We start from the raw sequence: 57,671 nt of genomic DNA, 5'->3' as shown, positions 1-57,671 counted from the left end.
ATGGACACGGCAATTCTGTGCCCCGTTTTCATGTCAGCTGGGGAACCGGCACAGGGGTGATAAAGCCTTTCGTTGATAAAGCTTACCAGGCCCGGAAAAAAGGTCTCCTACAAATGAAGTTCAGGCATAGGGTAACAGAATTGATCCTGGAAAATGGGAGAATAGCAGGACTTAAAGGCGATATCCTTGAGAATGATACCCAGGAAAGAGGTGCTGCCACCAATAGAGAGGTGATCTCTCAATTTGAATACACTGCCCCTCATATTGTTATTGCCTCAGGAGGAATTGGAGCCAATCACGAACTGGTCCGGAAAAACTGGCCTGAAAGGCTCGGACAGGCTCCGGAAAATATGGTGTGCGGGGTTCCTGCCTATGTAGATGGAAAAATGATCGGCATTGCAGAGCATATTGGAGCCCATATTATCAACCGCGACAGGATGTGGCATTATACAGAAGGTTTACAGAACTGGAATCCGATCTGGCCTAATCATGGAATAAGAATATTGCCGGGACCGTCTTCCCTGTGGTTTGATGCTAAAGGAAAACGTCTTCCCCCTCCATTTCTTCCGGGATTTGACACATTAGGAACTTTAAAATACATTCAGGATACCGGATTTTCCTACTCCTGGTTTATTCTGACACAGAAAATCATCAGGAAGGAATTTGCCCTTTCAGGTTCAGAACAGAATCCTGATATTACCAATAGGAACTACCCTCTCTTTCTGAAAAGAATCTTTGGTAAAAAAGCACCCGGGCCGGTGGAAGCTTTTAAGGAACATGGAAAAGATTTCATTGTATCCGATAATCTGGAAGATCTGGTAGAAAAAATGAACCGGCTGGCCGGCAGCCATCTTTTGAATTATGAAAAGATAAAATCACAGATCGAGGCCAGAGACAGAGAACTTGACAATAAATTTTCAAAAGATACCCAGGTCAATTATATCCGGAATACAAGAAACTATTTAGGCGATAAACTTGGGCGTGTGGCGGCACCGCATAAAATACTTTCTCCCGAAAACGGACCTTTGATTGCTGTTCGTCTTAATATTCTTACCCGGAAAACATTAGGCGGGATCAAAACCAATCTCAACGGCCAGGTTGTAAGAAGTGATGAAACGGTCATTGAAGGATTGTATGCAGCGGGAGAAGCTGCAGGATTTGGCGGAGGTGGAATGCACGGCTACCGCGCATTGGAAGGTACGTTTCTCGGAGGATGCCTCTTTTCTGGGATGAAGGCGGGAAAGTATATTGCAGGATTATAATGGAATCATTCAAATCTAATATGAAAATGAATACCTATTTTAATGATAAAATAGTTTGGATTACTGGTGCTTCATCAGGAATCGGAGAAGCTTTGGTCAGACAATTGGCCATACATACGAATGCCACCATTATTCTTTCATCAAGACATGAAGATCAGTTGTATTCAGTCGCTGAAAAAGCCGGGCTTGCAGTCAATCGCTATGCTGTAATTCCCTTAGATCTTTCCAATTATAAAGAGATGCCCGCTATTGCTGCAAAGGCAGTAGAAAAGTTTGGCAGGATTGATATTCTCGTCAACAATGCCGGACTTTCTCAACGTTCTTTAGCGATGGAAACGGATATAGAAGTTGATAAGCGTGTGATGGATATTGATTATACCGGAACAGTCGCCCTTACCAAAGCGGTGGTTCCCTATATGATCAGAAACGGTGGCGGGCAGATTGCTGTTGTATCCAGTCTTATGGGAATATTCGGAGCCCCGATGCGAAGCGGATATGCGGCAGCAAAACATGCACTGCATGGCTTTTTTGATGCTTTGCGTGCAGAATTATATAAGCAAAAAATTGAGATTACAATTATTTGTCCGGGATTTATACAGACTGACATTTCCATACATGCGGTGACAGGTGACGGTTCAGCACAGGGAACTATGGATCATGCGACGATGAAAGGAATGCCGGTCGATCTTTTTGCTAAAAAAATGCTCCATGCGATCGGCCGGCGAAAAAAACAAAAAGTTATAGGGGGAAAAGAAGTCGCGGCGGTTTATCTTAAAAGATTTTTCCCGGGATTATTGGCAAAGGTGATTCGCAAAGCAAAAGTAGTTTAAACTCTATAGCGGCTTCCGGAAGATCATACCGGTCATGGAAAATCTTCCCTCCTCATTGGGAGCGGTCCGGCTGCCCATCACTTTCTTCTTTTTAATGAACAGAGGCTTCAGTGTTTTATCCCGATTGGTCATTTTTTCTGAAATAGTCATTGAAGACATGTAGACGGCAGCCAGAGGTAAGTAACAGTTTTGTGCTTCTCAGGGTTATCATTTACTGTTTATTTTAAAAGGAAGCTTCCTTATTATGCTTTCTCTGTGAGATGATAATCATCAGAACCATTAAAGCGAGGGAAATCATAGAAGCGTTCAGGGTTCCGAGGTCAAGACCTCCTTTGGCAATAGGCTTGGTTAAAAGGTCTCCAAAGGTTGCTCCGAAAGGCCTTGTGAAGACGAATGCAATCCAAAACAGGATGACGTGATTGATCTTTGTAAAATAATGAAGAACAACCACAATCAGTATGATCAGTCCGGTTATAAAAGCGCCCGTCAGGTAACCCATGCCCAGATTATCACTCAGGAAATCTCCAAAGGCTGTTCCGAGGCTGTTTGAAAACAGGATGGCAGTCCAGTAATAAAGCTCTTTATTTCTTTCAAAGATTGGATAAACCTCCAGATTCTTATATTTTTTATACCATAGGAAAAGTGAAATCACAAGTCCTGAAAACAGGATCAGGCTGCCTATTAGATAACCGGTTTTCAGCGTTCTGTCAATGAAATCTGAAATTTCCGTACCCAGGGTTGTCGTTCCAATAATGACCATCCAATATACCGCAGGAATATATTTTTTAAGAATGAGCTGTAATGATAGCACAAAAATGAAAAATAACAGGGTCACGAAAATTCCCGTAGCATACCCTAAATTAAGCGTCATAGAAATAAAATCTCCCAAGGTTTCTCCCAAGGTGGTGGCTATAATCTTCATCAGCCAGAAAAGTATGGTGACGGATGCTACTTTATTTGCTGTTCTCATCTTGATTTATATTTTTAATTAATAGATTATCAGGGCTTTATCGGTAATCAATGGGAGTCATGCATCAGGCTTTAAATTTGGTAAGTACATTATTTTTATAACAATAGAATTCGTGGGTGACCTCTTTTCCAAAAGCAAACACTTTTTCTATATGAACTTCGTCATAGTATTCGTTTAAGATGTGGTATTGATCTTTAAGCTTTCCGGACAGCTCTTCCGGGGATATACTTTTTTCAATTTCCAATCCTTTATTGGTCTTATATTCAAGTGCCAAACGGGTATTTCTCCACGACATAGCATACACCTTTTTGTTTTCTGTAGCCGATGCATTCACCACAACCTGATCCTGTTGTATAATTTTACCCGTAGTGCTGGTTAATAATGTAATTCCGGAAACCACCATCGCCATATAACCGACTTTTCTGAACAGGTTTTCACTGAGATGCGGAAGAATATATTTTACGGTATAGGAAGACACTATTGCTGCAGCTGCAATCGCAACTCCCAGCCATAACGCTGTTTTGGAATATAGTCCCAACGAAATATAGATGATCAGTTTAATAAGATGGAGACCTACTTCATTGGCAGCCCGGGTAGCTACGATTTCTTCTTTTTTAAGGCCTAATTTCAGATAAAAGCGGTTAAAAAGAAGTCCGACAGCGCCAGTGATCCCCGAAATAAAGCCTGCCGTAAAACCAATAACGGCCAATGCAGATTTGGGATAGGATGTACCTGTTTCTTCTTTTTTATTTTTTGAAACAAAAAGCTGTGGCAGATTGGCAATCAGAAAGAAGGCAACAACAAGCTGAAGGTAATTTGGATTTACATATTTAATAAGATAGGCTCCCAGCAAAACTGCGGGTATCGAAAACGGAACAAACCATAAGAATATCTTCCAGTTGATATGTTGTTTAAATACGGCTATCCTGGAGGCAGAGCTTGTTAAAGTACCGATGGTTAACGAAAAAGGAACCAATGATGTAGGAAGCAATAGGTTCAGGATAGGAATCAAAATAAGACTTGCACCACCACCACTGATAGCGCTGATCCAGAAGGCAAGTATCGTTCCTGCGAATAAAAGGACAATTTTTAAAATCATTTCCAAATAAAATTTAGACTTTCGTCTATTTTCAATACAAAGGTGCAACCTGATTTTGAAGAAATTTTGAATTCCTCCCTCATTTAGAAATGATTAATTTAATACCCTGAAAGTAAATATATGATACGGAGTATAGGTCCGGCTGATTTGAAATTGAAACAAAAAAGATCAGTTGTCAAGGTAACTGATCTTTTATTCTTTTTCAATTTCCGGGTTTATTATTTACCTGTGGGAGTCTGTGCTTTTTCGTAGATAAGACCTGCAGTTTTCAGTTCCTGCCAAAAGTCAGGCGGAATAGTTGTTTGCAGGGATTTTATATTGTCATGTACCTGCTCAGGCCGGCTTGCTCCCGGAATAATAGAGGCAAACTCATCAGCAGCCAGTACAAAATGAAGAGCTGCATCTATAATATCTATATCATATTTTTTGGCAATAGCCGCAATTTGTTCACGCTTTTTATGCATTCCTTTCGGGATTACATCTTTATAATTATACCGTTCCCTTCCTGCAATATACCCGGAATTATATCCTGCTCCTGAAACGAGTTTTACTCCTGCTTTTTTAACCGCGGGAAGAAGCCTGTCAACGGCATCTTCATGTTCCAGAATGGAATATTGTGTTGCAGAAAGACAGATATCCGGATCTGCTGATTCTATACAGTCCAGAATAGGTTCTATTTTATTGACGCCCATTCCCCAGGCTTTAATAATACCCTGATCCCGGAGTTCGGAAAGCACTTTAAAAGCCCCTTTCCTGGCCTGTTCCAGGAAGTATGGATAGCGGTCACCCACCTGATCCTCAGACAGGTCGTGGATATACACAATATCAATATGATTCAGTCCGGTCCTTTGCAGACTGTCTGCTATAGATCTTTTTACAGCATCGGCTGTATAATCATGCCTGAAATCATAATTCAGAGGCTTTTTCCACATGGTGGGAGGCACTTCGGATTCCGGGACTTCATGAAACAGTCTTCCTACCTTCGTTGAAAATATAAAATCATTTCTGTCTTTATCTTTAAGAAAATTTCCAAACCTTCTTTCACTTTTGGTAAGGCCGTACCAGGGAGAAGTATCATAATATCTGATTCCAATATCCCATGCGGCCTGCAGTATTTCATTGGCCCGTTCATCCGTAATATTTTCAAAAGCGGTCCCTATCGCTACTCCGCCTAGCCCAAGCTGGTGTTTTTCTGTTAAAATGTCTGTTTTCATATTGATTTATTTATAGTGTTGGACAAGATATAAACTGCAAACATCGTGCAGACTCGGTAAAAAGGGATTAAGGGTATTCATTCTTACAAGGCATTCCTTCAGACAGGGATTTTGATTTTTCTTATTTTATGTTAAATGTTCGCGTTTCCATTTATTTGGTCCTGTTCTTGAATGAGATACAGGACACCATTTCAATATCCACTTAATATGAAAAAGCACATTCTAATCGTAGGAGGAGGATTTGCCGGCATTAATCTTGTCAAATCTCTCAAAAATGACAGCCGGTTCAGAATTACCCTGGTTGATAAAAATAATTATCATTTTTTTCCACCGCTGATCTATCAGGTGGCAACCTCTTTTATAGAGGCTTCTAATATCAGCTATCCTTTCAGAAAATTATTTTCAGAAAATAAAAATGTGAAGTTCCATATGGGAAGCCTGATCAGGGTAAATCCTGACCGCAAAACAATAGAAACAGATACAGGAAATCTGAATTATGATTATCTCGTCCTTGCGTTGGGAACAGAGTCTAATTTTTTTGGTATGGAAAATGTGCAGAAATGTGCCCTCCCCATGAAAAGCATTGAAGAAGCACTTTATCTCCGGAATCATATCTTGCTGACCCTGGAAGAAGCAGCCCGGAACAAAGACATTAAAGAAGCTGAAAAATTACAGAATATCGTTATTGCAGGAGGCGGCCCCACAGGAGTAGAACTGGCGGGAATGCTTGCAGAGATGGGAAAATATATTGCTCAAAAAGAATACCCGGAAATCAAACTAAGCCTTTCCAGTATTTACCTGATCGATGCTCTTCCTTCCCTGCTTTCGCCAATGAGTGAACTGGCTCAGAGAAGTGCCTATGAAAAACTGCAGGAACTGGGTGTTAAAATTCTTCTGAATGTTGCGGTAAAAGATTATGTCGATTCCAAGGTTATTTTGAGTGACGGAAAAGTGATAGAAACAGAAACCCTGATCTGGACTTCCGGAGTAGTAGGCCGGGAAATCCAGGGATTACCTGAAGAAAGTATAGGAAAAGGCCGGCGAATATTGGTAGATGCCTACAATAAAGTGGAAGGGGTAGGAAATATCTATGCATTAGGAGATATCTGTCTTATGCTTTCAGAAGAAAAATATCCGAAAGGACATCCTCAGCTCGCACAGGTCGCCATACAGCAGGGCAAAAACCTGGCTGCCAATTTCAAACGGATAGAAGATGGAAAAGTACTGGAGCCTTTCCGGTATCATGATAAAGGAAGTATGGCTATCATTTCAAAATACAATGCAGTCGTAGATCTTCCCAAATATTCCTTCAAAGGATTTACAGCCTGGCTTACCTGGCTTTTTATTCATATCATTCCGCTGGTGGGCTTCAGAAGCAAAATACAGCTTGCTTTGGACTGGTTCCGTTTGTTCATCACCAACAATCCTTCCATCAGATTGATTCTTTTTCCGAAAAGAAATACAGGAAACGGATGACCGTTCAGCTGAAAATAATCATTCCAATTCACCTTTAAATTATAGTATTATGAAAAATCGAAGAAAACCCCCGTTTTTTGGAGAAACAGTTGTTATTACCGGTGCGTCAAGTGGAGTCGGTAAGGCTACCGCAGAAGCATTTGCGAAACAGGGAGCAGATCTTGTTCTGGCTGCACGCGGAGAAGAAGCACTTAAAGAGACGGCCGAAATATGCCGGAAACTCGGCGCGGCAGTTATCGCTGTTCCTACAGATACCTCTGTAGCTGAGGAAGTACAGCATCTCGTTGATGAAGCTATTGAATTTAGCGGGAAGATCGATTACTGGGTAAATAATGCAGGAGTATTGGCCTTTGGCAGATTTGAAGATATTCCGGTGGAGGTTACAGACCAGATCGTGAAGACGAATCTTTTAGGATATATGCATTCAGCACATGCTGTTCTCCCTGTATTTAAGCGTCAGAAAAGAGGTGTTTTACTTAATAATATTTCAATTGGAGGATGGATGCCGGCACCTTACGGAACAGCCTATACAGCTTCAAAATTTGGTGTTCGCGGGATGGTGGAGACTTTGCAGGGCGAGGTTTCAGATTTTCCGGATATTCACATTTGTGCCCTTTATCCGGGATTTCAAAAGTCTGCAGGCATAGAGCACGCAGCCAATTATTCAGGAATAGCGCTCCGTACTCCTCCTCCTTCATTTGATCCTCGAAAATTGGCTGATTCAATTGTAAAAACGGCCAAAAACCCTGCAGAAGCTTCTTATCCGGACTGGTCTGCTGTTGTTTTTAAAAATGTATATGAAATATTTCCGGGACTCATCCGCTATATTTCGTCTGCAGGAATGAGATGGGTAATGAAAAAAGCCGATAAAAATGAAAATACCGGCGGAAACGTAATGGAACAGTCAAAAGGAAATATGGAAATTGATGGAAAAACACTGCTTCCGGTTTCTCCCAAGACCTTAACGCTGGCAGGTGTGGGAATCATTGGTGTTGTTGCACTGGGATTGCTGTTTTCCGGAAGATCAAAGAGAATTGGATAGTTCCGGCCAAACCAGAGAAATCTTCAGCCCTCCGCCCTAGATACCATGAAATCTTTGTGGTTAAACCATTACCCTATAATGAAGGTATTTAAAAAGGAAAGTCAAGATCAGGTATTTTTTAGGCAAACAAAGTTTTTCATCATATCTTACTTCTATATTGATTCTTAATCGTTTAACAACACATGAATAAGTTTAAAATAAATCAATTTAGGAGTTTTTATAAGATATTTCATAAATTTACGCTGCTGTATCAATTTAAAGCAGCATTAAAACTTTTCTAAGGTGAATATCCACAACAAAAAAAAATACCTGAGCTTCCTTAAATTTAAAAGAGATTTCCAGAAATACGGATTGGAAAAAGCACGCAGTTATGAGCTTATTCTCCACTGGCTGAATAACAGATTAAGCCGGAATCAGTTTCTTGTGCTTTCCGGAATTCTTGTAGGCTGTACAGCAGGTCTTGCGGGGGTGATTCTCAAAACATTGGTACACAATATCCATTATTTTATCACCAGTAAAGTTCATTTTGAATACCAGATATTATTTTATATTGTTTTTCCATTCTTAGGAATTGTGCTGACCACATTGATTGTTCTGACCTTGTTTAAAGGGCAGGACCGAAAAGGAATCGGTGCGATTCTGTATGAAATTGCCCAAAACTCCAGTATCGTAGCTTCTGTTAAGATGTATTCTCAGGTCATACAGAGTGCGATTACCGTTGGATTGGGTGGATCTGCAGGTCTGGAGAGCCCGATTGCTGTTACCGGAGCGGCCATAGGCTCAAATTATGCCCAAACCTACAGGCTCAGCTATAAAGAACGCACTTTATTATTGGCGGCAGGAGCTACGGCGGGGATTGCCTCTGCATTCAATGCGCCTATTGCCGGAATTATGTTTGCCTTTGAGATTCTGCTGACGGGAGTGGTGTTTACAGACTTTATTCCCCTGGTAGTTGCAGCCGTTTGCGGAAGCCTTCTTTCAAGAATTCTGCTTCAGGAAGATGTTCTATTCAGATTTTATACCCGGGATCCTTTTAACTATAAAAATGTTCCGTATTATCTTATCCTTGGAGTGGTTACCGGGCTCTATGCCCGTTATTTTGTATTCATTTCTCAAAAAGTGGAACATTTTATAAAAGGGCTCCAGCTTTCCCGAATGCGTAAAGCAATGTTTGGCGGGGCTGTCCTTTCCCTACTTTGTGTTCTTTTTCCTCCCTTATTCGGAGAGGGGTATGAAACGGTGAAAGCTTTTACCAATGGAAATACCTATTCGATTATTGAACACAGCTTTTTCAGATATTTTGAAATCGGAGACTGGACGATCATTATATTTTTAGTTTTGGTATTGCTTTTAAAAGTATTCGCCACCTCTTTTACGATATTCAGCGGTGGAAATGGCGGAAATTTTGCCCCTTCCCTTTTTGCGGGCGGTACTTTAGGGTACTTATTTGCATTGGTGTGCCAGCATATAGGGTTTACGGAAGTTCCGGTAACCAACCTTGTCCTTGTAGGAATGGCAGGTGCCATGAGCGGCGTACTGTATGCCCCGCTTACAGCCATATTTCTGATTGCAGAGTCCAGTTTTGGCTATGACCTGTTTATTCCTTTAATGATTGTTTCCATAATGTCTTATTTGATTGCCAAATGGTTTTCTCCAATCTCTCCGGAATTAAAATCTCTTGCGGATGAAGGCAAAATATTGACCAATAAACATGATAAAAACCTCCTTTTTGCTTTAAGAACTGAAGACTTTATTGATAAATATTCACAGACGATCAATGAAAACGGTTCTATTGCCGAGCTCTTTGAACTGGTGAAAAACGGGAATAAAAATATCTTTGCTGTAGTGGATGACCACCGAAAACTGAAAGGAGTTCTTACCTTAGATGATATCAGGCCCTATCTCTTTAACCAGGAAATTGATTCTTCACAGATGGTTGTGCAGGTGATGAAAACACCGCCTGCTATACTCCACCGTGAAAATAAGCCTCTGGAAATTCTTCAGACCTTTGACGATACAGGAGTTTGGAACCTCCCCGTAGTAAGTGAGAACAATGATTTTATCGGATTTATTTCAAAATCCTCCATCCTGATGAGTTATAGACAGCTGCTGAAAGAGTACTCCGACTAACTGCATAGATTAAAAGAAATCCGTTCAGTACTGAACGGATTTCTTTTAATCTAATAATGATGGTTAACAAATTAGTTGCTTGCTTTATTAAGCAAATCGATATCTTCCTGATCTAAAACAAGCTGAGGAGCGTTGAACAAGGTTTCAAGCTGTGATGCACTCGTTGCACTTACAATCGGTGCTGTGATCTGTGGATTGGCTAATAACCACGCTAATGCGGCGGTTGCCTGGGTGGTATGATGCTTTTCACTGACCTGATCCAGAGCTTTTAAAACTTCCAGCCCTTTAGAATTCAAATATTTTCTTACGCCTTCTCCTCTTGCACTTTTTGTAAGGTCTGCCTCATCACGGTATTTCCCTGTTAAAAAACCGGCTGCCAAAGACCAGTATGGGAATACACTTAAATCAAACTGCTCTACCAAAGGAGCATAGTTTTTTTCAAACCCTTCCCTTTCCAGTAGATTGTAATGCGGCTGTAAGGCAACATATTTAGGAAGATTATTCTTTTCGGCAGCTTCAAAAGATGCTTTTAAACGTTCCGGAGAAAGATTGGACGCTGCAATATACCGTACTTTTCCAGCTTTAATAATCTCATCATACGCAGATAAGGTTTCTTCTACCGGAGTGGTGTGATCATCAAAATGAGTATAATAAATATCTATATGATCCGTCTGAAGCCTCTGTAAAGATTCATCTACTGATTGTAAAATATGCTTTTTACTGATGTCAAAACCATGTTCTTTTGTTTCAGAACCTACTTTGGTTGCCAACACAATATCTTTGCGGCTGGAACGGCTTTTCATCCATTTTCCGATAATCTCTTCAGACTGCCCGCCTTTACCGTTTACCCACCATGAATAAGTATCTGCCGTATCTATAAAATTGAATCCTGCTTCCGTAAAGCGGTCTAATATATCAAAGGACTGTTTTTCATCCAGTGTCCATCCAAAAACATTTCCTCCAAAATTGATAGGAGCCACTGCCAGATCCGTATTTTTGATCTTTCTTTTTTTCATAAAAATAATTTTACTAAGTAGCCTCTAAGGTAAGGATTCCTAAAGAGGATTGCAGATTCAAAATAGCCATACGGGTAATAGTTATTATAAATGGAAGTCCCTGTTATTCCTCAGTTTTTTAGTGTATACATTAAATTCTGCCCAATAAAAACAGCCTTACTCTGAAGGCTGTTCTGTAGCTGTCAATTAAAAAGACAGGTTACTTCTCAATCTGAGGAATCTCAACAGCGGTAAGCATCAGTTTGTATTCCTGCAGTTGATGATTGATGGTTTGTAATCCACTTCTGAAGAATGATGATGTTTTAAATAAGTCATGATAGTACTCAATACCGTCAAGCATATTCTTTTTGAAGGCATTCCATTTTTTGATTGGGAATGAGTCATTTCAGCGGGTGAGTGGCTTATTTCTTTCTTCAGGTAATCAACATACATTTTCAGTTCGTTGATAAACATATGAGGGCGGTGGTTATCCGAAAGAATATTGGTATTTCCATAGATATGGTTTACCATCTCCGAAAGACTGACTTCTCTGTCAAAAAAAGCAATATTAGGACCCGGGCATATCACAACGCCCTGTTTTTCACCTTTGATTTCGATATTCTGTTCCATATAGGCTGCATTCACAAGTCCCACGCACAGACAGGCTTTATCTGTAATTTCAGATTTTCTTTTATCAAACTCATCTGCCGTTAGTATTTCACGGTCAGCATGAAGTTCTTTTAATCTGATCTCCTGATATTTTTTGGAGGCGGTACAGGTTCCTTTAGGCGTAAACTCTTTGCTTAAGGCCAGCAGCTTTTTGGGGCATGAACTTCCGTATTTTCCGTCAGCTTCTTTCTGTCTTTTCAGGATCTCATTAGATGTTCCTTTTACCGTATTGAAGGGCACTCCCAATGGAGAAAGGTTACTCAGATAAAAATCCTGCTCTTTAGACTGTGCCAGCAGGTTTCTGGTTTCTGGATCTACAGAAGTTGCTTCCGGGACCAGTAAAAATGGTGATCCCCATCCTACACTGTCCACATCATAATTTTCAAGAAGAAACCCGTGTTCCTCGGAAGTGCCTACACCGCCCTGAACGGTAATTTTCATGGCTAAAGGTTCGGAAACGACAGGTTTTCCCTTTTGTTCCAAAGCTTTGATCATTAAAGTATGAGCCGATTGTATCAGGTCATTTTTTTTCTGCTTAAATTCTTCCATAATAGGACCAAGCAGCATACCTTCCGTCGCAAATGCATGCCCTCCGCAATTCAATCCTGATTCTATCCTGTATTCTGAAACCCACAGTCCTTTTTTAGCGAGGAAATTTCCCTGGATCATCGCAGAACGAAAATCACTGACTTTGATGATGATTTTCTTTTTTAAAACCCCTTTCTGATCCGGGAAGAAATCTTCAAATTCTTCGATATAGCTGTACAGACGAGGATTCATCCCCGCAGAAAGAACCATGGAAGAACACAGTTTGCTTTGGGCAAATCCGCGTAATGAAGCATGGGCATCGTTATAGATGACAGGAAGCTGTTCGCCTTTTTTATAGTTGTCTTTATCAACTTTGGTCATGATGTTGACATCAATACTTCCCGGCTTTAGATTAGATTCGATAAAATTTTTAATAGCAGTGCTCCAGTTCTCTTTTTGGCTCACCAGGGTCTGAAGACTGCTTTTTAGATCGGAAGTATTGGGCAACATGGCCATAAAATCCTGTAAGGCCTCTTTGTTTTTGCTGATTTCGTGTTTGAAAGATTCAAATTTTTCATTCACGATATCATCCACCATATCCAGATAGGCTGTAATTCTTTTGGCTCTGTAGTCTTCCGTTTTTGTTGAAATTCCTAAATAATTGAGATTGAACTTCTTATTATAAAAGTTCTTCATTTTTTCCAGAATTTCATCATCAATAATGGAGATCACAGAAGATATTCCATACTGGGCAACGCGAATCGGGCTGTCTATTGTATAGGCCAATCCCATTACCGGAATATGGAAATTGTGTAACGGTTTAGTTGTCATTATATTTCAATAAAAGTTATTTCCTTAATGCAACTAAAAATTCCTAAAAAACTAATTCACTGCCTAAATGTATTATTTTAAAATTAATTATGCATTAAATACTAACTGCAATATTGAAAATATGTTAAATATCATTATGTACAGTCCACGAATGCCCGGATTATTTTATTTATCTATTTGTGGCTATACCACTTTACATTCCTGTTCCAGAAGGTCTTTTCTGCTTTTATTAAAAAAAATGAGTACAAAAAAGGCCGTTTCATTTATGTTGAACGGCCTTTGACAATACAATATAGGGTTAATTATTCTGCCTTATTCTTAAGCATCATCAGAAGACTGTAAGCTCCTTTCTGTACGATTTTCTTATCCTTTAAAAAGTCTGCTTTTAAAATCTCTGTGAATTGGTCATCTGAAATTCCGGTGGTTACCGGAATCATTTTATAATTTGACTTTCCGAGATCTTCAAAAACGTAATTTTTATTTTCAAAAGAAACGACAGCTTCATTCGGCAATCCCATGGTATATCGGCTGCTGATGTTTACTTCGGCATTGATGTACATTCCTTTTACAAACTCGGAATGTACGGAAGAAAGTTTTGCTACTGCTGTCGCAGAACCTCCGTTTTCAATACTGGGAACAACACTGACAATTTTGGCATTTGACCTGACATCAGGATTCTGATTATTGTAAACTAAAATTTCCTGGCCTACTTTTACATCATTCACATCATTTTCAAAAACCTTTAATTCTAACAGTAAGCCGACAGGGTTGATCAGTTCAAATAAGGTGTCGGCAGGATTGATGTACTGCCCGTTATTCACCAGAATCTTACTCACAAAACCGCTGAATGGCGCATAAATATTGATTCTGCTTCTGATGTTTCCGGTTGTTAATCCTTTAGCACTGATCCCTATGATCCGCAGTTTTTCTTCAAGTCCTTTTAACGTGGCGTTCAGAGTGGCATATTCTGCCTGGGCGGTCTGCATGGTCTTGTCGCTGCTGGCTTTGCTGGTATTAAGGTCTTTTTGGCGGTTGAAGTTCAGTCTTGCTGCTTCAAGCTGGGCCTTTGTTACCAGATAATCCTGCTGGAGCTGGATGAATTGCGGATCTTCCACCACTGCCAGCACCTGTCCTTTTTTGAAATGGCTTCCATTGATCACGTGGATAGACTTGATATGGCCTCCCATAATACTGGAAACAGAGCTGATGTGGGAAGGTGCGATCTCAGCTTTTCCATTCAGCCGTACCAGTTTTTCCATATTCCTATTCTGCACCGATGTCACTGTTATTCCTACAGACTGAAGCTGTTTTTCTGTAAGATGTACTGTGTTTTCAGTACTTTTACTAAACTTTGTATTTTCGTAAACGGTTTTTTCCTCCTCTTTTTTTCCTGAACATGAAGATAAAATAAGAACCAAAGAAAGGCTGTATATTGATATTTTTTTGAAATGCATGACGCTGTTATTTTGAAATTAAGAAATTAAGTTCCGCCCCGATCTGATTGAGTCTTTCCAGTTGATCAATGTAATCCACTTTTGTTTTTACAGCCTGATTGACCAAAATAACCCAGTTCAGGTAATCAATTTCTCCGGCTTCCATCTGTTTTTGGGCGGTTTTTAAAATAATTTCAGACTTTGGGAGCTGTTTTTGTTCGTAATTTTCAATGATTCTCTGTTGGTTTATATAGGTATTGAGTTGCTGTCCCAGCCTGTTTTTAAGTTCAATTTCTTTTCTGTAATATTGATTTTCAGAAATGGCAATCTTTGCCTGTGCTGCTTTTGCCAATGCTCTCTGCCCTTTTGTAAATAATGGGATTCCAACACCAACCTGTACTGAATTAAAGCGGTTGTTGTTAATGTTTTTCATACTCTGATTGGTGTACCCTATAAGAAGTTCAGGAAGTAATCTGCTTTTTTCAAGCTGTACTTGTGCCTCTCCCACTTTGATCTGCTGTTGCAGGTACTGAAGCTCAGGATGCTGCTTTACCCTATCTTCTGAAATCTGAAGACTGATATCCATTGTCGGTTTGTCGGCAACAGGTTGGTAAGACTGCTCAGACTGAAGGAGCAGCTGAAGCTGAAGTTTTGAGATATTCAAGTCATTCTCAAGCGTGTTCAGCTGCACCTTGATCTGTTCATTCTGAATTTCAGCAGTAGATTCCTCCAGGATATTGGCTTCCCCTTTTCTTAATCTCAAGCTTGCTTTCTCGGCAAAATTGTTATACAGCCTGCTAATATATTCCAAGACCTTTTTCTTCTCCTGAAGCACCAGAATTCTATAGAAAACATCAGTGACTTCTTTGGTCAGCTGAGTTTTTGTCAGGCTTTGATTGATTATACTTGCGGTCCATTCTGCATCCAGCATCTGTTTTCTTTTTGAATAGACCGTAGGAAAACTGAACCTTTGGGAGATTCCGAATGAGTTATCGGTTTCTTCACCCTGAATTTGTCCGAATCCGCCGGTAACTTCCAATTGAGGGATATCCAGATAACCGGCCTTTAATTTTTCCTGGTATTCTGATATTAATTTTGAGTTTTTAAGGGTTCCGTTCTGCTGAAAAGCTTTTTCCAAAGCCTGCTCATAGGTAATGTTCTCCTGAGCCTGGAAACTTCCGAAAGAAAGCAATACCAAGAAAACAGACCGCTTTTTAAAGTTTATTTTTTTAGAAAATTTCATTTTACCTGTATTAATATGTTCAAATAAGACGTAGAGAATGGGAAGTACGAATAAGGTTAAAAGAGTTGCCAGCATCAGCCCGCCGATCACAACGGTAGCCAACGGCCTTTGAACTTCAGCTCCTGCTCCGCTGCTCAGGGCCATGGGTAAGAATCCCAAAGAAGCCACAAAGGCAGTCATTAAAACCGGACGAAGCCTGATTCTTGTTCCCATCAGGACGATTCTGCTGGTATTGCGTATTCCGTTATTTTTCAATCGGTTAAACTCTGATATCAAAACGATTCCGTTAAGTACGGCAACTCCAAACAGAGCGATAAATCCTACTCCGGCACTGATGCTGAAAGGCATTCCTCTTAGTGCGAGAAAATAAACTCCGCCAATGGCAGATAACGGGATGGCCGTATAGATCAGCAGACTGTGTTTTACAGATCTGAAAGCAAAGAACAGCAACAGGAAGATCATGACCAAAGAAATAGGCACTGCAATACCGAGTCTTGCTTTTGCTTCATTTAAATTCTCAAATGTACCGCCATAGGAAATAGTGTATCCAGGGGAGAACCTTAGGTTTTTGCCTGCTTTCTGCTGAAGTTCTTCTACAATAGTCTGCACATCCTTTCCTCTTGCATTAAAGCCCACGATGATCCTTCTTTTGGTATCTTCCCGTTGAATCTGGTTCGGACTGTTTTTAAGCTCTACTTTAGCCAGTTGGGATAATGGGATCTGCTCTCCCGAGGCAATGGGTACCAACAGGTTTTGGATGCTTGTCAAATCTCTTTTATATTCGCTGTCCATTCTGATAACAATATCAAATTTTTTCTCTCCTTCATATAAAGCACCTGCGGTCTGCCCGGCAAAAGCCATATTAATAACTCTGTTGATCTCTTCAACAGAAATATTATAGCGTGACAATTCTGAACGATTGTAATCAATAACCACCTGTGGTGCCCCTTCAACCGGTTCTATATAAAGATCCTGAGCTCCCTTTACCGTATTGATGATACTCCCCAGTTTTTTTGCATAAACTGTAAGACTATCGAGGTCTTCCCCATAAATTTTACATACCACATCCTGCCTTGCTCCGGTCATCAGTTCATTGAAACGCATTTGCACAGGAAACTGAAAACTGGTCGTTAATCCCGGGATAACGGTTAAAGCTTTACTCATCTTTTCAGAAAGTTCAGGGAATGATTTTGCAGATGTCCACTCTTTTTTAGGTTTTAAAACAATAATCATATCTCCTGCATCCATAGGCATAGGTTCCGTAGGGATTTCAGCGCTACCGATCTTCACAACGATCTTCTGTATTTCGGGAAACTGTTTCAGCAGGATGCCGGACGCCTGTGTGGTTACTTTTTTCGTTTCATTAATATTGCTTCCCTGAAGAATCCTCATTTCAACGGCAAAATCTCCTTCTTCAAGAGACGGAATGAATTCCCCTCCCATTTTTGATAGCGTGTATACTGCCCCCGTGAAAAGGATCAATACACTGATGATAATTGTTTTTCTGTATTGAAGAGCTTTCATCAGGAGTTTCTGATGGCCTCTTTCTACTTTGGCCATTACCCTGTCTGAAATATTGTCTTTTTCCTTTTTCTTTCTGCTCAGCACCAGAGCACTCATCATCGGAATATAAGTCAGAGAAAGGATAAACGCACCAATCAGTGCAAATGCTACGGTCTGGGCCATAGGTTTGAACATTTTACCTTCAATCCCCTGAAGTGTAAAGATCGGAAGGTATACGATCAGGATGATGATCTGCCCGAAAACCGCACTGTTGACCATTTTGGCAGCAGAGCTGGAAACCTGCCCGTCCATCTCCTTTTTACTTAGCATATTCTCCTTTCCGAAGTGCTTTTTATGGGAAAGCTGGTGCAGAACGGCTTCAACAATAATAACAGCCCCGTCTACAATAAGGCCAAAGTCCAGGGCTCCCAGACTCATCAGGTTACCTCCAACACCGAAAATATTCATCATAATAATGGCAAAAAGCATTGCCAGAGGAATCACAGAAGCGACCAGCAGTCCTGCCCTGAAGTTCCCTAAAAATAATACGAGAATAAAAACCACGATCAGGGCACCTTCCATCAGATTGGTCTTTACTGTGCTGATGGTATTGTTGACCATTTTTGCACGGTCCAGAAAGGGTTCTATCACTACACCTTCAGGTAAAGACTCCTGGATTTTTTCCAGCCTTTGTTTGATATTGGCGATCACTTCATTCGCATTCTCACCTTTAAGCATCAAAACAATAGCTCCGGATACTTCTCCGGTATCATTATAGGTCATTGCACCGTATCTTGTGGCAAATCCGATCTTCACAGACGCAACATCCTTGATGTGAACAGGAATACCTTCCTTGGTTTCAGCTACCTGAATGCTTCCAATATCACCGGTACTGCCTAAGAGTCCTTCACTCCGGATAAAAAGGACGGTTTCTTTCTTCTCAATATAGGCTCCCCCGGTATTCTGATTGTTTTTTTCCAAAGCAGCGAAAACATCATTGATATTGATATTGAATGCCTGAAGTTTATTTGGATTTATTGCTATTTCATACTGTTTCAGTTTCCCCCCGAAACTGCTCACATCGGCTATCCCTTTAGTTCCCAGTAACTGACGTCTTACCACCCAATCCTGAATGGTTCTGAGTTCAGTTTCATCATATACATTTTCATAGCCTTTCTTGGCTCTTACCACATATTGGAAAATCTCTCCCAATCCTGTAGAAATGGGTCCAAGTTCCGGTTTTCCGATTCCGGCAGGGATATTGTCCTGAACAAGCTGCAGGCGTTCCTGAACCTGTTGGCGGGCCCAATATACATCGGTATTATCATCAAAAACTACGGTTACCAGCGAAAGTCCAAACCGGGAAAGACTCCGGAGTTCGGTGATTCCACTGATATTACTGGCAGCCTGTTCAATAGGAAATGTGACAAGACGTTCTATATCAGCTGCCCCATATGAAGGTGCTGTGGTAATGATCTGAACCTGGTTATTGGTAATATCCGGTTGAGCATCAATAGGAAGTTTAGTGGTTTCATATACTCCAAAAAGGATGAGACCTGCTGTAAACAGAGCAATAATGAGTTTATTCTTGACAGAAAACTCAATAATTTTATTTAACATGAAAAAATTATTATTGGATAACCCGGGATGCTTTATAAAAGCGGTTTACACTTTAATTTTTAAGCAAAAGACACAATAAGACTTAAGTTTGAGAATCTTTGATTTTCTTCTTGCATGAACTTCTTATGTCGCCTTATTTAAACTTACTGAAGTGCTCTAAAGTATTTAAATAAAGCTTTTTTGACTTTTGTAAAGCATACAGCTATAACACCCAACGGATTAATTGATATGTAATAAGCAATTGGTTACTTTGAACAGATATTCAAAGCATTAATTTTCAATTTGAAATCAGTTAAGAAAGCCGCGGAGGCTGGAAAATTCGGGAAAGATAAAGGTTTGAGAATCCCTTTTCTTTATAGATGCTGTTTTTTTGAGAAGCCCTGATCTCTTTAGGTTTTTTTATTTCAAAACTAAGCTCAGGAAGCTGGGCATGCACAGTCAATACAATAGGAGGATTGATAAAAGGCAGTTTTTGGTCGGTATCCCAGTCAGAATCTTTCTTATGATTGTCATAATGTTCCATGACAAATTCTGAAAAACTTCCGTGATATTCCATAAAATGTTCCACAAACATAGGTACTTTCAGTACTTCCCCCGCATTGGTGGTAGCCAGTACATACATCATCGAGCATAATATCGAGAACCATTTTAACATTCCTGCAAATATAGGGCTTAATTTTTTTTCTAAAAAGGGCATCTGTATTAATTTTCTTTTAATTTCCCTGATTTAATACAGGTTCAAAAGAAACGCAGCACTGGAAAAAAACTGAATCTGAAGTACATTATTCAGAGCCTGGATTTTAACCGGCTTAAGGTTTCCTGGGAAATATTGAGATAAGAAGCAACCATTTTGTTAGAAAGTCTTCTGACAACAACAGGATTTTCATCCAGCAGCTGGCGGTATTTTTCAAGAGCATCCTGAACGAGGAAAGACATCAGCCTTTTCGTATTGTTTACATAAGCCGTCTCAAGATAGATCCTGTAAAATTTTTCCCACTGAGGGATGATATCCAGCAGATGATAGAAGTTTTTGTGGGTAATATAATATACTTCTGAATCCTCCACAGCCTGAATAAATTCCTCGGAGGGTTCAGAAGTAATAAAACTGACTAATGCAGTGGCAAATTGGTTTTCAAAGGCAAAATATCTTGTAGAATCCTGGCCTTCCTCATTGATGAAAAATATCCGGAGACAGCCATTCACTACGAAAAAAGTTCTCTGACTGTTTTGCCCGTTGGCAAGAAGCATTTCATTCTTTTTTAATTGAACGGGTCTGAAATAAGAAAGAATAACATCCAACTCTTTATCCGTTACCGATATTTTACTTGTAATATATGAAGTTAAAAGTTCCTGCATGTGAGCAAAAGTAGTAATAAATGGCGTTGCTTACTATTTTTCACCTTACATTATTCATCGATTTTCTGCCTGGCCGGCCCGCCAGTAAGAACAGGCATAGATCCCCTGCGGATCCCAGTTTAAATATGTTTTGAAATAATTCCTGAGTTGATGCACGGTCGTGTATTCGGCAGCGATATAAATATATTCTTTCAGTATGCCGGAAGGGAATTCTACCCGCCTGGTAAGATCTGCGAGAAGGCTTCCTTTTTCCGGATGGGAATTGTGAAGCCACTCAACAGATACATCTGCTGCAGAACAGAGGATAAGTTCATCTTTTTTATCATGAACTTCCAATATTATTTTTGCCGTTACATAAGACGGAAGCTGTTCCACGATAGAACAAATAACAGGTAAGGCCGTTGAATCTCCTACAAAAAGATAGAAGTCAGCATCAGGAACTAATGGTTTTGTGCTTTCTTTCATCCCTATTTCCAATATATCGCCCGGATTGGCTTTTAATGCCCAGGCCGAAGCAGGACCATTTTCTCCGTGGGCAACAAAATCAATGGTAAGCTCCCTGTTTTTAAGATCAACCTTTCGGTTGGTATAAGTTCTGATAATGGGCTCGCTCCCTTTTTCTACAGACGGAATAAAGAGTTTATTATTATAACCGGATTGTACGCAGGCCAGCAATTTAACCTGATCTTCATTCATTTCAAATACCACCCGGATAAGATGCGGAGTAAGAAAACTTTTATTTTTAACACTGAATACTGAACGTATTTTTTTGGTTATCATTGAATCCGTTATCATGTATATTATTATTTTTTGTTAAATAGCAAAACGATCATTGAAAGCACACAGCTGATTGCTCCAAATAAATAGACCGCCTGGTAATCAAACCATCCAGCGATCAATCCTGCCAATGGTCCGGCTAATCCCAATGAAAGGTCGACAAAAGCAACATACGCTCCGAGGGCGGTTCCTCTCATCTGCGGTTTTACTTTTTGTATGGCCAGAACACCTAAAGCAGGAAAAACCAATGAGAACCCCATTCCTGTCAACCCACACCCAACAATAGCAGCAGTGCCGGAAACTGATGTCCAGATCAGTATCTGACCTGTTATTTCGATGATCAAAGAGATCAAAGCAATTCTGAAACCTCCGTATTTATCAGGAAAAGAGGCGAAGAAAATTCTGGTGAGTACATAGCATATTCCAAAGGCCATAAATGCCAGTGAAGCATCGCCCCAATTTTTCTCGGTAAAAAATAAAGCAATAAAGGAAGCAATACACCCAAAGGCCATTGAAGAAAATGCCAGGCTCAATCCCTGCCCCGATATTGCTCCGATGACTTTATAAAAAGGAGTTCTGATATAGTCTTTATCGGCTGGAACAGAGGGGAGTTTTACTGTAGACAGCCAGCTCGCTAACGGAAGCAAGGCAATAAGAAAAAATGCAGGCAATATGCCGTATTCTCTACTGATCCAAATGCTTAATGGCGCTCCGATAGCAATTCCGGCATACATGGCAATCCCGTTCCAGGTCATTACTTTTCCTGAATTGGAATGTCCTGCAAGACCTATTCCCCAGGTTAATGCGCCTGTTACCAGAAAGCTCTCTCCTATTCCATGCACAATCCTAGCCATCAATAAAAAAGAAAGAGCCCAAAATTTGTTTGCCTGAAAAAATACCGCTACAATATACATAGCACCGGCGGCGACAGCTAATAAAACCCCGGACATCTTACTGCTCTTTGCTCCCTGGGTATCGGTTATTTTTCCGGAATAAGCCCGGGTAAGAAGTGTTGACAATGATTGAAGGCCAATGACAAGGCCTACCATAACACTGTCAAATCCTAAATTGTTCTGGACAAACTTCGGAAGTACTCCTAAAGCAATCCCTATCGTAAGATATACTCCAAATACTGAAATAATGATGGGAGTGGTTGCTTTGTAGAAATTAATGGTTTGTCCTTTCCCTAATGTTGCACTCATAAATTTTTGTGTTAAATATTCGTGTGCAAAGGTCTTTTTACGGGCAATACCAAACTTTGACTTAGATCAAAAAAGAAAAAAAGACTTATCATTTTTCAGAATAATGATCCATGGTTTCTATTGAGTGGTGAACAATGGTTGTGCGGAAATCCAGCTCCGACTCTTTTTCCGTATGGTTTCCAAGGTAGTGGTAAGCTTTCATTAATCCTTGCTTCTGATGCTATGCAAGTTTTAATTCCAGCTCAAAATATGCTTTTTCCATTCTGTATGCTTGTGGTCAGGACGACCAGCCCTACCTCAAAAAGAAGCAATATTCTTTTAATCAAAATCTAAGAATCCATCAGTCAGCTGTTTCCACTGGATTTTGGCGATTCCCATTATTCCTCCGGCAGCGGTCATTATATTTCTGATGATATCGATCAATTTTGCATTGAAATTAGGAGATTCATTCCGTCCGTACACCGCAGCCTTTAGATGGGAAGGATTTCTGTAAATCATAAATGTGGAAGTGGCTCCGGCATTATAAAAGTGGGCAATATGGGTGTTTTTATCATTCTTAGGATCTTTGGATGGCCTGCAGGTCATCGTTATGCTTTCCGAGACAGTATCCTGGTAATAGCAGAGATCTGTAATTTCGACCCAGTCGTATCCTTTTGCTTCGGTTTCTCCGGGTCCGGGAATATCAATTCTTACAAAATCTCCTTTTTGGGGTTCCCGATCGACCGGATCACCATTGAAATCATGAAGTTTAAATTCGGCAAAGGCCTCTCCACAATAGCTCTTCCATTTATTGATCGCAAAAAATCTCTTTTTTAGTATTTCATATTGTAACGGAATAATGGCCTGTTCAAATTGCTTTTGGCTTTCAGTGTCATGAAAACCACCGGATTTCTGCCGGGGTACTCCCTTTATTTGCTTTGGTTTCATTCGGTCTGTTTTAAAACAAATAAAAGAAATCTATACCTCTTCTTTTATGAGTATAATCACAATGGAGAATTTGATTGAAAATTTATTATTAAATCTTATTATTTCAGGAATGCCCCATCCAAAGCACCATCAACTGCTTAAAACATCTCATAGGCATGAGAAAAATTTAAACAAAAATCATTTTTTTAATTGATTTAAAGAGTATGGAAATATGCTGTTTTATGGGTTTGATGCAGCTGTAGAGCCAAATTACAGAATCATAAAGAAAATTCACTTCTGTTAATGGATAATTGTTTTTTTAATAAATCAATAATTTTTAAAAAAAATACACATATGATGTTTTGCATAATGTATATTTTGCTTATATTTGTGGATCGAAATAATTTTTTTTCATCATTTGTGTTTTTTTAAGGTCTCCTTTCTTGGAGGCCTTTTTGTTTTATATGACTGTATAATTGAAGATTTGATGTTGATATGGAAATGTATTCAATACTACCTATAAGAGGCTGTCTCAAAAGTCAAAAATTAGGCATTTGTCATTATGAGCCTGCCAAATACTATTTGGAAATCAAATCATTACTATTCTTCATTATTTACCATTGCGTTCATCACGATACATTTGAAACGGCTTCAATCAGCATACTTTATTGGAGTGGAATATGTAGCTTAATCAATTTCTTTGATTGATTAAATTTATTCTATATAATTTCAATATTATTTAATATTTTTCAAAAAGTCTGTAGGGCGGAATTGCATTACGGTCTGAAAGCTCCTGGTAAAAGCCTGTACACTCTTATACCCCACTTCATAGGCTGTTTCAGAAATGGTAAGCGTCTCCGAACTTAAAAGCTCCAGACTTTTGATGATCCGGAGCATCTGCTGGTATTTACTTAAGGTCAATCCTGTTTCCTTTTTAAAGATCCGTTCGAGGGAACGCAATGATAATAGTGCATTTTCACTTAAACGGTCCATTTTAATCTCATCCCGGTAGTGATGATGGACATATTCAATGACTTTCGTAAGGCGTTTATCTCTGGGAAGACAAATATGGAGTTTCAGGGAATGTTCTACGAAATGAGGCAGCTCATTGAAGAGCGCTTTCAGAAATACAGTTTCATCGTTATCCTTTACCATCAGCTTGGACCATCTTTCGGCGTATTTTATCATTTCCCGGAGAACAGGTGGAACAGAAAATACATTGACAGTGCTGTAAAAAGGGTCTTCTTTTTCAATATTGGCAAACATGATCATCAGTTTAATCTTTTCAGAATGGGAATTGGTCTTATGAATGGTATGAGGAGGAATCCATACTGCATGGTTCTGTGGAAGAAGATAGATCCGTTCCTGAATGGTAATGTATTGAAAACCGCTTTCTACATAAACCAATTGTCCTTTTTGATGTTGATGAAGGAGGTCATCATGGATCCAGTTTTCTTCAAACCATACAAAATAAGGTTTGCTTAATTCATCTATTTCTATGGTATCATGAGCATTCATGTCGTTTTGGGTTAAAACTTTGGCAAAATTAAACAAAATTACTGTGTTAATTTTGTACAAAAGTTTTTTATCATGATGAAGAATGAAGTCAGAAAGAATGCTTCGTATGTTTTATTGATTATTAATGTTTTGGTGGTTATTCTTATTTCAAGCAATCTCCGCTCCCCTATTGTTGCCGTTGCTCCTGTACTGGGAGATATAAGAGATGCTATGACGCTGGATAATTTTCAGGTCAGCCTGCTTACGTCTATTCCGCTGTTTATGTTTGCAGTCTGCTCGGTATTGGTGAGCCGGTTTTCAGGTAAGCTTGGGATCAGTAAACTTTTGATGTACTCACTGATTATTTTGAGCTCCGGATTGTTTCTCCGTATCACAGGATCACTTTGGCTGCTGTTTCTGGGTTCTTTATTGATCGGATTAGGAATTTGTATAGGAAATGTGGTCACACCGGGCTATGTAAAGAACAATTTTCCGCGGCAGATTGGACTTATGACCGGGATTTTTGCCGTATCCATGAATCTTACGGCTGCATTGGCTTCGGGTTTCAGTGTGAAAATCGGAGAATGGACAGGATTGGGATGGCGTGGATCTTTGGGAATCTGGCTGGTGATTGCTGCTCTGGGTTTTCTGGTCTTAATTCTGGAACTTATTTTCAATAAAAAGAATGCAGATATTCCCAAGGCAGTTCTGAGCTCTTCTGATTTTAATATGTTTAAGTCTGCACAGGCATGGAATATCAGTGTTTTTATGGGATTGCAGTCTTTATTTTATTACTGTATGGTGGCTTGGCTTCCTTCTTTCCTTACAGACTATCATATGCCGGGCGATAGTTCAGGATGGGTACTTTTTGTGATTCAGATCACGATGATCCCTGTAACATTCTGCTGTCCTATCATTGCCGGCAAACTGAAAGATCAGAGGATCATGATTTTCTTTATATGTGCTTTAATGTTGGGTAGTACGATGATGTTTGTCCTGCTGAAAGCCCAATGGATCTATGTGAATGCCGTTATCATAGGGATTTCCAATGGCCTATCTTTCAGCCTGTCAATCCTGTTTTTTTCTACAAGAACCAAAAGCAGTATCAATGCTGTGAAAATTTCCGGAATGGCCCAGTCTGTAGGTTACCTGATTGCTGCATTCGGTCCACCGGTATTTGGAAAACTGCATGATTGGGATGTTTCATGGAATATGTCCTTTTATTTTCTGAGTACTGCAGTAGTGCTGATGTTTTACTTTGGAATGAAGGCTGCGAGAAATAAATGTGTGGAAGATAATTAAATAAATAGCATACAGAAGGAGTTTCCTGCCAGCAAGATCAGGTTTTTAAGTTACCCGTCTCTTGTTGCTGGATTCTACCCATTCGTCTTTTTTACAGTTTGGACAACGTCCTGCGCTGCCTGTTTTTTTATGCTCTGTATGTCCACAAAACGTACAGGAATAATATCCTTCGGCAGGAAGATATTGTAAAGGATTGTTTAAAGAATCAGGCATAATGGGAAGTCCATGTTTTACAGATTGATCTTCAAAAAAGAACACACTGATCTCGCCGGAAATTTCTTCTATAGCCATTTCAATCTGTCCAAGCTGAGAAACTCCTTTTAATCTAAGTTCTGCAAAAAATTCGTCGCTCCCCAAATTTTCTTTTTGAAAGTTTTTGATGGAAAATTCACCGTTTTCTATCAGGCAGACGGATTTTCCTTCAACCAGCTTCTCGAAATTTTTGCTTTTTCCAATAAAAAAGGTAACAATTGTATACAGAAGAATGATAACAATAAAAACAATAAGGGAAGAAATGATCCCTACATCTTTATTAAACATGGGATCTCCGGCTGCAGATCCCAAGCCAATGATGACAACCAGCTCGAAAATAGAAAGCTGTTTAACCCCTCTTTTGCCTAAAATTCTCAGTCCGATAATAATAGCCAGGAACATGATCATGGTACGAAGGATGATTTCTAAAAGAAAAGACCATTCTTCGTGTCCCAATAATAATTCTTTCCAATCAAGATGTAACAGAAAAACTGACAGCATACATTATTTATCAGCAAGAATCCAAAAAATAAGCCATACCCAGCTGGGTATGGCTATACTTTGAAATCTAAGGTAACTTCTTCGCCATCTTTCAGGATAAAGCATTGGTCTCCGCATCCCTTTTGCATAATTCTTTCCTGAATAAAGATTCTATCTTCCTTACAATGGCTTACTGTTTCCAAATGAGTTACTTCCCCGGATTTGACCGTAAGTGAGGCAACCTATCTTTACGCTCATGAAAAAGACAATCAGAAGCTGATTAATGCTCATATGATCAATATCCCATTGGAAACAACCATCACCAGTAAAAAAAATGTAAGTGATGTTGGAAAAATAATATCCAGGTCTGAGACCAAATATGATGATGCTACCAACCTTTTAGCAAGCTCTGTATTATCTTATGACTTACAAAACAATACTGTTTCAACAAAAGTCACTTATGATCAATATGATTCAAAAGGAAATCCGGAGCAATACACGACAAAAGATGGTATTCCTGTCACTATAATTTGGGGCTACAACCAAACGTTTCCTATTGCTAAAATAGAGGGTGCAAAATTATCGGATATTACACAATCATTGATTGATAACATCGTTATTGCCTCCAATACTGATGCAGCAGCTTCTAATAGTGATGAAACTCCATTTCTGAGCGTATTGGATAATTTCAGAAAAGACAGCAGCTTTTACAATTATCAGATCACTACCTATACGTACGATCCTTTCATCGGGGTAGCCAGCATCACACCACCATCGGGAATCAGGGAAATTTATAAATACGATTCTGCCAAAAGGCTGGAAAAGGTCATGGATGTTAACGGCAAAGTCTTGAAAGAATTCAAATACCACTACAAAAACTAAGAGCTGTTGAAAAAAATAATGATCCAATAAGCGGTCTGTTGATAACTAGGGCGTTCAATAAATCCCTATGCCGGAAATAAGTGCCGGTTTTATTTTTACGAATTCGTTTTTTGGATTTATAACCTCTTATGATCCTATCAATATCATCGGGCAAAGCCTGTAGCTTATTTAAAAAGTTAAAATAACCTTAGTGCTATCATCTGATATCTAATCTGTTCAATGGGTTTTTGAAGGTTGATTTCGAAAATTAAGCTATACAAAATTAGTATCAGATAAAATTTTACTCCAATATTACGGAATATTTATTGAAAATTCACTGTTTAAGGATTTCTGTTGCGTGGTATTATTGAAAAATATTAGTTTTCAGGACGATAGATTAACGGAAACTCAAAATATGAAAAAACTTTATTTCTGTGCATATACAGTATGCACATTCTCTGTCCTATCTGCCCAGGAAGTGATCTGGCAGAAAGACATCAGATCCTCGACGCAGGATTTTCTAAGCCAGGTGACCACTACCATAGACCAGCAGTATTTAATTACCGGAAGCTGTATACAGTCAGGAAGCGGGAAGCCTGAGACTGGAAGTAAGCAAAACAACGGTTATGATTTCCATCTGGTGAAGCTTGATCAGCTAGGGAACGAAGTTTGGGAAAAATACTTCTCCGGCCAGAACCATGATTACTTATCCGCTGCCGTTACCACCCGGGAAGGAGGATTTCTTGTTGCGGGAACTTCCTATTCGGGGAAAGGGCTCGATAAAAAAGAAGAATCCAGAGGCGGATCAGATATCTGGCTGATAAGAATGAATGAATTCGGAGATGAGCTGTGGCAGAAAACGTTGGGAACTTCATCGGACGAAGAATCCAGAGCGGTGATCCAAACTACAGACTTAGGATTCTTTGTAGCAGGGAATGTGCAAAACTCCTCCAAAGGCTACGGTTCCAAAGATGTATGGATCATCCGGCTTGACAAAGATGGCAAAGAACTTTCCCAGCTGATCTTAGGCGGAAGAGGGCTGGATGAAGTCGAAAAGATGATTCCCACGAAAGACGGCGGCGCATTGCTGGGCATCTATTCCAGAAGCGGCGCTTACATGAGTAATTCTCAATCAGCAACGACTAATCCTGTTTCGGCTGAAAAGCCTGCTTCCTCAGCAGCCCTTAGCCAAATGCCAAAATCCAGCAGCAATTTCGGTGAAGGCGACTACTGGATCGTAAAACTGGATAAGACCGGGAAAGTAGAATGGGAAAAAAACTTCGGCGGAAAAGCGGATGACCATATCAGAACCCTGGCCTTAGCTGCCGGAGGTTTTATCATTGGCGGAGAATCCCGATCTGAAAGATCCGGCAATAAAACCGTAGGGATAGAAGAAGGCACAGATCTCTGGCTGATCGCTTTGAATGAAAGAGGAGACGAGCAGTGGCAGAAATCCTACAATTTTAAGAACCGGGATATCCTGATGGGAATGAGTGTAATACAGAGTCAAGATCCAGGAATCAAGAATCAAGACATCACCAAAGGAATATTGTTAGGCGGTTATACTCAGGCGGAAGGCAGAATAGAAAAAGATGATGAAACCTTCTGGATGCTGTATCTGGATGGAAACGGGAATGAACAGTGGAGAAAACATGTGAATGGAGACTCGAGACGAAGAGAAGAAAGACTTTCAGATATCAGGCTGAACAGGGACGGTTCTATTATATTGGCAGGAACCAGCGCCGAAGAATTGGGCAAAGAGAACTGGAAGATCGTGAAGCTGGGTGATAAGCAGGTGAAAGATCTGATCCAGAAATACGACATCAAAATCTATCCGAACCCGGTATCCGACTATGCTTATGTAGAAATCGGCTTTGAGTTTAAGGAAGCCGAGATTGTAGTTTATGACATGAGCGGAAGACAGGTTCAGCATCTGAAGACCAAAAACACGGTGACCAAGATCAACACCCAGCCTTTGATTCAGGGGGCTTATCTGGTGACTATCAAGACAGATAATAACAAGACGGCGAATGCTAAACTTATTAAGAAATAATCATGAAGAAAAATGTACTAATTTTAATCTTACCATTTATAACGTATAATATAGCTGCGCAATCCTCATCTTCGGACGCTAAAAGTTATGTTGGGAATATTAATGAAATGTTTCCCCCTGCCCCTACATCAAATAATCTAATGAAATTTGAGGAAGTGCCTGTCAGTTATTATACAGGAATTCCAGATATTAATATTCCATTAGTCAATATTCCTACCAATAACTCGAATGTAAAACTTAATGTACAATTAAAATATCACTCATTAAATGCTAAACCAGACGATAAAGCTGGAGAAGCAGGTTTAGGATGGAGTTTAATAGCTGGAGGGACTATTTCAAGAACTGTACGTGGAGGCGGTCCTGATGAAAAAAATAGGACAATAGCATTCTCAACGTCTCCAAAAGTTAAGTATGGGATTTACAATCATTTTTATAATCCTACTTATAAAATTCTTAATAACGATAATTCTTTCAACTTTAATGATTATAGATTCGATGCTGGAATTGGGAAATTTGATACAGAATATGATCTGTATCAGTATAATTTCATGGATAAGTCAGGAAGGTTTTATGTCGTAAAGAATCTGGATGGAACTTATACTGCTGAAAAGCTGGATAAAAATAACCTTAAGATCACTTGTAGTAAGGATGCCGCTACAGGGGTTATCAACTCATTTACCATCATAGATGATAAAGGGATCAAATATATTTTCAATGCAATGGAAACATCTCAAAAAGGTATTTCTACTATAAAAACAGGATTGACTACAGGGCAGGAAGAATTTAATCCCAGTCTTGAATTAGGAGATTATTACACCTCATTCCATTTAGTAAAAATTAATGATCATAGTAATGTTAATTTGGCTGAATTTAAATATGATCTTGCATCAGAGGTAAAATATCAGGAAACACCTACTACTACCAGAAGGATTGCAAAGAATGTTAACTATAACAATAACACAGATCAGACAGGAGGACAGCAAATAAACCCAGATGGCAGTATGCCGGGAGCCTTTGAACGTCAAATAATATATACTACTTCCCAGACACGTTTACTGACAAGTATTGATGTAAGAGGAAGAGGTACCATATATTTTAATTATGAACAGGGAAGACAGGATTCCAACTATACAGAACCCGCCAATTTGTATAAATTAAAATCTATCCAAACTAATTATTGGGGGCAGTCCGCTTCACAATATACGGATAAATACATTTTCGATTATGATTATACCAATACAAATTTTCAGCCATATAATGGACCCCAGTTACTGAAGAAAATGGTACTGAAAAAAGTAACCAAAATTTCCCCAAGTACTCAAAACTCTGATTACCTTTTAGAATATAACGGAAATTCTTCTTTATTGAAAAAGGATGACTGGGGGTATTACAAAGCTTCAGATCTGAGTTTGAATAATGATATTGTGACCGATGTCATAAAATCAATCACATATCCTACTAAAGGTAAAGTCGTATTTAATTTTGATGAAAATGAATACAGCTATCATCCAACAAGCACTGACCTTATGGTACCTGTAGCAGGATATAATGTAACCAACAGTTTTGATTCAGATATCAGTTTTTTACAGTTTGGTCCTACTAAGCAACAGTTTTTCACCATTCAATCAGCTCAGACCGTTAGTCTTGATCTTTTTTTAGGGAATCTGATCTATTTTAACTGGCAGTTCAAACTCTATAAGAAAAATACAGATGGAACCTTTTCACCGGCTGTATATGAATTTGGTTATGCAGCGCAGACCTGTAATAAGGTTCAGCCGCCAGCTTGTCTGGTTGTCAATCCAAACCCTGATGGTCAGGTAATATCAGAATTTAATAAGACTGTTTATCTTGAACCAGGTGTTTATTACGCTTCCCTGGCTGGTGATTTCGGACCATCAAATCCTGATCAGACAGGTGATACTTTTATTGCCCATACTACGGAGACTACGTATGTGAATGCTAAAGTACAGAAAGGTGGAGGAATCAGAATTAAAGATATATCTTATCTTGAAAATCCTGCATCAGGTATGGTATCAAAAAAATATGTATATAACTACACAAACCTTGATGATACCCAAAGAAGCAGTGGGGCTTTAGTTTTCCCTGAGCCTATATTCAGGCTTACTAATCCTTATTCATATCAGAATAAATACAATAATTTTACCATATCATATAGTGCAGAATTTGATATCACCACAGATTACAACATCTTACCCGTACAAAAAACGCAAAGTTCTGACGTTGGATATAAATACATAAGTGTAGAACAGATAGATACCAATAATAACAAAAAAGGGAAAACAGTTTATAATTTCAGATCCCCTATTGATTACCCAAATGATGCGACTGTTATAGTTCAATTGACACCTATTCCTATTCCTAACCAGGATTATTTAAGAGGGCAATTGATTTCCGATAAAAAATATGATACAGGTAACAATCTGCTATCAGAAGTGACAACAGATTATACCACTTCAGTATATCAAAAAAATGATGGGGTTAAATTAAAAGATAACTATGCCAACAATATGATATCTGAGCTTTTTTCTTTCAGTAGTTATCAGGAAATGGTTAATAAAATCGGAATTGGTTTTGCGTTGACAGATCCATACAAGAATTTTGAAAGTTTTGGAGTAACGTTACCAACACAAAGAATTGAAAAATCATATTTCTACAAAAACGGAGTACAAAGTGTAATTTCATCTACAACTGACAATGTCTATAATTCGAATGATTATCCAACCGCAATCACTCAAAATTTTCAGGATGGAAGCATTAATATAACAAACTATAAATATGCTACTGAAAAGGCAAATCAAAGATTAATCGATGCCAATATGATTGGCATTCCATTAGAGACCGAAGTTAAAAACAATAATAAAATAGTGAGTAAAGAAGAAACTTTATATGATGATCCTTCTCATTTGTTTCCAAGTTCGGTATTATCCTATGATCTTCAGCATATTCCATCAACAGATATTACCTACGATAAATATGATGACAAAGGAAACTTACTTCAGTATACTACCAAAGAAGGAATTCCTGTAACTATTATCTGGGGATACAACCAAACCCTGCCTATTGCCAGAGTGAAAGGAGCTACTTATGATCAGTTGTCAGGTCTGGGACTTATTCCTGGGCTGGTTTCCGCTTCGGATGCAGATGCAGCCAATCCGGCTAATGAGCCGGTACTTATTGCCACACTGGATCAATTCAGGAACAATTCCAGTTTATCAGCCTACCAGATAAGTACGTTTACCTATGACCCTTTAATCGGAGTAACGAGTATCACTCCCCCATCAGGAATAAGAGAGGTCTACCAATATGATTCCGCCAACCGGCTTGAAAAAGTGGTAGATGTGAATGGAAAAGTATTGAAAGAATTGAAGTACCATTATAAAAACTAAGAACTGATGAAAAAAATAATGATTCCAATGAGTGGTTTGCTGATAACCGGGTTGGCCCATGCCCAGGCCAATCCGAGCACTGCAGAAAATTACGTTTATACCAAAACATACCTCTCAGACCCTACACTTGCCAATCCCAAAACCTCAGAAATGGTTCAGTATTTTGACGGCCTGGGAAGACCCAAGCAGGTCGTGAATGTCAAATCCTCGCCATTGGGCAGAGATGTGGTGACTCATTTTGAATATGACGATTTTGGAAGACAGGTAAAAGAATTTTTACCCGTTCCCCAGCAGGAGACTCAAAACGGAGCAATTTACACCTCTCCATTAACCAATGCTTCCCGGCCGGATCTCTATAGCCAGGAAAAGATTTATTCTGAAAAAGTTTTGGAAAACTCACCATTGGACAGGATCCGGCAGCAGATCCAGGTAGGAAATGCCTGGAGTGATAAACCCGTTAAATTTGACTATGATGCCAATCTCCATGAAGATTACGTGAGAAAGTACGAAACCAGCACCAGCTGGCTTGAAGGCAGGACTCAAAGCAATGTCCAGCTGCTTCAGTATTTTGGAGCAGGACAGCTGTATAAAAACATGGTTACTGATGAAGACGGCAACAAAACCATAGAATTCAAAAACGGCAGAGGACAGCTTTTGTTAGTGAGAAAAGTACTGAGCGCTGCCCAAAATGCAGATACGTACTATGTTTACAATGAATATGACCAGCTGTCCTTTGTAATCCCTCCACTGGCTTCCGCTCCCACTGTGGAACCGGCTGCCGTAGAAAACCTGTATTATCAGTACCGCTATGACGGGAGAAACCGTTTGGTAGAGAAAAAACTGCCTGGAAAAGGCTGGGAATATATGGTGTATGATCAGGCGGAGAGGCTTATCATGACCCAGGATGCCAATATGCGGGAGAAAAGCAAATGGCTGATTACCCAATATGACCCATTCGGGAGAGTGGCTTATACAGGGATCATTGCCGGAGGAAGCAGAAGCAGCATGCAGTCCCAGGCAGGGAATCTCATAATAGTGGAGAACAGGAGCAGTACAGGATTTACCAAAAACGGGATGCCGGTTCAGTACAGCAATGGATATTTTTTTGATATTGAAACGGTTTTAAGTGTCAACTATTATGATACTTATCCGCAATACAATTTCAATCCCTCTTTCCCAACCACCATTCAGGGCAGGCCTACCTTAACCGATACCCCTTCATCAGCAGGAAGAAGCACCAAAGGCCTACCCGTGATGAGTTTGGTAAAGAATATCGAAGATGACAGCTGGAGCAAGACCTACACCTATTACGATGACAAAGCAAGAGTCATTGGTACCCATTCCATCAACCATCTGGGAGGCTATACCCGTACAGAATCTCTGCTGGATTTTGCAGGGGTACCACAAACTGTTATTACAAAGCATAAAAGGTTGAATACGGATACAGAAAGGATTATTACAGAAAGCTTTACGTATGATGACCAGAACAGACTTCTTGTACACAAGCATAAAGTAGACAGCAATCCGGATGAGATTCTGGCCCGGAACCAATACAATGAACTTTCCCAATTAGAGAGTAAAAAAGTAGGCGGAATACATTCAGCAACACCCTTGCAGACCATTGATTATAGGTACAATATCAGAGGGTGGATGACCCAGATCAATGATCCCTCGATTCTGGGAAATGATCTTTTCGGATATAAGATCAACTACAATACAGTTGAGGGATTAGAAACTCCCGATGCATTAGACCCTTCCCTGAAAGTGCTTCCCCAATACAATGGGAATATAGCCGAAGTGTCCTGGAAAACCTTAACTCAGGAAAATGAACCCTTAAAAAGATACGGTTACGTGTATGATTCCCTGAACAGGCTTTCCGCAGGGTTCTATCAACAATCAGGAAGTGAAGCCTCCGGAGAATATTTTGAAAAAATGGAGTATGATCTAAACGGCAATATTACCAGGCTGAAAAGATCAGAAGGCGTTTTATCCGGCAATACCTTTGCCACTGTCATAGACAATCTGAAATATGATTACACAGGAAACAGGCTGAATAAAATAACCGATGAACAGCAGAACCCTTTGGGCTATCCATATATAACCACTCCCAATACCCTTGAATATGATAATGGCAGTGCTGATGGGAATGGAAACATGACCGGTCATGCCGATAAAGGGATTTCCTCCATTCAATATAATTATTTAAATTTACCCAAACAGATTACCCAAAACTCTAAGGTCACCCATTATACCTACAGGGCAGACGGCGTAAAAGTGAAGAAGCTCTTTGGAGATATAGAAACAGATTATCTGGACGGGTTCCAGTATAAGTCTACCAAGCCTTCAGAGGAAGGAACAGGAGAAGTCATGACGCTCCCTGACCCCAATGAAGTTGCCGTAATGAAACTACGGATCATTCCTACTTCCGAAGGATATTATGATGCGCTTAGTAATTTATACATCTACAACTTTACGGATCATTTAGGCAATATAAGATTAAGCTATACGGATACCAATAAAGACGGTATTATCCAGCCAAGACAATACTTTGTCCAGCAATGCAGCGGGAACTACAACCCTCCATTTGAGCTGCCCATCTGTATTGATTATTGGAAACCTGAGAGATTGTGGAAGTGAATAATTATTATCCTTTTGGGTTACTGCATAATTATACAGCTACCACTCAGAATGCGTATCAGTATAAGTACCAAGGACAAGAGTTACAAGAGACCGGTTTTTACTCATTTAAATGGAGAAATTACATGCCTGACTTGGGAAGATTCTTTAATATTGATCCTCTTTCTGAAAAGTATTCTTATCAGTCACATTATAACTTTTCTGAAAATAGAGTTGTTGATGGTAGAGAATTAGAAGGCCTGGAATGGGTAGCAAGTAGAAATTTAGAAAACAAAACTGTTGATTTACATCTTACGTACAAGCCTGTAAATAATACGGCAGGAGCTCTTTCTAATTCACAAATGTCTACACTGCTTCAAGAACGTGAGGCTCAAATTGTTTCTTCTTTTGGTGGAAAAGATGCTAGCGGAAATCAGGTTAATATTACTTTTAGCCAGAGTGATAAATCTACTATGGTTTGGGATTATAACATTGCTTATGACACTAATAATGTAGATGATTTTAAAGGAGTGGATGAAAATGGTTCTTACCTGATTCAAACTATGACTAATGGAATGACAGATAACAATGATAATACTCAGAAGAATAGAACTCAGATTAATGTTTTTACTACGAAAGGATTGGATGTTAATGAAAAAACAGGTCAATTAAATTTTGACAATAAAAATAGATCTGATGTTGCTAAAACAGGAGCTCATGAAACAGGTCATACTTTAGGAATAAAGCATAGTGATAAGGCAACTTTAAAATCCACTCCGGATAATTTAATGCGAGAGGGCGGTCCTGGAACGAAAATAACTCCAGAACAAAGGACTAATGCCATAAACTTAGTAGAAGAACAACAAAAGCCAAGATAAGTAAGATGAAAACACTTAATAGAATAATAGTTTTATGCTCATTTATTTTTATCGGTTGTTCAACTGTGAAGACGACAGAAATATACGGAACAGAGATGGAAATTGTTGAGAATGTACGTTCAAAAGTTATGATTAAAAAATTTAATGCACAGGATAAAAATAAATCTTTTTTAACCTTTACATCTGAATTTGACAATCTTATAACTGTTAAAAATGAAGATAGTATTGTATTTAATAAAAAGCGAAAGACATTACCAATGTTGGGAATTACAGATGGTTGTATTATTATCAATAACAAAGATGTTACTATTACTATTGATAATAAGCAGATAATAAAATTAAATAAACAACAGTTACCTAAATATAAATTTATATATGTTGGAAAAGATAAAAATCACTATAGGATTGAATATACAAACAATGCAAAATCTTTTATGTAAAAATAATTAGATTTAACCCCGCTCTCAGAGAAGTAGTTGATAACAATACTTATTATCCTTTCGGAATGCTGTTCGATCATAATATTCAGGCAAATAGTTCGAATGCTTATAAATATAAGTACAACGGAAAGGAGTTGCAGGAGACTGGAATGTATGATTATGGAGCCAGAATGTATATGCCGGATATTGGACGGTGGGGTGTAATAGACAATAAAGCAGAAAAATATTTTTCAATGTCACCTTATACCTATGCTGGAAATAATCCAATTGCTTTTATGGATCCAGACGGGAATGAATTAATTCTTTCGTTTGCAACTGATACGGCACGGAAATCCTACGAAGATTTAGTGAGTGCTTCACTTGGAGGTAAATATTCCGCAACTTACACAAAAATAGAAGGTACAGATACATATAAGGTAACTCTTAATATGGTTAATAAAGATGTTTCTTTAACCAAAGAACAACAGGCTTTCTATGATAGCTATAATGAGGTCATTACCACAAAAGAAGTTGTTAGTCAAGATTTAGTAGAAAATGACAAATCAGTTGTGGTTGGTAGCTTTCAAACAGGAGAGATTGATATGGCAGATGTTTTAGAATTTGACAAAGTTGGAAAAGGAGGTACAAGTAGTGCTGGAGCTATAACTCATGAGCATATTGAGCAGCTGGAAAAAGCTAAAATGGGACTCAAAAAAGGTGACATAGGAAAAACAGAAACAGATGCTGCCGGAAATACCACATATACCGATTTTAATAAGGCTCATGCAAAAGCTTTTAAGAAAGAGGGTAAAGTAAATGGAAATGAAAGAATAGAAACTGAAGGACCAATGAGTATCAAAGTATTCCAGGAGAAAGATAAAACCAAAACTAATCAAGCTATTTGGAAAAACGATACTACTGGAGGGATAACAGTTAAAAAAACAAAATTGCCATAGTATGAAAAATATATTTTTTATTGTAGTATTGTTACTATTATTAAATTGTGCTAGTTCTATAAAGAAAAGCAATAATGTGTATGTCAATGGAGACTGTATTGAAAATTTAGACTTTAAAAAGGAATATTTTTCTAATATCAAGATTATTGATAGTCTAATAAATAAAAATGAAGGCAATCAATTTAATAAATCCCTTGTATTTATTTCAAAGTATTCCCATGTTTCTTTTGAAAGCAGACTCAATTATGCAGGTCTATATCCGTCTGGAATTTATGAAAAAGACAGAAAGGGTTGGCTAGATTGGTATGAGAAAAACAAGTGTAAGAATATTCAGTTTAAGAAAAAATAACAAATTCTCGATCTTCATGATAATAAGTACGACGGAAAGGAGCTGCAGGAAAGCGGAATGTATGACTATGGAGCGAGGTTTTATATGCCGGATATTGGGAGATGGGGCGTGGTGGATGAACTTGCAGAGAAATTTAATCGCCACACTCCATATGCTTACGTCGTAAATGATCCTATTAATGGTATTGACCCAGATGGTAGAGATGTAATATTTCTCGCAGATTCTAAAGCTGTACCTGTAGCCGGTCATGGAGCTGTTATTGTAGGAAATGAAAAAGATGGTTGGTATTATTATTCAATGAATGGGACAGGTGAAGGAAGTAAGCCATATGGCGATTCTAAAAATCCTGATATCGGAACATTTTTAGGAAAGGGATTGAGTCCTAAACAGGCAATGTTAAAGGCGAATACTATAAACCCTAATGAACAACACCATTATGATAAATTTGTTACTGTTAAAACAACCAGAGAAGAAGATGAAAAAATAAAAGCAAAAGCAGTAGAAGCAGCAAGTGCAAAGAAATATAAAGTAGTAGGTCAATCTTGCGCAAATGTAATGCTTAATTGTTTTAATCAAATTGTAGATTTAAGAACCAATAATGCTTGGTATGTTCCACATCAAGTGAATCCTGCTCCCAATGCAATTATAGATAATCTTCAGAAAGGGATAAATTACTATAATCGGTTTTTTATTCCCTCCAACAAAGAAATAGAAGTTCGTAAAGTTGGAAAACTTGAAGTAGGGCCTGTAATTGATGAAAAAGGAGTTGAACATTATAAATAATACAAAATGAAAAAAGGAATTGTAATTTTTATAAGCATTATTCTATTTAGTATACTAATGTATTATGCTTTTGGCGTTTTTTCTTCTTCTATTGGATGGTATGGATATCAAAAATGGAAGTATAGGGTTCATACTTCAAATATTGAAAAATCAAAACAAAGAAAAGTTTTTGTAAAAGAACTTGAATATAAAATTGTTGATTCCGCTAATTTAAAAGGGTTTTCTTTTAAACCTTATATAGAGAAAGGGTTTAGATATGGTTATCATTCTATGGAAGATACAAGAGTAGATAATTTTTCACACTATCCTTTTAATTTAAATTATGAGAGAAATAAAAAAGACTCTATATCATTAGATATTTTTCCAGACGATAAAAAAAAATTAGATAGCTCCGATGCAGTATGGGGGTATTTAAAACAACCATATTTAAAAGACACTGTTAGAATTAAAATAGATGGGGCTGGAAATCATCAGAGGGGAATAATAAAAATATGGTAAAATAGCGCAAAGTCTGTGACTTTGCGCAGATAAAAATAAACCACTGCAATTGCGGTGGTTTACAATAAAAAATCATTTAGGAAATGCAAAGGTAAGCTTTGCAAAAACCAGCACAGGCGCTCTTGAAATTGTAGACAGCAACGATTACTATCCGTTTGGGATGAATCATCTGAAATCTGGCAACAGTTTTTTGGGGTAGGTTCATATAAGGCATACAAATACAATGGTAAAGAATTACAAGAGACGGGAGTGTATGACTATGGGGCGAGGATGTATATGCCGGATATTGGACGGTGGGGTGTGATTGACCCTCTGGCGGAAACTTCCAAACGTTGGTCAACATATACGTATGCATACAATAATCCAATAAGGTTTATTGATCCGGATGGAAGACAAGCCTTAGATCCGGGAGATAGATTTAAAACTTTAAGAGCGGCTGCTAATGACTTTGGGAAGCAATATAATGGATTATCTATAAACTATAACGTGGAAGTTTATACAATTTTTTATCAAGCAACTGATAAAAATGGAGAAACTTACTATAGCTATGTAGTTCCACAAACTGGAACACAAGGTTTTACAGATAAAGTAAATCCAAGTGAAGTATCAAAAGTAGATAAAAATGCTGTAATTGTAGGTGATGGACATACTCATAGTGGGGATACTGATGTTATAAAAATGGATGGAAAAGATTATAGCAGTGCAAACGAATTTTCAAATAGGGATGTTGCATCATATGAAAATGAGTTATATGATGGAAATGGTAAAAAAGAAGAAAGGGCTATGGAAAACCTGTAACTGGGTATGTTGCTACACCAGATGGAGGATTAAGAGAATATACACCTGGGGTTAGTAATAACTCTGATTCTACAAAAACAAATTCAGCCGGAGTACCTATAAAAAATTATGACCTTCCTGTTGCTAAAGATTTGCCTTCTGACCCTGCTTCTGGATCTTTAAGACTTAATAATGTTCCGCCTACAAATATGCCTAATGTATTACCTAAAGGATTTGATCCTGAACAACCTAAAAGATACTAATTATGCTAAAGAAGATTTTATTAATTATATGTTTCTTACCGTTATGGGCAGTAGCACAACAGATCAAAAACGAAAAATGTAAGGATACAAAGAGGAGAATTGAACAACCTCCTTGTAAGTTTGTAGATCGTTACGGTACTGATATTATACCTGATGAAGAAACTGTAATCAAATATGTAGATATTCTTATAAGGAAAAGAGAATTATTAGATCCTGAAAAGTCGAAGCCTTATAAGATTAGTTTGATTGCAGATAACAAAGTCTGGCATATTATTATAAAGAGCTATAATTGTAGATATTGCAAGATCTATATCAATATTAATAAAAATACAGGTGAAGTACTGAATTTTTACAGGTCTGAAGATTAATTTTATTGAAAAACTGATATTGCGGCTTTGTAATCCATGAGCAATAATAAAATAACCCTCGCAAAATAGACTGTCCCCAAAAAGTTAGACACTTTTTAGGTGCAGTTTTATGGGAAAATCAAAACATAGCCGAAGTATCCTGGAAAACCTTAACTCAGGAAAATGAACCCTTAAAAAGATACGGTTACGTGTATGATTCCCTGAACAGGCTTTCCGCAGGGTTCTATCAACAATCAGGAAGTGAAGCCTCCGGAGAATATTTTGAAAAAAATGGAGTATGATCTAAACGGCAATATTACCAGGCTGAAAAGATCAGAAGGCGTTTTATCCGGCAATACCTTTGCCACTGTCATAGACAATCTGAAATATGATTACACAGGAAACAGGCTGAATAAAATAACCGATGAACAGCAGAACCCTTTGGGCTATCCATATATAACCACTCCCAATACCCTTGAATATGATAATGGCAGTGCTGATGGGAATGGAAACATGACCGGTCATGCCGATAAAGGGATTTCCTCCATTCAATATAATTATTTAAATTTACCCAAACAGATTACCCAAAACTCTAAGGTCACCCATTATACCTACAGGGCAGACGGCGTAAAAGTGAAGAAGCTCTTTGGAGATATAGAAACAGATTATCTGGACGGGTTCCAGTATAAGTCTACCAAGCCGTCAGAGGAAGGAACAGGAGAAGTCATGACACTCCCTGACCCCAATGAAGTTGCCGTAATGAAACTACGGATCATTCCTACCTCGGAAGGATATTATGATGCGCTTAGTAATTTATACATCTACAACTTTACGGATCATTTAGGCAATATAAGATTAAGCTATACGGATACCAATAAAGACGGTATTATCCAGCCAAGACAATACTTTGTCCAGCAATGCAGCGGGAACTACAACCCTCCATTTGAGCTGCCCATCTGTATTGATTATTGGAAACCCGGAGAGATTGTGGAAGTGAATACTTATTATCCTTTTGGTTACTGCATAATTATACAGCTACCACTCAGAATGCGTATCAGTATAAGTACAATGGAAAGGAGTTGCAGGAGACTGGGATGTATGACTATGGAGCGAGGTTTTATATGCCGGATATTGGGAGATGGGGTGTGGTAGATCCATTGGCGGAGAAATATCAACCAATGTCTACTTATCATATATCTGGGAATAACCCTATTTTCTACGTAGATTCTAATGGAATGAATTATGACGATTATGGTGTTGATGATAATGGAAATGTTAGCTTAATTCAAAAGACAGATGATAATTTTGATAGACTTTACAAAGCTAAAAGTGATTCCAATGGAAATGCCGTAAAAGATGAAAACGGCAATGCACAAAAAGCAACAGAAGGAGTAGGAAAAGAAAACCAAGATTATGTGAAAGTAGATAAAAGTAGTCCTTCTGACGGAACCCTTATCAGCCAGCTTTCGGGTAAAGATGGTAATGGTTTGAGTCACGGTACAACAACAAATTCTGTAGATGTAAGAAGAGTTTTTCAATTTGCAGCGGACAACAGTCGTGTAGAGTGGACAATAGGAGGATTTAGAACAGAAAAAGATGACACATTTTTAGTCGGAACTTCACACAAACTAAATCGGGTAACCGCGCCTTGGAATTTTGGAGCAGAAGGTCTTACATATGATAATCTTTTCTATGCGGGGCATACTCACCCTTTCACAAGAAAAGCTCAAGAACATGATAATTACATATCTAAAGATGGGATTTATAACTTTATATACTATACAGGAGCAGGAAGTAATATGAGAGAAAATTATTTTGTTCCATATTGGTTAGAAAAAGATCCAAAAACCGGAATAAATAGAGCTACAACAAAATCCAATGCAGGACAAATAAAATTACCTAACTTAATTCCAGTTGCACGATGAAATCATATATTTTATTAATACTCCTTTTAATATCAGGTATCATATCAGCTCAAGAAGATAAATTATCTTTTGTGAAAGATGAAAAAGTAAAAAAAGAAATTCAAAGAAGTTTAGAGTATTTTAATAAAACTAATACTATTCCCAATAAAATTAAAAATAGTGTAATTTTTATAACCTTTGAATTTGAAGACCTTCTTGAGATTGAAAATCTAGGTATTTATTATTCTACTTATATTCCTACTCAGTATGCAGAATTGAGTGATAAAGGGCAATTTAAATCGGACTTTCAAAATGAAAGATTGTATTTTAATTATTCAAAAAACATTATATTAGTTTTTGTGATGGGGTCTAAATATTTTGATAAGGAGCAAATGAAACAATTATCTAATCATGTTCAGATCAGCAAAAAAGATTTGATGAAATCCGAATTTTTTAAATATGAAAAAGGAGATGAATTTAATTGGGATAGAGTTGTTAATGTAATTAGTTTAGATAAACTAAACGATAAATTTATTCCCGTTCGGGTAAATACTTTTGATTTAGTGACTTTTATGGAAATTTGGTATGGAGTTGATGCAAAGGAAATTCCAGTCAGCCAGACAAAATATAAAGGAACAAATAAAAAGAATTCGGAATATAAGTTTCATACATACCCAAAATAAAATAGTTAACTCTAGTTTATCAGTATAAGTACCAAGGACAGGAGCTGCAGGAGACTGGATTCTATAGTTTTAAGTGGAGAAATTACATGCCGGATGTAGGAAGGTTTTTTAATGTAGATCCGCTTGCAGATAAATATAGAAAATGGACGCCTTATGCCTTTAGTGGAAATATTGTAATTAATGCTGTAGAGTTGGAGGGATTAGAACCAGGTGTATTATTTGGCTCTATGGATACAGCAGCGGAAAATTTTGGGCAACAATATAATGGCACTTCTATTAATGTCAATCAGGAATATGGCTCTACTATATATAGCTCAACGACCATCGTGAATGGTACTTCAATTACATTATTTGCTTATTCAGTACCAAATGTTGGGACGACAGGAGCTTCAGTAACTCCTAGTCCTGCTCCATCAGGAAATACCGCTACTGGTGATATTCATACTCATGCAGCATACGATGTTAATTACGCAAATAATATTTTTTCAGGTTCCACTACTGGGAACAATTTAACTTCTACAAGCGGTGATGTTGGGGATAATAACAGAACAGGGTTGATCGGTTATGTTGCGACACCAAACGGATCATTACAAAAGTATGATCCATCAACAGGAAATATTACAACGTTGAGTACAAATTTACCAAGTGATCCGAATGACCCTGCTAGATTAAATAATGTTTCCCCAACACCGACGCCTTCAATTTCACCATTACCGCCAGCTCCACCAGTAGTAATTCCGCCACCACCACCGCCCATAAATCCTGTGAATACTCCAAATTCACAGTCAATACCTAATAATAACCAACCAGTAACAACTCCTTAAAATGAAAAATGTATTTTTAATATTATCGATATTTTCTCTTTTTGCGTCCTGTAAATCGTTGAATAAATCTGATATGACGAATAAACCTATGAATAATTCTAATATTAACACCATTGATTATGTTCCTAATGAAGAAACTGCAGTAAAAATAGCTCAAGCTGTTTGGTATTCTATATATGGGAATAAGATAGATCATTTTCTACCCTATAAAGCTGTTTTAGTAAATAATGTATGGATTGTTAATGGTACACTTCATGATAGAAAGGGGGTGTTCCATATATTGAAATTCAAAAAAAAGATGGTAAGATTTTAAAAGTTATTCACGAGAAGTAAAGGGGCTCCCGATCTCTTGGCTTTGTAATCCATGAGCAATAATAAAATAACCCTCGCAAAATAGACTGTCCCCAAAAAGTTAGACACTTTTTAGGTGCAGTTTTATGGGAAAATCAAAACATAGCCGAAGTATCCTGGAAAACCTTAACTCAGGAAAATGAACCCTTAAAAAGATACGGTTACGTGTATGATTCCCTGAACAGGCTTTCCGCAGGGTTCTATCAACAATCAGGAAGTGAAGCCTCCGGAGAATATTTTGAAAAAATGGAGTATGATCTAAACGGCAATATTACCAGGCTGAAAAGATCAGAAGGCGTTTTATCCGGCAATACCTTTGCCACTGTCATAGACAATCTGAAATATGATTACACAGGAAACAGGCTGAATAAAATAACCGATGAACAGCAGAACCCTTTGGGCTATCCGTATATAACCACTCCCAATACCCCAATACCCTTGAATATGATAATGGCAGTACTGATGGGAATGGAAACATGACCGGTCATGCCGATAAAGGGATTTCCTCCATTCAATATAATTATTTAAATTTACCCAAACAGATTACCCAGAACTCTAAGGTCACCCATTATACCTACAGGGCAGACGGCGTAAAAGTGAAGAAGCTCTTTGGAGATATAGAAACAGATTATCTGGACGGGTTCCAGTATAAGTCTACCAAGCCGTCAGAGGAAGGAACAGGAGAAGTCATGACACTCCCTGACCCCAATGAAGTTGCCGTAATGAAACTACGGATCATTCCTACTTCCGAAGGGTATTATGATGCTCTGAATAGTTTATATGTTTATAATTATACAGACCATCTGGGCAATATAAGATTAAGTTATACGGATACCAACAGAGATGGAGTCATCCAGCCAAGACAATACTTTGTCCAGCAATGCAGCGGGAACTACAACCCTCCATTTGAGCTGCCCATCTGTATTGATTATTGGAAACCCGGAGAGATTGTGGAAGTGAATAATTATTATCCTTTTGGGTTACTGCATAATTATACAGCTACCACTCAGAATGCGTATCAGTACAAATACAATGGTAAAGAGTTGCAGGAGACTGGAATGTATGATTATGGCGCAAGGTTCTAATATGCCTGATATTGGTAGATGGGGCGTGATTGACCCGCTGGCAGAAAAATTTAGAAGATGGTCACCTTATACTTATACGGTAAACAGTCCTATTAATTTTGTAGATCCAGACGGAATGCAAATAGAATCTGGAAGCCAAAAAGAATGGGATAAGCAAAAATTAGCAGTAACTGCAGAAAGAGATAAACTGCAAAAAAATATTAATGATTTAAATAAGAAAGCTGCAGAAAAAGGATGGAGTGCGGAAAAGCTTGCGGGAAAGATTGGTAATATGCAAGATCGTGTTAATAGTTTAAATGGAACTATTTCTAATTTAGGAAATTTGGAAAGTAGTAAGCAGGTTTATAGCTTATCAGGTATAGGAACCGGAACTACTGGAGGAATTACTCTTGACACAACTACAAATAACATAGTAATTGCATATGGAAGTACTGCAAATTTTGTTCACGAAACGACACACGCAGGTCAATTTGAAAGTGGAGATATTGGATTTAACAGTAACACCGGCCAAGTTGTAGGACAAGATATTCAAGATGAAGTAGCAGGATATAAAGCACAGTTTGGATATAATCCATCATCAGTGTCGGGTTTATCTTCAACATCAGGAGTAACAGCAAATTCATTTGGTAATATTACACCAGGTTGGGTGCAAGGTTTAGATGGCGGTACTTTGTATAATCCTGGAGGAAGAGCAAACATAGGGGTATCACCTATTAATATGAATTCTACAAAATCTGATTTGATAAAGGCATATCCCCACCAAGCGACCGTTTTGCAAAGCTTACCAAATAATTTTGTATTAAAAACAGACCCTTCCGTCTACCATAAGAAATGATGAGAATAGTATTTTTTATTTTGTGTTTATTATTATGTTCATCTTGTGCTTCTATTCAGCAAATAGACGAAAATAATATTGTTGGAGTTTTTTATTGTAAGAAACTATCAACAAAAAATAAGTTTGGTTATGAATATACTCTTAATATTGAAAAGGAAAATAAGTTTAGTATGTTTCAACGATTCCAAGATGCTTCACCCAGATGCAGTGGTATTTGGGAACTGAAAGATGGATTTTTATTTTTGAAATGTTTAGATACTGAAAGTATAACTGATAAATTATCAAATGCTTATATGAATCAGCGAGATTTTAAAATAAATGTAAAAAACAAAGATAAATTAGAATTAGAGAACCATATAATATTAAAAAGAAAATAAAAATAAAACCCTTGCAATTTGCAAGGGTTTTATTTTTATAGTAGAACTTACTTGTAAGCTTTTCTTGCATTAAAATCCCGAATAGTAAGATCAAGAAATCTTGTAATCAAAGCTTTATCTTCTTCGTTCATTTCCTGTATTGCTTCAAACTTTTTCAGAAGTTCTTTATCTTTAATAGAAACTGTTTCATCGTTCAACAAAGCATCACTAGAAATCCCTAAAGCATCCGCAATATTTTTAAGCGCATCCGCAGGCGGAATACTCGAATAAGACTTGTTTTACATTCTCGTAATTGTGACTTTTGGGACAAATATGAGAACGTAAAAATTTTAAAATATTTTTATTTTATGGAAATCTCCGCAATCAAACAACGATTAAGTTTATCCGTATGATTATGGGGCAAGGATGTATTGCCGGAGCTGGGAAGATGGGGCATTGTAGATCCGTTGGCAGAAAAGCATCTACCAATGTTTACTTATCTTATGTCTGGAAATAACTCTATTTCAGCAATGCAGCAGAACCACAACTCTCCTATTTGAATTTTACTAAATTACTTACCGTCTCCTTCCCATTTTTCCAGTCAACATTTAAGTGAGTTCTATAAAGAGGAACTGTAGGAATTGATAAAAGTTAAAAATACAGAACAGCAACTTTAATGACTTCTGTTAATACTGCATTTTATTAACCCTTATAGATTTTAAAAATCGATAAGGGTTAATAAAATTCTGTTTTAGATGAGCTGTTTTAGTCTTTAAACTTATCTAAGACTTCCAGAATATTCTGATATACAACATCCAATTCTTCAGCAGAGATACAATAAGGCGGCACCAGGTATATGACATTTCCTAATGGCCGCATAATAATTCCTCTCTGTAAAAACTCATTATAAAGTTTTTTTCCTATCTCATTAAAATAAGATGTGCTGTATCCGGTTTTACAATCAAAAGCTAAAATAGTTCCGATCTGGCGGACCTTTTCTACCTGAGGATAAAAAGCAAGGATTTTTGCAAACTCGGTGTGTTGATGGGTGATGCGTTTGATGTTCATTTGAGTTTCTTCTTTAAGTAATAATTCCATACTGGCCAGCGCAGCAGTACAGGCTAAAGGATTGGCTGTAAAGGAATGACCGTGAAATAAGGTTTTATGACGGTCATCAGATAAAAAAGCATTATAAATGTCCTGGGTGCACGTGGTGATTCCCATAGGCATCGTACCTCCCGTTAACCCTTTTGAAAAACACATCATATCAGGTCTTTCTGTAAGGTAATTAGCGGCAAAGAGTTTCCCGGTTCTCCCAAAACCTGTAAAAACTTCGTCCTGGATCATAAGAATTCCATATTCTCGGCAGATCTTCATCAGGCTGTTCAGATCTTCAGCATGATACATCAGCATTCCGGCAGCGCCCTGCACCAGAGGCTCATAGATAAAACAGGCTGTTTCCTCTGCCAGATCTTTAATCTGTGATTGTAAGCATTCCAGATTCTCAGCATTCGGGGTATCAATGAAAATGACTTCAAAAAGCATACTTTCAAAAGGTTTGGTCCAAAAGCTTTTTCCACTCACAGACATGGCCCCGAACGTATCCCCATGGTACGCGTTTTTAAAAGCCAGGATTTTAGTCTTTTTCTGTCCCTGATTGTAGGCATATTGAATCCCCATTTTCAATGCTACTTCTACTGCAGTAGAGCCATTGTCAGAGTAAAAAACTTTCTCCTGGTTTGAAGGCAGAAGTTGTAATAAATTTTCTGAAAGCTGTATGGCGGGTTCATGTGTAAATCCGGCGAAAATAACCTGTTCCAGCGTATTTAGTTGTTCGAAAACACGTTGTGCAATATAAGGGTGGGAATGCCCGTGTAAAGTAACCCACCATGAAGAAACGACATCCATATATTTCTTTCCTTCATCATCATAGAGATAGATCCCTTTGCCTTTCACAATGGGAATGGCATGATCTGCGGTTTTCATTTGGGTATAAGGGTGCCAGTTGACGGCCTTGTCTCTTTGCTGGAGACCGGAATGTAATATTGTGTTCATGTATTGATGTAAAATAGATTAATGCTCTAAGAAATCAGACAGTAGTATTATAATAAGCTTCAGAATACTCAAGATCAGGATCCAAAAACTCATAATTCATACTTTATCATTAACGCTTTTCTAGCAGCAGGTTTCTTTTTTCATCATGGGCTTAAGTCCAAGTGTTTCCAGCATCTGCATATCTTCAGATACTCCAGGATTAGGAGTGACCAATAAGGTTTCTCTCTCCCCTGTAAAAATAGAGTTGGCACCTGCCATAAAGCACCATGCCTGCTCAGTCTCAGTCATTTCTATACGTCCTGCACTTAGTCTTACCATAGAGGAAGGCATAACAATTCTTGCCGTTGCAATCATTCTTACCATTTCCCATGGATCTACTTTTTCATTATTTTCGAGAGGTGTTCCTTCTACCCTGGCCAACGCATTGATAGGCACTGATTCCGGATGTTTAGCCATTGTCGCTAACGTTAAAAGCATTGAAATTCTGTCTCTATGAGTTTCCCCTAATCCAATGATTCCTCCGGAACATACGGTGATTCCTGCTTTTCGGACATTATTGATCGTATTGATCCTGTTGTCAAAGGTTCTTGTGGAAATAATTTCTTCATAATACTGTTCCGAAGTATCAAGATTGTGATTATAAGCATATAAACCTGCTTCCTGAAGCCTTATAGCCTGCTCTTCCGTAAGCATTCCAAGGGTACAGCATACCTCCAGCCCTAGCTCATTCACTCCTTTTACCATATCGATTACCCTGTCGAAATCTCTGTTGTTACGAACTTCACGCCATGCTGCCGCCATGCAGAATCTTGAAGATCCGGCATCTTTCGCTTTCTGAGCATGGGCAATTACGGTCTCGGTAGGAAGCAGGGCCTGTACTTTGATGTTGGTATGGTAACGGGCTGCCTGTCCGCAATAGGAGCAGTCTTCGGGGCATCCTCCCGTTTTGATTGATAATAAAGTGGAAATCTGCACTTCGGAAGGATCATGCCATTCGCGGTGTATGGTAGCTGCCTTATAAATCAGTTCCATTAAAGGTAAATGATAAATTTCTTCAATCTCTTCTTTAGTCCAGTCGTGTCTGATCTTCGTTTTCGTATCCATTATCCTAAATTTGTTATTATAAGTTGTTCTGCATTGGTTTTAATATGTTCTTTATCTGGATGATCAAGTTCAGGGATCCTGATGATTTTTGTTTCTTTTTTGACGAAATTACAAATAGCTCTTTCTGTATCAGCCGGAAACACACCGTTGAGGATCAGGTAGTCCAATGGTATGTTTCGTTGCTGCAGTGCCATAATGGACAATACGCTGTGATTGATGCATCCTAAATAATTTCTGATAACAAGAGCTGACGGAAGATTTAATTTTTCTATAAGATCAATCATAAAACAATCCTCTGAAAGGGGAACCATTACCCCTCCTGCCCCTTCTACAATTAATGGTTTTTCAGTTTCCGGTAATTGGAAATCATCCAGATGAATCTGTTTATTTTCTTCCCGGGCAGATTGATGGGGTGATGCAGCCAGTTTCAAGCGGTAAGTTTCCGGATGGCAGACTGTATCATCTGTCCATGTTTCAATTTTATGACTGTCTGTATAATGAAGGTCCCCGGATTGTATGGGTTTCCAGTAATCTGCTTTAAAATGCTGTACCAAAATAGCTGAGCAGACTGTTTTTCCTATTTCGGTTCCTATTCCTGTTATAAATAATTTCATATGGTTAATATCGATGGTAAAAGGTAAACTTGTGAAATCGCAAAAAGGCTTGTGCTCATAGATATTTGTCTGTTGCGGTCTCATCGTTTAATTTTTTATAAAAAACAGAGTATTGATATGATATGGTTGATGTCTGATGTCTGATTAACAAATGCTAACTGCCTTTTTCACTGTTTAGCTTTCCCCTTTAATAAAATTCCTTAATAATTTTTGCCAGCCTTATAATTTCCGCTTCCGTATTAAAGCTGTGCAGACATATTCTGAGTCTTTCTGTTCCTTCTTTTACTGCCGGACTGTATACGGCATAGGTTAAAAACCCTTCTTCAGATAAAGTATCTTGTATTGATTTAAGTTTTTGATTGTCAGGGATCAATATAGCCTGAACAGGGCTCATTTCTGACGACGGTGATTTCAAACCTTGGTTTCTGAAAGTTTTAATATTTTCCTGAAGTTTCTCAGATAGCGCTTTGTTGTTCCCTAAGAATTCATATCCTTTTTGTATACTCATCCATTGAAAATCCTGTGCTGAAGTCGTATAAATGAATGGGGATGCAAAATTGACCAGATAAGACTTTATCGCTTCGCTGCAGAGTATCGCTGCTCCATGCGCTCCCAAAGCTTTTCCATAAGTGATCACGGCGGCTGTAACATCGTTTTGTAACTGATATTTCTCAATCAATCCATAACCAATAACTCCGAAAGCGTGGGCTTCATCAACCAATAAACCGGCCTTATACCTAGCAGCAAGTCCCGCGATCTCCTGGATCGGGGCAAAATCTCCTTCCATGGAATAAAGGCTTTCTATGGCGATGTAGCAATGGCCTTCATGCCTTTGTAAAATACGTTCCAAACTTTTCAGATCGTTATGCCTGAATTTAACTTTTCCGGCATTGGACATTTGACAGGCATCATGTACGGATCGGTGGATCTGCTCGTCTGCGATAATCGTATCATGACGCGTAGGAAGCGTAGAGAAAAGCGCTAAATTGGCATTATAACCGGATGGGAAAAGCAATGCTTCTGGAAATTGATGCTTCCGGGCAATAAAGTTCTCTGCGGCAACGGCTATACTGCTGTTTCCGCTGATAAGCCTGGATCCTGTACTTCCGGACAGCAGTTCCGGGTTATCTGTAACTGTTGTCAACAGTATATTTTGAAGATCCTTATTTCTTGCCAGTCCGAGATAATCATTAGAATAAAAATCAATTCCGGCGGATTTGGGTTTTAAGAGCCGTAAATTCCCGGCGGACTTTCTCCGCTCAAGGGCTTCCTCAAAATGATTAGGCATACTTTAAAGGAGATACTTCTTCTGTTATTGCATTAATCCATTGGCTATGCAGTCCTTTTTCTATGGCCAGAATGTTTTCTGCATGGAGTTTCCAGTCTGCTGAGAATTCATTTAATTGATTGATCATTTCTTCCAGATGCCCTTCTTCTTCCAGAATAATAGATTTTACCATAATTCTTGAAGACTCTTTGGTGAGAATATCCTGATATACCGGATATAATTCATCCGCACGAACTTCAATAGCATAAGTGACAAAAAGATAAGCGGCATATTTCAAATCTTCTTTAGAAAGCTGAAAAGCCTCCTGAAGATATCTGCAGGCTTTGATATCCAGCGAGTGAAGATACTGACGGGTTGCTGTCGGAGCAAGAAGCTCTTTATTTTCATACGTTTTACACAGCTCCGGGTCTATTTTCCCAATTTGTTTTTTAAGGTAATAAGCGTGACGGTGCTCTTCAGCGGCATGTTTTAGTTGGATCAACGTTACCGAGACCGGATGTTCACACTTAGATATTTTCCTTGCACCGGCGTTTTCCATAAAAGAAAGGGTATTCAGCCACTTGGCATGGATACTGTCTTCCTGTACAATTCTTTTTAACAAGTGATGAAATTCCATAGATTTTTATTTTGATGTCAAATGTAGTATATTGCCGGATGGTTGAATGGTGCCAGTTTTGATATTATGAATAGTCCGGTTAGAATCCCTTATGAGAGTTTTATAAAAATTGATAGAAAATCAGAAACTTCTATCTATTTGCAAATCGCCAATCAATTGATCAATGCGATCCAAAGAGGTTTCTTACCTTTTGGCACCAAACTTCCCGGAACAAGAACGTTCAGTGAGATGCTGGATATTCACAGGAATACTGCGGTAGCAGTCTATGATGAATTGTCCGCCCAGGGCTGGACCGAGAGTTTCCCCAATAAAGGAACTTTTATCATTGGAAAAGATCAGGAAAAGCCTGTTAAAATGAACAATTTTGAAGAAAATAATCTTCAAAACTATCCTCAAACTACCGGTTTTTCGTTTAAAAAATCCAATATTCTGGATAATCCGTTCGAACATTCAGATTGTCAATATGTCTTTAATGATGGAGTCCCGGATATCAGGCTCACTCAGATTGGCCAGCATTCCCGTTTTTACAGTTCTATTCTTAAGCGCAAGTCTCATCAGAAAATATCAGGACATTATAATCATGACGGGAGTGAGTTTTTTAAAGAACATTTATCCCGATATCTCAATTTATCCCGCGGGCTGCCTATTTCTAAAAATAATCTCCTGATCACCCGCAGCACGGAAATGAGTATTTATATTGTTTCCGAAATTCTTCTTTCTGCCGGAGATGTGGTTTTAGTGGGAGCTCTAAGTTACTTTTCAGTCAATATGATCTTTATGAAAACCGGGGTTCAGATGGTTTCTATTCCCATAGATGAAGACGGAATCATTGTGGAACGTGTCCGGGAAGCCTGCAACAGGCAGAAAATAAGAATGCTTTATCTTACCCCGCACCATCATTATCCCACAACAGTGGCATTAAGTGCCCAGAGGAGGCTGGAACTTTTGGAACTTGCCCATGAATATGGATTTATCATTCTTGAAGATGATTATGACTATGAATTTCATTATGATAAAAGTCCGATTCTTCCTTTAGCCAGTGCAGATACAAATGGAATGGTCATTTACATCGGGTCTTTCGGCAAATCGCTGGCCCCTGGATTCAGAACCGGATTTATTGTCGCTCCTGAAAATTTGATGGTGGAAATGAGAAAATACCTTGGAATTATAGACCGTCAGGGAGATATTCTGATGGAAAGGGCCCTCGGCGAAATGATTGCAGAGGGGGAAATCAGCCGCTATTTGAAAAAATCGTTAAAGGTGTATCAGGAAAGACGGGATTATCTTGCCACTTTGCTTGAGGAAAACTTAGGCGATTTCATTACCTTTCAGAAGCCTTCAGGAGGCCTGGCTATCTGGCTGGAATGGAATATTCCCATTAACCTGATGCAGCTCAGCAGAACCTGCATCCGGGAGAATCTTTTTATTCCCAAAACCCTGCTTTACCAGAATAAGCAGCTTACCGCAATGAGACTGGGGTTCGGAGATTTGAATTGTGAAGAGATGGAGAAAAGTATTGAAGTTTTCTCCGGCAATGCAAAATTATTGATTGGATGATGGAGAACTGAGCAGATTGATAAGCTAATATGAAAAATTCGTTCAATCCTCTTAATTAGCGAAAAAAAAGACATTGCTGAACAGCAAAAGCCCCTAATTCCAGAGGCTTTAAAAAGTGTAATGTTCTGTGCCGTTAATATAGCTGTTTTTAGAACGGCCACCTAAGATTTAATTCCCGCTAACCGCTTCATGTGTATTTTTTTCTTTTTGGGCTTTTTCTTTTTCCTGTTTAAATAAATAATAAAACCGGTTATCGGAAGTGATGCAGCGATAATGCCGGCCAAAAGGTAAATGATCCTGCCGGTGATTCCTAAGATACTTCCGGTATGTAAGTCGTAGTTTCTTTCTCTTAATGCAGTTCCATATGGTATATTATGGTCTTTATACCGTTGGTGCTTTACAATCTCCCCTGAATACTGGTCAAAATTATATTGCTCATTCCGGTACTGCCGGTTGTCATAGGTCACCTCAGCATAATAAGTACCTTCTTCTGTTCTTGGAAAATTGATCAGTGCCGATTTTTTATCAGAAAGCTCTTTTATCACTTGTGTTCCGACTATATCCAACATGTTTTTCTGATTGGTAAATTCGTCGGATGGGAGTTTACTTTTGGCTTTCTGTTCGGTAGATACACCACCGTTCAATGTCTTTTTTACCCATTTGTCTACATCTTCAAAATTCCATATCAATGCTGAATAAGCAATCAGCAGCAAAGGAATCACGGCATAAAATCCTAATACATTGTGAACATCATAGTTGATTCTTTTCCAGTTGGCCGATGTTTTAATAAAGAACATTCCTTTCAGCATACTTTTGCTCATCTTCCGGGGATACCAAATCACAAGGCCTGAGAAAAGGATAACTGCGAATATAAGCGTAGCATATCCTGTAATGGTTTTCCCAATCTTTTCGCCCAATAAAAGTCTCCGGTGAAGATCCAGTACGATTTCAAAAAAATCTTTTTTGGCGTCTTCTATTTCCTGTACTTTTCCTGTGTAAGGATCCATATAAACACGGTAATAATACAAGTAGGTTCCCCAATAGGTCAATGCATCGTTGTCCATTTTCAAGGTACGGAATACATAGGTTCGCGAAGGATCGGAAGACAATTGAACCCTTTTGATTTTCAACCCTTCCGGCAGTGCTTTTTCTGCTCTTGCAGCAAGATCGGATAAAGGCAGTTTCTCCTTCCCTGTCCTTTCCACAAAATACCTTTGGGGGTGTATGATCTGCTTTAATTCTTCTTCGAAAGCCAGGATACAGCCTGTAGCTGCCATGATAACAACTATAAGCCCGGACGTTAGTCCGAGCCATAGATGTAACTGATATGCAATTTTTCTAAATTTGAGCTTCATAGTTAAAACTTAAGGCTAACCTCAGCCACAAAGTTACGCGGCATCTGAGCTACTACAACCCCCTGCCCTGCGAAATATTGTGCATTGCCTAAATTATTCATTTTAAATCCTAGTCTATACCTTTCTTTTTCAAGGGAAATAGAGGCATTGATTAAAGTATAGGCAGGGAATGTAAACTGTCCGGTAGTAGTTCTGTTTCCGGTAATTTGTTTTCCTACACGATTCACTCCGAAACCTACTCCCAGTCCCTGAAACCCTTTAATAGGAAGGATATAACTGATCCATGAATTAAATACATTAGCCGGACCTGCAGATTCCGGACGGCGTCCTTCTACGGAAGCATCTGCTTTTTCAAATCTACTGTGGTTGTAAGTATATCCTGCCATAATATTTAATCCCTGAACAGGATTCATAATGGTTTCGATTTCAATACCTTCACTTCTTTGCTGCCCATCCTGAATCGTAATATTATATTCTTTTCCGTTACGCACTACACCGGTTCCCCGCTGTATATTATCGACCAGGATATCATAATATCCGACTGTAAAATTTACTTTGTTTCTCCAAAGGTTTCCCTTTACTCCCACTTCCCACTGATTAGCGGTTTGCGGTTTCATGTCTCCGCTATAGTCCGGTAATGGCTGTGTGACAGGTGGCGTATAGCTAAAGCCGTTCATATAGTTTCCATAGGCTGATAAATGGTCTTTAAGGATTTGATATACCAGTCCTACCTTGGGAGACCATGCGGTTTGATTGAAATCTCCTGTACGCATATTATTGCTCAGGTTAAGCTGGCCCTTGCTTTCGTAATGATCAAAACGTAAACTTAGTACAGTGATCAAACGGTCAGTAATATACACTACATCAGAAACATAAGCCCCATAAAGATTGGCTGAACTCGTATTCCTTACCAAAGGCGCCGTAGAAGTTTGAATTTTCTGAAGGGCCAAATCTCTGGAAATATTTCCATAACCGCTTAACGTTTGCCCGTTGACGTAGTCAAATACAGTAATCGGAGAATGATTATTGTTAATAGACTGATTGAAATAGTCTAATCCAATAAGTACTTTATTTTTAATTTTTCCGATCGTAAATTCTCCGTTAAAATTCTGCTGAATACTGGTAGAAGCAGCTTCTGAGTTCTGCCATTGCACATTGCGTTCCAAGGTTGCATCATTGTCATTTCCTCTGATAAACTGGTATTGGTATAAGCCTTCCGTTTTTCTGTAATTACGGGAAATCAGGGTCTGTGAGTTCCACTTATCTGAAATTTGGTAATTAACCTCAGCTTTTACATTGATTGACGGAGCTTTTAAGGTTATATCATTATTGGAATAGGATTTTTTCCAGTCAAATCCAAGTTCATCCGGTGTATGTGCGAAAAACTTTCTGGTTCTGGGAAGGAAAATAATGGGGGTATTAGTTCCTTCATAATTGTAAATCTGAGCTCCCAAACTAAACTTCAGCCTGTCATTCACCTGGTAGCTTACTATGGGGGCCACAAAAAATGATTTTCTGAACTCAGAATCTCTGAAACCATTCTGATACTGATAAGCAGCATTCAAACGGAACAAAGTTTTCCTTGAATCTGTCACGGGACCGTAAACATCAGCCGTTATACGGTTCAGGTTGTAACTTCCCATAAGGTAGGACGCCTCACCTCCGAAATAGTCTTTCGGCTTTTTTGTCACTACATTGATGAGTCCTCCAAAAGACGTTACGGCTCCTCCGTATAAAGTTCCCGAAGGTCCTTTAATAACCTCTATACGTTCAATATCCGCAGGATCGATTTCTCCATTGGTTGTTGCCGGAACTCCGTCTACCATGGATACTTTTGTAGGAAAACCTCTGAGGCTGTAGTAGAAACTTCCGTCTCCTGAACCTCTTCCCGGGCTCCCCTGCATTTTTACCATACCGGGAACATTTTTTAAAACTTCCGAAATATCATAAGTAAGCTGTTCTTTCATGATCTGCTGGTTAATGCTCGTATAGGCCTGAGGATTTTCTAAATTTTTCAACGGCATTTTAGAGACGGAAGTACTGTCTCTGTCCAGGAATTTATTTCTGCTGACGGCATACACCGTAATTCCTTCAATGACATTGTTCTTTTCCGGAGCGTGAATCGTTGGAATCTCATAAACATCTTTCTCAATGCGGATAGGCTCCCGCATCAGTTCAATATCATTCAAAACCACCTGGAGAGTATATTCTCCAGGGGTA

At 38.5% G+C, this 57,671-nt stretch carries 50 protein-coding genes and 3 pseudogenes (2 of these 53 running past the window's edge); 30 read left to right on the top strand and 23 right to left on the bottom strand.

From position 1 onward, the window contains the following. Together MUW56_RS22080 and MUW56_RS22075 are read left to right on the top strand one after the other, a co-directional pair. Positions 1-1,262 carry the 3' portion of an FAD-binding dehydrogenase gene (locus MUW56_RS22080; protein ID WP_292015230.1) on the top strand. It extends 397 nt beyond the left edge of the window, so only the last 1,262 of its 1,659 coding nucleotides appear in the window; its start codon lies off the left edge, out of view; it ends in the stop codon at positions 1,260-1,262. 26 nt (positions 1,263-1,288) lie between these two features. Then, complete coding sequence (locus MUW56_RS22075; RefSeq protein ID WP_292015229.1) at positions 1,289-2,092, top strand: SDR family oxidoreductase; 804 nt, start codon at positions 1,289-1,291, stop codon at positions 2,090-2,092. A gap of 3 nt (positions 2,093-2,095) precedes the next feature. Here the strand turns inward: MUW56_RS22075 and MUW56_RS22070 are convergent, their stop codons facing one another. From MUW56_RS22070 to MUW56_RS22055, 4 genes are all read right to left on the bottom strand, one after another. Then, positions 2,096-2,242 carry a hypothetical protein gene (locus tag MUW56_RS22070; protein WP_292015228.1) on the bottom strand — a complete coding sequence of 49 codons (147 nt, stop codon included), beginning with the start codon at positions 2,240-2,242 and terminating at the stop codon, positions 2,096-2,098. Between the two features lie 73 nt (positions 2,243-2,315). Continuing rightward, on the bottom strand, positions 2,316-3,062 hold the full coding sequence (locus MUW56_RS22065) for a hypothetical protein (RefSeq protein WP_292015227.1): 747 nt from the start codon (positions 3,060-3,062) through the stop codon (positions 2,316-2,318). Between the two features lie 64 nt (positions 3,063-3,126). After that, positions 3,127-4,161: a sulfite exporter TauE/SafE family protein gene (locus MUW56_RS22060; RefSeq protein ID WP_292015226.1), complete on the bottom strand. Its 1,035-nt coding sequence runs from the start codon at positions 4,159-4,161 to the stop codon at positions 3,127-3,129. A gap of 218 nt (positions 4,162-4,379) precedes the next feature. Then, positions 4,380-5,375, bottom strand: coding sequence for an aldo/keto reductase (locus MUW56_RS22055; protein WP_292015225.1), 996 nt, complete (start codon positions 5,373-5,375; stop codon positions 4,380-4,382). A gap of 207 nt (positions 5,376-5,582) precedes the next feature. Between MUW56_RS22055 and MUW56_RS22050 the strand changes: the two genes are divergently transcribed. The 3 genes from MUW56_RS22050 (at position 5,583) to MUW56_RS22040 (ending at position 10,023) form a co-directional block, all read left to right on the top strand. After that, the gene (locus MUW56_RS22050; RefSeq protein WP_292015224.1) at positions 5,583-6,851 is read left to right on the top strand and encodes an NAD(P)/FAD-dependent oxidoreductase; all 1,269 of its coding nucleotides are present in this window, start codon (positions 5,583-5,585) and stop codon (positions 6,849-6,851) included. 49 nt (positions 6,852-6,900) lie between these two features. Then, positions 6,901-7,893 (top strand): SDR family oxidoreductase, encoded by a 993-nt coding sequence (locus MUW56_RS22045; protein ID WP_292015223.1) that lies wholly within the window; start codon positions 6,901-6,903, stop codon positions 7,891-7,893. Between the two features lie 282 nt (positions 7,894-8,175). After that, positions 8,176-10,023, top strand: a complete 1,848-nt coding sequence (locus MUW56_RS22040; RefSeq protein WP_292015222.1) for a chloride channel protein — start codon at positions 8,176-8,178, stop codon at positions 10,021-10,023. A 71-nt stretch (positions 10,024-10,094) separates the two neighbouring features. On the opposite strand, the gene MUW56_RS22035 is transcribed toward MUW56_RS22040, so the two are convergent. The 10 genes and pseudogenes from MUW56_RS22035 to MUW56_RS21990 all read right to left on the bottom strand — a co-directional run bounded on the left by MUW56_RS22035 (position 10,095) and on the right by MUW56_RS21990 (position 24,640). Next, positions 10,095-11,039 (bottom strand): aldo/keto reductase, encoded by a 945-nt coding sequence (locus MUW56_RS22035; protein WP_292015221.1) that lies wholly within the window; start codon positions 11,037-11,039, stop codon positions 10,095-10,097. A gap of 199 nt (positions 11,040-11,238) precedes the next feature. Next, a pseudogene (locus MUW56_RS22030) lies at positions 11,239-13,046 on the bottom strand (hypothetical protein). Between the two features lie 302 nt (positions 13,047-13,348). Continuing rightward, a complete protein-coding gene (locus MUW56_RS22025; protein WP_292015220.1) occupies positions 13,349-14,500 on the bottom strand; it encodes an efflux RND transporter periplasmic adaptor subunit in 1,152 nt (383 codons plus the stop codon). Between the two features lie 7 nt (positions 14,501-14,507). Beyond that, a complete protein-coding gene (locus MUW56_RS22020; RefSeq protein ID WP_292015219.1) occupies positions 14,508-18,845 on the bottom strand; it encodes a CusA/CzcA family heavy metal efflux RND transporter in 4,338 nt (1,445 codons plus the stop codon). Positions 18,846-19,137: 292 nt separating this feature from the next. Beyond that, the gene (locus tag MUW56_RS22015; protein ID WP_292015218.1) at positions 19,138-19,542 is read right to left on the bottom strand and encodes a hypothetical protein; all 405 of its coding nucleotides are present in this window, start codon (positions 19,540-19,542) and stop codon (positions 19,138-19,140) included. Positions 19,543-19,631: 89 nt separating this feature from the next. Beyond that, positions 19,632-20,201, bottom strand: coding sequence for a Crp/Fnr family transcriptional regulator (locus MUW56_RS22010; protein WP_292015217.1), 570 nt, complete (start codon positions 20,199-20,201; stop codon positions 19,632-19,634). A 54-nt stretch (positions 20,202-20,255) separates the two neighbouring features. Then, a complete protein-coding gene (locus MUW56_RS22005; RefSeq protein WP_292015216.1) occupies positions 20,256-20,981 on the bottom strand; it encodes a siderophore-interacting protein in 726 nt (241 codons plus the stop codon). Between the two features lie 23 nt (positions 20,982-21,004). Then, positions 21,005-22,180 carry an MFS transporter gene (locus tag MUW56_RS22000; RefSeq protein ID WP_292015215.1) on the bottom strand — a complete coding sequence of 392 codons (1,176 nt, stop codon included), beginning with the start codon at positions 22,178-22,180 and terminating at the stop codon, positions 21,005-21,007. A gap of 318 nt (positions 22,181-22,498) precedes the next feature. Next, positions 22,499-23,107 carry a hypothetical protein gene (locus tag MUW56_RS21995; protein WP_292015214.1) on the bottom strand — a complete coding sequence of 203 codons (609 nt, stop codon included), beginning with the start codon at positions 23,105-23,107 and terminating at the stop codon, positions 22,499-22,501. Between the two features lie 714 nt (positions 23,108-23,821). Next, positions 23,822-24,640, bottom strand: a complete 819-nt coding sequence (locus MUW56_RS21990) for an AraC family transcriptional regulator (protein WP_292015213.1) — start codon at positions 24,638-24,640, stop codon at positions 23,822-23,824. 36 nt (positions 24,641-24,676) lie between these two features. On the opposite strand from MUW56_RS21990, the gene MUW56_RS21985 reads away from it, so the two are divergent. Continuing rightward, positions 24,677-25,885 carry an MFS transporter gene (locus MUW56_RS21985; RefSeq protein ID WP_292015212.1) on the top strand — a complete coding sequence of 403 codons (1,209 nt, stop codon included), beginning with the start codon at positions 24,677-24,679 and terminating at the stop codon, positions 25,883-25,885. Between the two features lie 45 nt (positions 25,886-25,930). On the opposite strand, the gene MUW56_RS21980 is transcribed toward MUW56_RS21985, so the two are convergent. After that, entirely contained in the window at positions 25,931-26,638 is a 708-nt protein-coding gene (locus MUW56_RS21980) for a DUF421 domain-containing protein (protein ID WP_292015211.1), read from the bottom strand. A 201-nt stretch (positions 26,639-26,839) separates the two neighbouring features. On the opposite strand from MUW56_RS21980, the gene MUW56_RS21975 reads away from it, so the two are divergent. The 23 genes and pseudogenes from MUW56_RS21975 (at position 26,840) to MUW56_RS21870 (ending at position 46,883) form a co-directional block, all read left to right on the top strand. Further along, on the top strand, positions 26,840-27,499 hold the full coding sequence (locus tag MUW56_RS21975) for a hypothetical protein (protein ID WP_292015210.1): 660 nt from the start codon (positions 26,840-26,842) through the stop codon (positions 27,497-27,499). Between the two features lie 394 nt (positions 27,500-27,893). Then, positions 27,894-29,531: a T9SS type A sorting domain-containing protein gene (locus MUW56_RS21970; protein ID WP_292015209.1), complete on the top strand. Its 1,638-nt coding sequence runs from the start codon at positions 27,894-27,896 to the stop codon at positions 29,529-29,531. Between the two features lie 140 nt (positions 29,532-29,671). After that, positions 29,672-32,938, top strand: coding sequence for a hypothetical protein (locus tag MUW56_RS21965; RefSeq protein ID WP_292015208.1), 3,267 nt, complete (start codon positions 29,672-29,674; stop codon positions 32,936-32,938). 6 nt (positions 32,939-32,944) lie between these two features. Then, positions 32,945-35,575 carry a DUF6443 domain-containing protein gene (locus MUW56_RS21960; protein WP_292015207.1) on the top strand — a complete coding sequence of 877 codons (2,631 nt, stop codon included), beginning with the start codon at positions 32,945-32,947 and terminating at the stop codon, positions 35,573-35,575. Then, positions 35,566-36,432, top strand: a complete 867-nt coding sequence (locus MUW56_RS21955) for an RHS repeat-associated core domain-containing protein (protein WP_292015206.1) — start codon at positions 35,566-35,568, stop codon at positions 36,430-36,432. Before MUW56_RS21960 ends, MUW56_RS21955 begins: the two co-directional genes overlap by 10 nt. Positions 36,433-36,437: 5 nt before the next feature. Continuing rightward, complete coding sequence (locus tag MUW56_RS21950; protein ID WP_292015205.1) at positions 36,438-36,872, top strand: hypothetical protein; 435 nt, start codon at positions 36,438-36,440, stop codon at positions 36,870-36,872. Next, positions 36,842-37,807: an RHS repeat-associated core domain-containing protein gene (locus tag MUW56_RS21945; RefSeq protein WP_367118575.1), complete on the top strand. Its 966-nt coding sequence runs from the start codon at positions 36,842-36,844 to the stop codon at positions 37,805-37,807. Before MUW56_RS21950 ends, MUW56_RS21945 begins: the two co-directional genes overlap by 31 nt. A gap of 1 nt (position 37,808) precedes the next feature. Continuing rightward, a complete protein-coding gene (locus tag MUW56_RS21940) occupies positions 37,809-38,156 on the top strand; it encodes a hypothetical protein (RefSeq protein ID WP_292015204.1) in 348 nt (115 codons plus the stop codon). Between the two features lie 3 nt (positions 38,157-38,159). Next, on the top strand, positions 38,160-38,939 hold the full coding sequence (locus tag MUW56_RS21935) for an RHS repeat-associated core domain-containing protein (protein ID WP_292015462.1): 780 nt from the start codon (positions 38,160-38,162) through the stop codon (positions 38,937-38,939). A 6-nt stretch (positions 38,940-38,945) separates the two neighbouring features. Then, complete coding sequence (locus tag MUW56_RS21930; protein ID WP_292015203.1) at positions 38,946-39,437, top strand: hypothetical protein; 492 nt, start codon at positions 38,946-38,948, stop codon at positions 39,435-39,437. Positions 39,438-39,611: 174 nt separating this feature from the next. Next, on the top strand, positions 39,612-40,235 hold the full coding sequence (locus MUW56_RS21925) for an RHS repeat-associated core domain-containing protein (RefSeq protein WP_292015461.1): 624 nt from the start codon (positions 39,612-39,614) through the stop codon (positions 40,233-40,235). Positions 40,236-40,479: 244 nt separating this feature from the next. Further along, a complete protein-coding gene (locus MUW56_RS21920; RefSeq protein WP_292015202.1) occupies positions 40,480-40,845 on the top strand; it encodes a hypothetical protein in 366 nt (121 codons plus the stop codon). 270 nt (positions 40,846-41,115) lie between these two features. Beyond that, a complete protein-coding gene (locus MUW56_RS21915) occupies positions 41,116-41,976 on the top strand; it encodes a hypothetical protein (protein ID WP_292015201.1) in 861 nt (286 codons plus the stop codon). Further along, positions 41,919-42,749 (top strand): JAB-like toxin 1 domain-containing protein, encoded by an 831-nt coding sequence (locus MUW56_RS21910; RefSeq protein WP_367118550.1) that lies wholly within the window; start codon positions 41,919-41,921, stop codon positions 42,747-42,749. Before MUW56_RS21915 ends, MUW56_RS21910 begins: the two co-directional genes overlap by 58 nt. Next, complete coding sequence (locus tag MUW56_RS21905; protein WP_292015199.1) at positions 42,746-43,411, top strand: hypothetical protein; 666 nt, start codon at positions 42,746-42,748, stop codon at positions 43,409-43,411. Before MUW56_RS21910 ends, MUW56_RS21905 begins: the two co-directional genes overlap by 4 nt. A 32-nt stretch (positions 43,412-43,443) precedes the next feature. Next, positions 43,444-43,602, top strand: a pseudogene (locus MUW56_RS21900) (RHS repeat-associated core domain-containing protein); the annotation flags it as partial. Between the two features lie 36 nt (positions 43,603-43,638). After that, positions 43,639-44,235, top strand: a complete 597-nt coding sequence (locus MUW56_RS21895; protein ID WP_292015460.1) for a DUF4329 domain-containing protein — start codon at positions 43,639-43,641, stop codon at positions 44,233-44,235. 1 nt (position 44,236) lies between these two features. Further along, positions 44,237-44,506 (top strand): annotated as a pseudogene (locus MUW56_RS21890) (NTF2 fold immunity protein); the annotation flags it as partial. 8 nt (positions 44,507-44,514) lie between these two features. After that, entirely contained in the window at positions 44,515-44,568 is a 54-nt protein-coding gene (locus tag MUW56_RS22925; RefSeq protein WP_367118574.1) for a hypothetical protein, read from the top strand. Between the two features lie 183 nt (positions 44,569-44,751). Further along, the gene (locus tag MUW56_RS21885; RefSeq protein ID WP_292015197.1) at positions 44,752-45,066 is read left to right on the top strand and encodes a hypothetical protein; all 315 of its coding nucleotides are present in this window, start codon (positions 44,752-44,754) and stop codon (positions 45,064-45,066) included. Next, a complete protein-coding gene (locus MUW56_RS21880) occupies positions 45,063-45,671 on the top strand; it encodes a hypothetical protein (protein WP_292015196.1) in 609 nt (202 codons plus the stop codon). The genes MUW56_RS21885 and MUW56_RS21880 overlap by 4 nt, the downstream gene beginning before the upstream one ends. Then, positions 45,655-46,506: a hypothetical protein gene (locus MUW56_RS21875; protein WP_292015195.1), complete on the top strand. Its 852-nt coding sequence runs from the start codon at positions 45,655-45,657 to the stop codon at positions 46,504-46,506. The genes MUW56_RS21880 and MUW56_RS21875 overlap by 17 nt, the downstream gene beginning before the upstream one ends. After that, entirely contained in the window at positions 46,503-46,883 is a 381-nt protein-coding gene (locus MUW56_RS21870) for a hypothetical protein (protein WP_292015194.1), read from the top strand. The genes MUW56_RS21875 and MUW56_RS21870 overlap by 4 nt, the downstream gene beginning before the upstream one ends. 47 nt (positions 46,884-46,930) lie before the next feature. Here the strand turns inward: MUW56_RS21870 and MUW56_RS21865 are convergent, their stop codons facing one another. From MUW56_RS21865 to MUW56_RS21840, 6 genes are all read right to left on the bottom strand, one after another. Next, complete coding sequence (locus MUW56_RS21865) at positions 46,931-47,080, bottom strand: hypothetical protein (protein ID WP_292015193.1); 150 nt, start codon at positions 47,078-47,080, stop codon at positions 46,931-46,933. Between the two features lie 547 nt (positions 47,081-47,627). After that, positions 47,628-48,917 carry an adenosylmethionine--8-amino-7-oxononanoate transaminase gene (gene bioA / locus MUW56_RS21860; protein WP_292015192.1) on the bottom strand — a complete coding sequence of 430 codons (1,290 nt, stop codon included), beginning with the start codon at positions 48,915-48,917 and terminating at the stop codon, positions 47,628-47,630. 120 nt (positions 48,918-49,037) lie between these two features. Next, positions 49,038-50,021 (bottom strand): biotin synthase BioB, encoded by a 984-nt coding sequence (bioB, locus tag MUW56_RS21855; protein ID WP_292015191.1) that lies wholly within the window; start codon positions 50,019-50,021, stop codon positions 49,038-49,040. Then, positions 50,021-50,719, bottom strand: coding sequence for a dethiobiotin synthase (gene bioD / locus MUW56_RS21850; protein WP_292015190.1), 699 nt, complete (start codon positions 50,717-50,719; stop codon positions 50,021-50,023). The genes bioB and bioD overlap by 1 nt, the downstream gene beginning before the upstream one ends. A gap of 103 nt (positions 50,720-50,822) precedes the next feature. Further along, positions 50,823-51,923 carry an aminotransferase class I/II-fold pyridoxal phosphate-dependent enzyme gene (locus MUW56_RS21845; protein ID WP_292015189.1) on the bottom strand — a complete coding sequence of 367 codons (1,101 nt, stop codon included), beginning with the start codon at positions 51,921-51,923 and terminating at the stop codon, positions 50,823-50,825. After that, on the bottom strand, positions 51,916-52,539 hold the full coding sequence (locus MUW56_RS21840) for a hypothetical protein (protein ID WP_292015188.1): 624 nt from the start codon (positions 52,537-52,539) through the stop codon (positions 51,916-51,918). The genes MUW56_RS21845 and MUW56_RS21840 overlap by 8 nt, the downstream gene beginning before the upstream one ends. A gap of 66 nt (positions 52,540-52,605) precedes the next feature. Between MUW56_RS21840 and MUW56_RS21835 the strand changes: the two genes are divergently transcribed. Next, complete coding sequence (locus MUW56_RS21835; protein ID WP_292015187.1) at positions 52,606-54,096, top strand: PLP-dependent aminotransferase family protein; 1,491 nt, start codon at positions 52,606-52,608, stop codon at positions 54,094-54,096. Between the two features lie 161 nt (positions 54,097-54,257). On the opposite strand, the gene MUW56_RS21830 is transcribed toward MUW56_RS21835, so the two are convergent. Both MUW56_RS21830 and MUW56_RS21825 read right to left on the bottom strand, forming a co-directional pair. Further along, positions 54,258-55,451, bottom strand: a complete 1,194-nt coding sequence (locus tag MUW56_RS21830) for a PepSY domain-containing protein (protein ID WP_292015186.1) — start codon at positions 55,449-55,451, stop codon at positions 54,258-54,260. A gap of 2 nt (positions 55,452-55,453) precedes the next feature. After that, positions 55,454-57,671, bottom strand: partial view of a TonB-dependent receptor gene (locus MUW56_RS21825; RefSeq protein WP_292015185.1) — the 3' portion only. The gene runs 200 nt beyond the window's last position; 2,218 of the gene's 2,418 nt are visible here — the last part of the coding sequence; its start codon lies beyond the right edge, outside the window — the gene reads right to left on this strand; it ends in the stop codon at positions 55,454-55,456.

This window comes from Chryseobacterium sp., from assembly GCF_022869225.1.
Taxonomy (GTDB): domain Bacteria; phylum Bacteroidota; class Bacteroidia; order Flavobacteriales; family Weeksellaceae; genus Chryseobacterium.
Note: the sequence above shows the minus strand (reverse complement) of the source record. Positions and strands in the feature narration are given on the sequence as shown.

Coding starts and splice junctions, on each gene's coding strand:
- MUW56_RS22075 (WP_292015229.1), top strand. CDS start 1,289: ATGAATACCTATTTTAATGATAAAATAGTTTGGATTACTGGTGCTTCA.
- MUW56_RS22070 (WP_292015228.1), bottom strand. CDS start 2,242: ATGACTATTTCAGAAAAAATGACCAATCGGGATAAAACACTGAAGCCT.
- MUW56_RS22065 (WP_292015227.1), bottom strand. CDS start 3,062: ATGAGAACAGCAAATAAAGTAGCATCCGTCACCATACTTTTCTGGCTG.
- MUW56_RS22060 (WP_292015226.1), bottom strand. CDS start 4,161: ATGATTTTAAAAATTGTCCTTTTATTCGCAGGAACGATACTTGCCTTC.
- MUW56_RS22055 (WP_292015225.1), bottom strand. CDS start 5,375: ATGAAAACAGACATTTTAACAGAAAAACACCAGCTTGGGCTAGGCGGA.
- MUW56_RS22050 (WP_292015224.1), top strand. CDS start 5,583: ATGAAAAAGCACATTCTAATCGTAGGAGGAGGATTTGCCGGCATTAAT.
- MUW56_RS22045 (WP_292015223.1), top strand. CDS start 6,901: ATGAAAAATCGAAGAAAACCCCCGTTTTTTGGAGAAACAGTTGTTATT.
- MUW56_RS22035 (WP_292015221.1), bottom strand. CDS start 11,039: ATGAAAAAAAGAAAGATCAAAAATACGGATCTGGCAGTGGCTCCTATC.
- MUW56_RS22025 (WP_292015220.1), bottom strand. CDS start 14,500: ATGCATTTCAAAAAAATATCAATATACAGCCTTTCTTTGGTTCTTATT.
- MUW56_RS22020 (WP_292015219.1), bottom strand. CDS start 18,845: ATGTTAAATAAAATTATTGAGTTTTCTGTCAAGAATAAACTCATTATT.
- MUW56_RS22015 (WP_292015218.1), bottom strand. CDS start 19,542: ATGCCCTTTTTAGAAAAAAAATTAAGCCCTATATTTGCAGGAATGTTA.
- MUW56_RS22010 (WP_292015217.1), bottom strand. CDS start 20,201: ATGCAGGAACTTTTAACTTCATATATTACAAGTAAAATATCGGTAACG.
- MUW56_RS22005 (WP_292015216.1), bottom strand. CDS start 20,981: ATGATAACCAAAAAAATACGTTCAGTATTCAGTGTTAAAAATAAAAGT.
- MUW56_RS22000 (WP_292015215.1), bottom strand. CDS start 22,180: ATGAGTGCAACATTAGGGAAAGGACAAACCATTAATTTCTACAAAGCA.
- MUW56_RS21995 (WP_292015214.1), bottom strand. CDS start 23,107: ATGAAACCAAAGCAAATAAAGGGAGTACCCCGGCAGAAATCCGGTGGT.
- MUW56_RS21985 (WP_292015212.1), top strand. CDS start 24,677: ATGATGAAGAATGAAGTCAGAAAGAATGCTTCGTATGTTTTATTGATT.
- MUW56_RS21980 (WP_292015211.1), bottom strand. CDS start 26,638: ATGCTGTCAGTTTTTCTGTTACATCTTGATTGGAAAGAATTATTATTG.
- MUW56_RS21970 (WP_292015209.1), top strand. CDS start 27,894: ATGAAAAAACTTTATTTCTGTGCATATACAGTATGCACATTCTCTGTC.
- MUW56_RS21965 (WP_292015208.1), top strand. CDS start 29,672: ATGAAATTTGAGGAAGTGCCTGTCAGTTATTATACAGGAATTCCAGAT.
- MUW56_RS21960 (WP_292015207.1), top strand. CDS start 32,945: ATGAAAAAAATAATGATTCCAATGAGTGGTTTGCTGATAACCGGGTTG.
- MUW56_RS21950 (WP_292015205.1), top strand. CDS start 36,438: ATGAAAACACTTAATAGAATAATAGTTTTATGCTCATTTATTTTTATC.
- MUW56_RS21940 (WP_292015204.1), top strand. CDS start 37,809: ATGAAAAATATATTTTTTATTGTAGTATTGTTACTATTATTAAATTGT.
- MUW56_RS21930 (WP_292015203.1), top strand. CDS start 38,946: ATGAAAAAAGGAATTGTAATTTTTATAAGCATTATTCTATTTAGTATA.
- MUW56_RS21920 (WP_292015202.1), top strand. CDS start 40,480: ATGCTAAAGAAGATTTTATTAATTATATGTTTCTTACCGTTATGGGCA.
- MUW56_RS21915 (WP_292015201.1), top strand. CDS start 41,116: ATGGAGTATGATCTAAACGGCAATATTACCAGGCTGAAAAGATCAGAA.
- MUW56_RS21910 (WP_367118550.1), top strand. CDS start 41,919: ATGTATGACTATGGAGCGAGGTTTTATATGCCGGATATTGGGAGATGG.
- MUW56_RS21905 (WP_292015199.1), top strand. CDS start 42,746: ATGAAATCATATATTTTATTAATACTCCTTTTAATATCAGGTATCATA.
- MUW56_RS21895 (WP_292015460.1), top strand. CDS start 43,639: ATGGATACAGCAGCGGAAAATTTTGGGCAACAATATAATGGCACTTCT.
- MUW56_RS21880 (WP_292015196.1), top strand. CDS start 45,063: ATGACCGGTCATGCCGATAAAGGGATTTCCTCCATTCAATATAATTAT.
- MUW56_RS21875 (WP_292015195.1), top strand. CDS start 45,655: ATGGCGCAAGGTTCTAATATGCCTGATATTGGTAGATGGGGCGTGATT.
- MUW56_RS21870 (WP_292015194.1), top strand. CDS start 46,503: ATGATGAGAATAGTATTTTTTATTTTGTGTTTATTATTATGTTCATCT.
- bioA (WP_292015192.1), bottom strand. CDS start 48,917: ATGAACACAATATTACATTCCGGTCTCCAGCAAAGAGACAAGGCCGTC.
- bioB (WP_292015191.1), bottom strand. CDS start 50,021: ATGGATACGAAAACGAAGATCAGACACGACTGGACTAAAGAAGAGATT.
- bioD (WP_292015190.1), bottom strand. CDS start 50,719: ATGAGACCGCAACAGACAAATATCTATGAGCACAAGCCTTTTTGCGAT.
- MUW56_RS21845 (WP_292015189.1), bottom strand. CDS start 51,923: ATGCCTAATCATTTTGAGGAAGCCCTTGAGCGGAGAAAGTCCGCCGGG.
- MUW56_RS21840 (WP_292015188.1), bottom strand. CDS start 52,539: ATGGAATTTCATCACTTGTTAAAAAGAATTGTACAGGAAGACAGTATC.
- MUW56_RS21835 (WP_292015187.1), top strand. CDS start 52,606: ATGAATAGTCCGGTTAGAATCCCTTATGAGAGTTTTATAAAAATTGAT.
- MUW56_RS21830 (WP_292015186.1), bottom strand. CDS start 55,451: ATGAAGCTCAAATTTAGAAAAATTGCATATCAGTTACATCTATGGCTC.